This is a genomic window from Streptacidiphilus monticola, from assembly GCF_042658505.1.
Taxonomy (GTDB): Bacteria; Actinomycetota; Actinomycetes; order Streptomycetales; family Streptomycetaceae; genus Streptacidiphilus; species Streptacidiphilus monticola.
This window is the reverse complement of sequence record NZ_JBHSQJ010000083.1, coordinates 1-55,507: the sequence shown is the minus strand read 5'-3', so window position 1 is coordinate 55,507 and position 55,507 is coordinate 1. Positions and strand designations below refer to the sequence as shown.

Sequence of the window (55,507 nt, the reverse complement as noted above, 5' to 3'; positions counted from 1 at the left end):
TCCTCGCGCCCCTGTGGGGGCCTCCGGCCCCGGGCGGCCGGGCGTGCTCAGTTGCCTCGGCTGTTGCCGTCCTGGGGGGCGGGGCTTGCGCCCCGCAGGCGGGAGACGCAGGCGAAGCCCTGCTGAGGCGGCGTCAGCACGATCCACCCGTCGCTGCCCTCCGGGCAGCCCGCGGGGCTGGTGACCAGCGCGGTCACGCGAAACTGCGGGGGATGCGGGTTCGCCCCGCCCCGCGACGCGCACGCCGTCTCCCGGGCGATGCCGTCCGGCGTGACGTAGACGCAGTCACCGACCTGGATCAGCGTGCCGCCGCCCCCGCCGGGGTCGCCCGGGTGCGGACCGTGCAGCTTGCGCAGGCACGCCGTCCCCGCGTCGGCGTCGCCGCGCCGGATGGCGATGCGCAGGTCGGTCCCCTCGGGGCAGACGGCACGGCGGCTGATCACCCGGGCATAGGCCGAGGCCGACGAGCACGGGACGGGACGGTAGCCGTGCTTCCCGTCCGTGACGCAGCCTCCCGTCCGCAGCAGCGGACCGCTCGCCGACGACGCGCTCGCTCCTGCCGCCTTGGGGGACCGTGACGGAGCGGCGCCGCGCGCCCCGCGCCCGCCGCGCGTCCCGGCCCCCGCCGTGGCGCTCGCGCCCGGGGCGACAGGTGTCCCGGCCACCGCGCCCGCCCGCCCCTGCGTCGGTGACGGGGACGCCGACCCTGGCGCCGCCGCCGGAGCGGCCGTGCGGACGATCAGCCGGTGCTGGCCGCAGGCCGCGAGGCCGACCAGCAGCAGGACTGCTGCTGCGCCCATGACAAGAAACCGCAGCGTCCCGGCCGGAAATCGTCCCTCCGGCAGTTCCGCCCGCATGAAGGGTCAGCCTACGCACGACAACTGACGGGCAGTAGGGGTCGTGCGCCCCGGACGGAGCATTTCCGGGGGCGCACAGGTGCATCGGGGGACAGCATGGTCTCGAGGGCGCCGAGGGTTGGGCGCTTCAGGGCGGTGGCGACTGGGCAGGGCGCCGCCGCCCTTCCTCGTTTCCGGCAGCTCGCGCGGGGGCCGGGGAACAAGAGCTTATCGACAAGAATTATCATTACCGATCGATCCTCCTGAAGAGAGCGAGCTTGCGGTAATGCCGGTACTGGTGGCCGCTGGGGCCTTCGTGATGACCCTGCTGGGCGGCCTCGCCGCCGGAAAGGTCGGCGACCGCCGGCATCTGCTGCTGGGCCTCGCGGCCGGGCTGATGCTCGGCGTCGTCGCCTTCGACCTCGTGCCCGAGTCGCTGGACGCGGCAGGGGGCAAGCTGTTCGGCGTCCCGCAGGCCCTGCTGATGTTCGTGGCCGGCTTCCTGGCGCTGCACGTCGTCGAGCGGTCGGTCGCGGTCCACCGGGCGCACGAGGCGGAGTACGCGCATCACGAGCACGGTCACCAGCACCTGCAGGTGAACGGGCGGACCGGCAAGCTCGGCATCGGTGCGGCGGCCGGGCTGTGCGTCCACAGCACCATGGACGGCTTCGCGATCGGCGCCGCCTTCCAGGCGGGCACCTCCTTCGGCACCGTCGTCGCCGTCGCCGTGCTCGCGCACGACTTCGCGGACGGCTTCAACACGTACACGATCACCCGCCTGTACGGGAACGACCGGCGGCGGGCCCTGCTGCTGCTCGGGCTGGACGCGATAGCCCCGGTCGTGGGCGCGCTGATCACCGTGCTGGTGACCATCCCCGAGCATGTCGTCGGGCTCTACCTGGGCTTCTTCGCCGGCTTCCTGATGTACCTGGCGACCTCCGACATCCTGCCCGAGGCGCACAGCCCGCACCCGTCGCGCTCCACCCTCGTCTGCACCGTGCTGGGCGCGGGTCTGATGTGGGTCGTCGTCGGACTCGCGTCCTGAGCCGGCGGGCGGCCTCGCCGGGAACGAGGGGACATCCCGGCTGACGGGACGTCAGAGCGGCAGCGGCTCCGGGGCGGAGTCGCGGGCGGGCCAGTGGGCGCGCAGCGACTCCAGCGCCGCGGTGATGGCCGGACGGCGGCTCGCGTGCGCGCGCCAGAGCGCGAAGACCCGGCGGTGCGGCTCGGGCACCACGGGCCGGGCGACCACGTCGGGCGGCAGCGCGCCGCGGCCGAGCCGGGGCACCAGGCCCAGGCCGAGACCGCTCGCGATCAGCGCGATCTGGGTCTCGAACTCACCCACCTGGTACCGGATGTCGGGGTCCTCGCCCACCTCGCGCATGGTGCGGACCAGCCAGTCGTAGCAGATGTTGCCGGGCGGAATGGAGATCCAGCGCTGGCCGGAGAGCTTCTCCACCGGCACCTCGGCCAGCTCCGCGAGCGGGTGCTGACGGTGCATCAGCAGGTCCACCACGTCCAGCCCCAACGGCTGCTTGGCGACCCCCTCGGGGACGGAGAGGGGCGTGTTCGCCCAGTCCTGGACCACGGCGAGGTCCACCTCGCCCCGGGCGACCATGTCGGCCATCAGATAGGGGTCGCTCTCCAGCAGTCGAAGCTCCAGTTCCGGGAAGCGGGCCGAGAGGTCGGCCAGCACGCCGGGCAGCAGGCCGCGGGCGGCGGTGGCGAAGGCCGCCAGGAAGAGCCGTCCGCTGACGGTGCCGCGCTGCTGCTCCAGTTCCACCTCGGCCTGCTCCACCAGCGCCAGGATCTGCCGCGCGGAGTCGGCGAGCGCCTGGGCCGCGTCGGTGAGCACCACCCCGCGGCCGCGCTTCTCCAGCAGCGGGGTGCGGGTCTCCCGCTCCAGCTTGGTGATCTGCTGCGAGATCGCCGAAGGGGTGTACCCGAGCGCCGCCGCCGCGCGCCCCACCGACCCGTGCACCGCCACCGCGTGCAGCGCCCGCAACCTCCCCAGATCCATCATGCCGACAGGCTAGACGCCACCCCGCCGAGTGCGGGAGCGGGCCGCCGGCCTCAGCGGAGGCGGCGGGCGGCCCGGTAGACGGCCTGGATCGCCGGGCCGAAGTAGCTGGAGTAGGACACGTCGGCGGTCGCGCCGCCCTCCTGGTAGCCGCCGATCACGCCGACGATCGTGGCGCCTTCGAGGAACGGACCGCCGCTGGTGCCGCCGGGCAGACCCGGGCAGTCCAGGCGCAGCTGGTGCGCGCCGAAGGCACGGTCCCTGGCCGTGCAGCGGACCGGGCGGTTGCGCGAGGTCGGGTACCCCACCGCGGTGACGCGGGACCCCGCGGCGGGGTCGACGGCGACCCGGTCGCCACCCACTGCGTCCTGGATCCTGCCGTGCGCGCCACGCAGCGGACGGACCGTCAGAAAGGCGACGTCGTAGGCGGGATCGCCGTGGCGCAGCCAGCGGTTGTCCGCGACGACGGCGGAGACGGCCCAGGTGCCGTAGGGCCGGACGCCGTCGTGGAAGCCCGGGGCGAAGGTGAGTCCGGCGCGGGCGCGGCCGCTGCCCGCCTGCACCACGCAGTGCGCCGCCGTCACCAGCAGGTTGCCGTTCGGGCTGTCGACGACGGACGCGGTGCAGAAGTGGTGGTCCGGCCGCGAGGGGCTGAACAGGGGGCCCACGCGCGGGGTCCCCTGGAAGGAGGTGGACGCGGAGGCGGGGACCGCCGTGGCGACGGCGACCGTGGCGGCCAGGGCGAGCGCCCCGGCTGTGAAAAGCGAACGGATCGTCATAAACCGCATCATCAACGGGAACTGACGGTGCCGCACCACGGGAGGCTGCTCAATAGTTCAGTAATGATGAATGATCGACTGTAGAACCATTTGCTGGTGCTGAAGTGATGGTGCGGGCCATGCTCGGACCATGCCTACCCGGATACCTGCCCGAAGCCTCGCCCTGCCGCCCCGTCATCTTGCCCTGGCCGTCTGCGTCGCCGCCGTCTGGGGCGTCAACTTCGTGGTGATCGACGTCGGTCTGAAGAACTTCCCCCCGCTGCTCTTCTCGGCTCTCCGGTTCGCCGTCGCCGCCGTCCCGGCGGTCTTCTTCGTGGGACGGCCGCGTGTCGCCTGGCGCTGGGTGCTGGCGGTCGGGCTGGTGCTGGGCGTGGTCAAGTTCGGACTGCTGTTCATCGGCATGCACGCGGGCATGCCGGCCGGGCTCAGCTCCCTGGTGCTGCAGAGCCAGGCGGTGTTCACCGCCGTGTTCGCGGCGCTGATGCTCCGTGAGAAGGCCACGCGGCGACGGCTGTTGGGGCTCGCCGTAGCTCTGGGAGGGATCGCGCTGGCGGCCGTCGCCGAGATCGCCTCGCACGGCGGCGGCAGTGCCGGCGCCTTCGCGCTGGTGATCGCGGCGGCCGTGGCCTGGGGTCTGTCCAACGTGCTGACGCGCAAGGCCGCTCCGCAGGACATGCTGCGCTGGATGGTCTGGGTGAGCGCCGTGCCGCCGCTGCCCCTGCTCGGCCTGTCGCTGCTGTTCGAGGGGCCGAGGGCGGACTGGGCCGCGCTGAGCACCATCAGCCTGACCGGCGCCGGGGCGGTCGTCTACGTCGCCTGGGTGTCGACCGTCTTCGGCTTCGGCGCCTGGGGCTACCTGATGCGCCATCACGAGGCCTCGGCGGTGGCCCCGTTCTCGCTGCTCGTGCCGGTCTTCGGGATGTCGTCGGCCTGGCTGCTGCTGGGGGAGGCCATCACGCTGCCGGAGGCCGCCGCCGCGGTGCTGGTGATCAGCGGGATCGCCCTGGCCTCGATCAGTCCGCGTCGTGCCGGTGCCCGTGCGGATGGGGGTGCGGCTGGTGCGGGTGTGCCTGCTCGTACGCCGCTTCCGCCGCATGCAGCAGTCCGAGCAGCGCGGACCGCTGCTCGGGGCTGACCGGGGCGAAGTACTCCTCCGCCACCTGCTGTCGTACCTCGGCGATCCGGGCAACCGTCTCCTCGCCGTGCGGGGTGAGTTCGAGCAGGACGGCGCGCCGGTCCTCCGGGTCGGGCAGTCGGGTGACCAGCCCGGCCGCCTCCAGCGCGTCCACGACGGTCGTCGCGGAGCGCGGCGCGATGTGCAGCCGCTCGGCCACCTGGCTGAGCCGGCTCCGTCCCCGGTGCGCGATCACGGACAGGGCGCGCCCCTGTGAGGGGGTGATCCCGTAGGGGGCGAGCCGGTGGAAGGTGGCCTTGCGCATCCGCTTGGTCGCGCGCATGACGGCCTCGGCGAGCTCGACCTCGGTGGGCGCGGCGGTCACGGCTTCCTCCTGCTGCTCGGAAACAAATAGGGAGCTAGGCTCATTATGTCGTAGGCTCTGGTTCGAGCCAGTGTCCCCACGCTAACGGAGGAGCCCCCGTGGCCCGCAGTGAAGCCCGTGTCCTGACCGACCGCCCGCACCGGTACGCCAAGCAGCTCGCCTCCCACCTCGGCCGCCGGCTGGAGACCGAGTGGGACCAGGAGTCCGGCAAGGGCTCCATCGTGTTCGCCTCCGGTCGGGGCGAACTCCTCGCCGAGGAGGGCGCGTTGCTGCTCTCCGTGGAGGGCGCGGACGAGGACCTGGACCGCCTGGAGGACGTCGTCGGCCGCCACCTCGTCCGCTTCGGCAACAAGGACGAACTCGTCGCGGAGTGGCACCGTGACAACGGCACGCCCGGCAGCGTGCAGCGCAGGCACGAGGAGGACTGAGCCGAGTGGCCCCACTGCCGTGCTCAGGGCTCCAGTTGGAGCTTGAAGCCCATGTGGGACGGGACGAAGCCGAGCCGCTCGTAGAAGCGGTGGGCGTCGGCCCGGCTGCGGTCCGAGGTCAGCTGGACCAGTGAGGCGCCGAGCCGCCGGGACTCGGCCACGGCGTACTCCATGAAGCGCGTGCCCAGGCCGTTGCCCCGCTCGGACGGATGGACCCGCACGGCCTCCACGATCGTCCGGGTGGCGCCCCTGCGGCTCAGCCCGGGGATCACGGTCAGCTGCATCGTGCCCACGGCGGTGCCGTCCCGGTCGGCCACGATCAGGTGCTGGTTCGGGTCGGCGTCCACCCGGGCGAAGGCCTCCCGGTAGGGGGCGAGATCGTCCGGGCTCTCGCGGCCGACGCCGAGGGAGTCGGCCGCGAGCATGGCGACGATGGCCGGCAGGTCCGCCTCGGTGGCGCGGCGGAAGACGATGCCCTCAGTTCGCTCAGTCATGATGGCCACCCTAGGCCCGGACCGGCCCTGTCTCGGCCGCTGGCCCGGGCCGACCCCGCCCCCGGTGCCGAACCGCCGTCCTCAGCCGGCGAGCTGGGCCTCGATGGCCTCGACCACCTCGGGAGCCTGCGGCTCGGTGCGCGGGCGGAACCGGGCCACCACCGTGCCGTCGCGGCCGATCAGGAACTTCTCGAAGTTCCACTGCACGTCCCCGGCCGCGCCCTCGGCGTCCGGGTGGGCGGTCAGCACGTCGTAGAGCGGGTGCCGCTCCGGGCCGTTGACATCCGTCTTCTCCAGCAGCGGGAAGCTGACCCCGTAGGTGGTCGAGCAGAAGGTCTGGATCTCCTCGGCCGTGCCCGGCTCCTGGCCCGCGAACTGGTTGCTCGGTACGCCCAGCACGGTGAAGCCGCGCTCGGCGTACAGCCGCTGCAGTTGCTCCAGGCCGGTGTACTGCGGGGTCAGCCCGCACTTGGAGGCGACGTTGACCACCAGGACGGCCTTGCCCTGGTAGTCCTTCAGGCTGGTGGCCTCGCCGGACAGGGTGCGCAGCGGGATGTCGTACAGGCTCAACTGATCCTCCGTCAGAGTCCGAAGCGGCTGCCCCAGCCGCATTCGGACTCAACCGCCCGCACGGCGCCGGGCATTCCTCAGGACGGCGCGACGCTGGTGATGACGGAGAACTTGGCCCCGTGCCGGTCCGACAGCAGCGCCATCCGGCCGACGTCGGCCAGGGTGTCCGGGCCGTGCAGCACGGTGCCGCCCAGCTCCTGCGCCTTGACCACGGTGGCGTCGCAGTCGGCCACCTCGAAGTAGGGCAGCCAGTGGCTCTGCTGCGGCCCCTCGGGCATGGTCGGCATCAGGCCGCCGAAGGACTCGTCCTCGCCGCCGGTGGACAGGACCGTGTAGGTGAAGGCGCCCATCGGCATGTCGCTGGCGTTCCAGTCGAAGACCGAGCTGTAGAAGGCGCGGGCGGCCGCCGCGTCCGAGGTGTGCAGCTCGACCCAGCCGAGCGAGCCGGCCTGGTTCACCACTTCGAGGCCCTGCGTGTTGCGGGGCTGCCAGATGGCGAACTCGGCTCCGGTCGGGTCGGTGAACTGTGCCATCCGCCCCTCCTCCATCACGTCCAGCGGACCGAGCCGGACGGAGCCGCCGCCCTGCTCGACGGCCTTGGCGGTGGCGTCGGCGTCGGCCGTGCCGAAGTAGACCGTCCAGGCGGAGGAGGCGCCCTCGCCGAGCGGGCCGTAGGCGGCGGCCATCCGGCCGTCGAGGTGGAAGAAGCCGTAGTCGCCGGCCTCGGGGCCGAGCTGCTGGGCCGTCCAGCCGAACAGCTGGGTGTAGAAGTCGACGGTGGCCTTCAGGTCCGGCGTGCCGAGGTCGATCCAGCGCGGCGAACCCGGGGGAAACGCGGTGCTCAACACGGTGTGCTCCTGTGGGGGAGAACGGAACCGGCCCGGTCGGGTCGGGATGGTCTCAGCCTTGCACCGGGGTCTGACAAAGCAACCGCAAAGAGGGCGTACCGGGTGGTCGCAGGGCGTACGCGGGATCCTGCGCGCCGGTCGGCCTGTCGCAGCCGGACGCTACCGTTGCTCCCGAGTCGTGAAGGGAGTGCCCGTGTCCGAGGCGCAACGGTCCGCGCAGCAGCGCGCCTTCCAACTCGCCACCGTCGAGGGCGTGTTGGAGCGGATCACGTACGCCAACGAGGAGACCGGCTGGACGGTGGCGCGCGTCGACACCGGCCGCGGCGGCGGCGAGCTGCTCACCGTGGTCGGCGCGCTGCTCGGCGCGCAGCCGGGGGAGTCGCTGCGGATGCACGGCCGCTGGGGCAGCCACCCGCAGTACGGGCGGCAGTTCACGGTGGAGAACTACACCACGGTGCTGCCCGCCACCGTCCAGGGCATCCAGCGCTACCTCGGCTCCGGCCTGATCAAGGGCATCGGGCCGCGGCTGGCCGAGCGCATCGTCGGGCACTTCGGCGTGGAGACGCTGGAGGTCATCGAGACCGAGCCGGGGCGGCTGATCGAGGTTCCCAAGCTCGGCCCCAAGCGGACGAAGATGATCGCCGCGGCCTGGGAGGAGCAGAAGGCCATCAAGGAGGTGATGGTCTTCCTCCAGGGGGTGGGCGTCTCCACCTCCCTGGCCGTCCGCATCTACAAGCAGTACGGGGACCGGTCCAACGACGTCGTGCGCACCGAGCCCTACCGGCTCGCGTCCGACGTCTGGGGCATCGGCTTCCTGACGGCCGACCGGATCGCCCAGGCCGTCGGCATCCCGCAGGACAGCCCGCAGCGGGTCAAGGCCGGCCTGCAGTACGCGCTGTCGCAGTCCGCCGACCAGGGCCACTGCTTCCTGCCGGAGGAGCAGCTGATCTCCGACGCGGTGAAGCTGCTGGCCGTCGACATCGGCCTGGTGATCGAGTGCCTGGCCGAGCTGGTGGCCGAGGAGGGCGTGGTCCGCGAGGAGCTGCCGGCCGAGCACGCCGCCCCCACCGAGACCTCGGCGGAGAAGCTGTCCGCCGTCTACCTGGTCCCCTTCCACCGTGCCGAGGTGTCGCTGGCGAGTCAGCTGCTGCGGTTGCTGCGCGCCCCCGAGGACCGCCTGGAGGCCTTCGCCACCGTCGACTGGGACCGTGCCCTCGGCTGGCTGCACCAGCGCACCGGGGCCGAGTTGGCGCCCGAGCAGGAGCAGGCGGTCCGGCTCGCGCTCACCCAGAAGGTGGCGGTGCTCACCGGCGGCCCCGGCTGCGGCAAGTCCTTCACCGTCCGCTCCATCGTGGCGCTGGCCATGGCCCGCAGGGCCAAGGTGGTGCTGGCCGCCCCCACCGGCCGGGCCGCCAAGCGGCTGTCGGAGCTGACGGGCTGTGAGGCGGCCACCGTGCACCGGCTGTTGGAGCTCAAGCCCGGCGGGGACGCCGCCTACGACCGCGACCGGCCGCTCGACGCCGACCTGGTGGTCGTCGACGAGGCCTCCATGCTCGACGTGCTGCTGGCCAACAAGCTCGCCAAGGCCGTCGCCCCCGGTGCGCACCTGCTGCTCGTGGGCGATGTGGACCAGCTGCCCTCCGTGGGGGCCGGCGAGGTGCTGCGGGACCTGCTCGCCCCCGGCAGTCCGCTGCCCGCCGTCCGGCTCACCCGGATCTTCCGGCAGGCCCAGGAGTCCGGCGTGGTCGTCAATGCGCACCGGATCAACGAGGGCGTCCCGCCGATCACCGACGGCATGCCCGACTTCTTCCTCTTCCCCGAGGAGGACGCCGAGCGCGCCGCCGACCTCACCGTGGACGTCGTCGCCCGCCGCATCCCCGCCCGCTTCGGCCTGGACCCGGGGCGGGACGTCCAGGTGCTCACCCCGATGCACCGCGGCCCGGCCGGTGCGGGCAACCTGAACACCCTGCTCCAGGGCGCGATCACCCCGGCTCGCCCGGACCGCGCCGAGCGCCGCTTCGGCGGCCGCACCTTCCGGGTCGGCGACAAGGTCACCCAGATCCGCAACAACTACGACAAAGGCGCCAACGGGGTCTTCAACGGCACGGTCGGCGTGGTCACCGCGATCAACCTGGAGGACCAGCGGCTCACCGTGCACACGGACGAGGACGAGGACGTTCCGTACGACTTCGACGAATTGGACGAACTGGCCCATGCCTACGCCGTCACCATCCACCGTTCACAAGGCAGCGAGTATCCCTGCGTAGTGATTCCGCTCACCACCAGCGCCTGGATGATGCTCCAGCGGAACCTCCTCTACACGGCCGTGACCCGGGCGAAGCGGTTGGTAGTACTGGTCGGCTCCCGGCGGGCGCTGGCCCAGGCGGTGCGCTCCGTCTCGGCAGGTCGCAGGCACACCGCCTTGGATCATCGACTGCGGCGGGAGTAACTTCCGTTGTCGAGACTTGAACGCTAGAGGATCGTTTCTTTGTGGCCTTCGGTACTTCTTGGGCACCCCGAGTGCATGCGAGTCGGCCGGATGGGCGATGGTAGTAGGGAGTCAGGGCACCCCTTGAACGGTCCGTTCCGCTGCTGATGAGGGAAGACGTGAGCGAGAACTCTGTAGTACTCCGCTACAAAGGCGAGGAGTACAACTACCCGGTGGTGGACGCCACCGTCGGCAATGCCGGCTTCGACATCTCGAAGCTGTTGGGCCAGACCGGCCTGACCACGCTGGACAACGGTTTCGGCAACACCGCGGCCACCAAGTCGGCGATCACCTACATCGACGGTGACCAGGGCATCCTGCGCTACCGCGGCTACCCCATCGAGCAGATCGCCGAGCGCGGCAGCTTCCTGGAGACCGCCTACCTGCTGATCAACGGCGAGCTGCCCAACGCGGAGCAGCTGCGCACCTTCCAGCACGACATCTCGCAGCACACGCTGCTGCACGAGGACATCAAGCGCTTCTACCAGGGCTTCCCCCGGGACGCCCACCCGATGGCGATGCTCTCCTCGGTCGTCAGCGCGCTGTCGACCTTCTACCAGGACAGCCACAACCCCTTCTCGGCCGAGCAGCGCTACATCTCCTCCGTGCGCCTGCTGGCCAAGCTGCCGACGATAGCCGCCTACGCCTTCAAGAAGGCCCAGGGCCACCCCTTCGTCTACCCGCGCAACGACCTCGGCTACGTCGAGAACTTCCTGCGCATGACCTTCGCCGTCCCGGCCGAGGACTACGAGCTGAACCCGGTCGTGGTCGCGGCCCTGGAGAAGCTGCTCATCCTGCACGCGGACCACGAGCAGAACTGCTCCACGTCCACCGTGCGCCTGGTCGGCTCCTCGCAGGCCAACCTGTTCGCCTCCATCTCGGCCGGCATCAACGCCCTGTGGGGCCCCCTGCACGGCGGCGCCAACCAGGCCGTGCTGGAGATGCTGCAGCGCATCCAGGCCGACGGCGGCGACGTAGACGCCTTCATCCGCAAGGTGAAGAACAAGGAGGACGGCGTCCGGCTGATGGGCTTCGGCCACCGCGTCTACAAGAGCTTCGACCCGCGCGCGCAGATCATCAAGGCCGCCGCCCACGACGTCCTCGGCCAGCTGGGCAAGGCCGACGAGCTGCTCGACATCGCGCTCAAGCTGGAGCAGCACGCGCTCACCGACGACTACTTCGTCTCCCGCCGGCTGTACCCGAACGTGGACTTCTACACCGGCCTGATCTACCGCGCCATGGGCTTCCCGACCAGCATGTTCACCGTGCTGTTCGCCCTCGGCCGGCTGCCCGGCTGGATCGCCCACTGGCAGGAGATGATCACCGACCCGGCGACGAAGATCGGCCGCCCGCGCCAGATCTATACCGGCGAGGTCATCCGGGACTACGTGCCCATCGAGTCCCGCTGACACCAGGTGTCCTGACGCACCGTCACCAGGGGCCCGGCCGCATCGCGGTCGGGCCCCTGGTGCGTCCCTGCCGTGGTGGTGCGGTGCTGCACGCACGGCGCGGGGGCAAGGCGGAGGCCGCTCAACCTGCCGCTGCCACACCCGCGCCGTGCGCCGTCGGCCGTCCAGCGACGACGGCCGAACACCGGGATCCGCCGGAATCCCGGGCCTACCGGGGCTCGTTCACATCCCCGGCTCACGAGTTCTAACACACGGCGACCCCCGCGAAGTTACGGGCGTGCCATGTGACACCGCTCTCATCACCTGGTGTGCCTGGCTGTGCGCGCATCCGTGGGTGACGACCCGCCTCGAACTGCCGCAAACCGCGCATGGTAGGAATCAGCCCAGGGATTGCGAGGCTTTCTCAGAAGCAGAAGAGAAGAGAGAAGAGGGCGGCCGGATGGGCAGGAACGTCGTCGTGACCGGTGGCGGCACCGGCATCGGTCTGGCGGTGGCGCGCCGCTTCGCGGACGCGGGCGACGACGTCGTGATCGTCGGGCGGCGGCGTGAAGTGCTGCGGCAGGCAGCGGAGTTGCTCGGCCCGAAGGTCCGCCCGCTGCCCTGCGACCTGGCCGACCCGGACGCGGTGGAGGGCCTGGTCGACCAACTGCCCCGGCGGATCGACGTGTTGGTCAACAACGCGGGCAGCCGCGAGGTCGCGGCCGGCGCCGGCCCGCACGCGCTGGTCGCCCGCTGGCGCGGGGACTTCGAGCGCAACGTGCTGACGGCGGTGCTGCTGACGGAGACCGTGCGGGACCGCCTGACGACGGGTCAGGGACGCGTCGTGACCGTCTCGTCCATCGCGGCGATCCGCGGCGCGGGATCCTACGGGGCGTCAAAAGCCGCGCTGCACGCCTGGAACCACTTTCTTGCTGCGCAGCTCGGACCGTCCGGGATCACCGCCAACATCGTGGCCCCGGGGACGGTGGCGGGGACGGAGTTCTTCGGAGACCGCCTGAACGAGAGCGAGCTGGTGCGGCGGGCCGGCCGCACGCTGGTCGGCCGCGTGGGCGAGCCGGACGACGTGGCCTCGGCGGTCTTCTTCCTCTCCTCCCCGGAGGCCGGCTACATCACCGGCGAGATCCTCCACGTCAACGGCGGCGAGATCCTCGGCAGGTGAGTGCCCCCNTGCCCCCAGCGCGACCAAGCCACCACTCGGGGAGGTCCGGCCCCATCTGCGGGACGAACCTCCCCGGGTGGTGGGTTGCTCGCGCTGGGGGCACCTCCCGCCCGAAGGGCGGGGGATCCTCGCGCCCCTTACGGCGCGAAGCGCCGCAGGCGCAGGCTGTTGGTGACGACGAAGACCGACGAGAAGGCCATCGCCGCACCGGCGAGCATGGGATTGAGCAGCCCCGCCGCGGCCAGGGGAACCGCCGCGGCGTTGTAGCCGAAGGCCCAGAAGAGGTTTCCCTTGATCGTGGCCAGGGTCCTCCGGGACAGGCGGACCGCCGTCGCCGCCGCGCGCAGGTCCCCGCCGACCAGGGTGAGGTCCGCGGCGGCCATCGCCGCGTCCGTGCCCGTGGACATGGCCAGGCCCAGATCCGCCATGGCCAGTGCGGCGGCGTCGTTCACGCCGTCGCCGACCATGGCCACGACCCGGCCCTCCGCCTGCAGCTTGGCGACGACCGTCGCCTTCTCCTCCGGCAGCACCTCGGCGACCACCTCGTCGATGCCCACCTGGGCCGCCACCGCCTCCGCCACGGACCACTGATCGCCCGTCAGCAACAGGGGCGTCAGTCCAAGACTTCGCAGCGCGCGGATCGCCTCCGCGCTTGTCTCCCGGGGCATGTCCGCGACCTCCAGCAGGGCACGGGCCTCGCCCTCCCAGCCGACCAGGACCGGAGTGTGTCCGTCCGCAGGCTCCGGAAGCGCCCGCGGCAGCTCGAGCCCCCGGCCCGCCAGGAACGACGGGCGGCCGACGACGACCTGCCGTCCCTCCACGACGGCCGCCACCCCCTGCCCCGGCACCTCCCGCACGTCCTCGACGCCCGGCAGCGGCGCCGGGGCAGCTGCCGCGACCGCAAGGGCCACCGGGTGGGACGAGGCGTGCTCCACGGCCGCGGCGAGGCGCAGCGCCTCGTCCGCGTCCTGGCCGGGCACCGGGCGGACGGCGACCAGGGCCATCCGGCCCGTCGTCACCGTGCCGGTCTTGTCCAGCACCACCGTGTCCACGGCACGGGTGGACTCCAGCACCTCCGGCCCGCGGATGAGGATGCCCAGTTGCGCGCCACGACCGGTGCCGACCATCAGCGCCGTCGGCGTGGCCAGTCCCAGTGCGCAGGGGCAGGCGACGATCAGCACGGCGACCGCCGCCGTGAAGGCCCGGGTCGCGCCGCCGTCCACGGCCAGCCAGGCGGCGAGCGTGGCCACCGCGATCAGCAGCACCACCGGGACGAAGACCGCCGACACCCGGTCCGCGAGCCGCTGGACGGCTGCCTTGCCCTGCTGCGCCTGCTCCACCAAGGCGGCCATGCGCGCGAGTTGGGTGTCGGCGCCGACGCCGGTGGCGCGTACCACCAGTCGGCCGCCGCAGTTGACGGTGGCTCCGGTCACCGACGAGCCCGGACCGACTTCCACCGGCACCGACTCGCCGGTCAGCAGGGCCGTGTCGACCGCCGAGTCGCCCTCCTCGACCACCCCGTCCGTCGCGATCCTCTCCCCGGGACGCACCACGAAGCGGTCGCCGACCGCCAACTCGCCCACGGGCAGCCGGAACTCGCGCTCCCCGCGCAGCACCGTGACGTCCCGCGCCCCCAGCTCCAGCAGGGCGCGCAGGGCGTCCCCGGCCCGTCGGCGGGCGCGGGCCTCCAGGTAGCGGCCCAGCAGCAGGAAGGCCGTGACGCCGGCGGCCGTCTCCAGGTACAGCGCGGAGGACGGGTCGTCGGCAGGGGAGAGGGAGAACGCGAAGGAGTGCCGCATGCCGGGCATCCCGGCCGTGCCGAGGAACAGCGCCCACGCCGACCAGCCGAAGGCGGCCAGGGTGCCGAGCGAGACGAGGGTGTCCATGGTGGCCGCGCCGTGCCGCAGGTTGGTGAACGCGGCCCGGTGGAACGGCCACCCGCCGTAGGCGACGACCGGACAGGTCAGCGCGAAGGCGAGCCACTGCCAGCCGCGGAACTGCAGGGCCGGGACCATCGACAGCACGACCACCGGTGCCGCGCACACCAGCGTGACGAGCAGGCGCCGTCGCAGGGCTGACGCCTCGTCACGCTCCGCCGCCTCCGCCTCGGGCTGCGGAGGCGCGGGTTCGCGCGCGGTGTAGCCGGTGCGCTCGACGGTGGCGATGAGGTCCGCGACGGCGACGCCGGGAGCGGCCTCGATGCTGGCCTTCTCGGTGACGAAGTTGACGCTGGCGGCGACGCCGTCCATCCGGTTCAGCTTCTTCTCGATCCGCGCCGCGCAGGCGGCACAGGTCATGCCCCCGATCTCCAGCTCGACGCGGACGGCGGCCATCTCAGCCGGCGCGGCCGACGAGCTCGTAGCCGGCCTCGTCGACGGCGGCGCGGACGGCCTCGTCGTCGAGCGGCCCGGCAGACTCCACGGTCACCAGCCCGGCCTTGGCGTCCGCGGACACCCCGGTGACGCCGGGGAGGGCGGCGAGCTCCTCGGACACGGACTTCTCGCAGTGGCCGCAGGACATGCCGGTGACGTTGAAGACGGTGGTGCTCATCGTGCTGCTCCTGGTTGGGGGGAAGGCCGGACGGACTGACCAGGCCACGGTACCCACAGTCGGCACCGTCGCCCGGCAAGGGGCGCGGCAACCGCGCCGGAACCACCCGGGCGAGGGGCCCGTCGGGGCGCGCCCCGCCACCCGCCCGCGGTGGCGGGCTACAGCGGCGCCAGGTCCGGGCGCTTGGGTTCGACGTGGTCGCCCGAGGACTCGCCGCGGAGCCGGCGGCCGACCCAGGGGACCAGGTACTCGCGAGCCCACTGCAGGTTCTCCCGAGCCGCCTCGGTCGCGCTCAGCACGGCAGCCGGAGGCCACGGCGCCTCGGGGTCCTCGGCCGTCCGCACGCCCAGCGCGCGGGCCGCCAGCAGGGCGATCCGCTGGTGGCCCTCGGGGGCCAGGTGCAGCCGGTCCTCGCTCCAGGCGCGCCGGTCGCGCACCGACCGCAGCGCCCACGCGTCGGCCACCGCCAGGTCGTTGCGGTCCGCGATCGCGCGCAGGTGCGCGTTGTAGGTCGCGATCTTCCCGCGCAGGTGCTTGAGCACCGGGGTGTCCCGGGTGTCGAAGCCTGTGAAGATCAGCACCCGGCCCGCGCTCTCGCGCAGCCGCACCGCCGCGGCCTCGAACCGCTCGGCCACCAGGTCGGGGTCGCTGCCGGGACGGATGATGTCGTTGCCGCCCGCGCAGAAGCTCACCAGGTCCGGCTCCATCCGGCGCACCTGCGGGACCTGCTCCGCCACGATCTGGTCGAGCAGCCGCCCGCGGACCGCGAGGTTGGCGTAGCGGAAGTCGTAGTGCCCGGAGTCCAGCTTCGGGCGGCCCTCGGCGAGCAGCCGGGCCAGCCGGTCGGCCCATCCGGCGTAACCGCCGTCCGGGCCGGGGTCGTTGAGGCCCTCGGTGAAGCTGTCGCCGAGCGCCACGTAGGAGCGGAAGGGGAGCAGGGTCGCAGGCTGGGGGATCTCCGTTTCGTCAGGCATGGGCAAGATGGTTCACCATGTCAAGTGACCTACGCCACCGTAGGTAGCCCTTGACGGAAGTGACATGAGCCACCGTCAGCCAGGGGAATAGCGCCGCGAGCGCCGCGCCAGCCACCACAGCCACAGCAGTCCGACGACCCCGCACAGGGCCAGTCCGGCCCAGGAGAAGAAGGTCTGCAGCTCGACCTGACGGTGCGTCGGGTCCTGGATGTAGCCGCGGTCGAACAGGCCGTAGGACCAGTCCGGCACGGTGAGCCGCCCGGTGATCCAGACCGCCAGGCCGTGGGTGCTGTCCCAGAAGGCATGCAGCGCCGAGACGCCGAGGTAGGACCAGAGCAGCGTCCAGGTGAAGCGGAACCGGCCGTCGCGCCGGGTGCTGAACAGCACCGCGCCCAGGATCGAGGTCCACAGCCCGTGGCCGATCGGCGCGAGCACCCCGCGCAGCACCTCGGTGGAGACCACCTCCCGGAGCGAGAGGCTGTGCTCGGTGACCACGGCGTTGAACGCGTAGCCCGCGCTCTCGAAGGCGGCGAAGCCGTGGCCGACCGCGGCGCCGAGCACCATGCCGACGCGCATGCTGTAGTTCGGCAGGTTCCGGCTCAGCAGCGCCAGCGCACCGAGCTTGACCGCCTCCTCGATCAGGCCGATGCCCGCGTACAGGCCGACGTTGGCGTGGGCCAGCAGGTAGTACTCCAGCACCGAGGCGCCCAGCACCCCGATCACCCCGCCCACGGCGAAGCAGGCGACGATGTGGTCGTCGCCGATGTCCGCGGCGTAGCGTTCGTGCGCCCAGATCACGAAGGAGCTCGGCACCAGGAAGCTGCCCAGCAGCACCACGGTCGGCAGCAGGTAGGTGTTGCCGGTCCAGTAGGTCACCCCGACCGAGGCCAGCCACAGCAGCAGCCCGATCAGGAACCAGCTGCGCCAGTAGGCACTGCGCCGCGGCGGGGCCACGGCGCCCGGGGGCGGCTTGCCCGGCGAGAACACTCGACCTCCTCGGCATCGGCTTCCCGCTCATCTTGGGTCAGCTGGCGCCGGTATGCCCTGATTTGCGGTCCCATCCGGACGGCATGCCAGGGGTCAGCGGGTTCGGATAGATTCGCGCATGTGATCAACCGCAGGCCGACGCGCAACCCGGGGGACACGCCCCCGCTCGCGCCGTCGCGCCCGCAGAACGTCTCGACACTGCTGGACGCCCGCTTCTGGGTACGCTTCCTGCCGATCCTCGGCGTCATGGCCGTCGTCGCGGTGCTGGACCTGGTCGGCGGCCGGGACACCTATCTGGCGCCGCTGGTCTTCCTCGTCCCGCCGCTGGCGGCGCTGCTGCTCTACCCACTGGAGGTGCTGCTCGCGGGCTCCCTCGGGATGCTGCTGCTGGTGGTGCTCACCCGCTACGACGGGCTGCAGGAGACCAACGACCTGCGCCTCTACTACGGCACCCTGATCGGCTACGGCGCCCTGGCCCTGGCCGCTACGCTCATCTCCCACCTGCGGATCCTGAGGGCCCGTCAACTCGTCGCCGTGAGCACGGTGGCGGAGGCGGCGCAGCTCGCGCTGCTGCGGCCGCCCGAACCGGTCGTCGGCTGCGTCCGGGTGGCGGTGCGCTACGTCTCGGCGGCGGAGGCCGCGCAGATCGGCGGGGACCTCTACTCCGTGCTGGAGACCCCGTTCGGCACCCGCGTGATCATCGGCGACGTCCGCGGCAAGGGCCTGCCCGCCGTCCGCACCGCGGGCGCGGTCCTGGGCGCCTTCCGCGAGGCCGCCTACGACGAGGAGGACCTGGCCGCCGTCGCCGCCCGGCTCGACCGCAGCACGGTCCGGCACGCCGAGGAGGGCGAGTTCGTCACCGCGCTGCTGGTCGAGTTCCGCGCGCCCGGTGAGGTGCGCTTCGTCCACTGCGGCCACGTCGCGGCACTCCGGCTCGGCCCGGACGGCAAGGTCCGGGAACTCGACCCTCCCGACCCGTGGGTCCCGCTGGGCCTGGCCGGGCTGGCCGAGGGCGGCCCCAAGGTGTGGACGGCGGCCCTCGCCGAGGACGACCTGCTCGTCCTCTGCACGGACGGCGTCGTCGAGGCCCGGGGCAAGGGCCGGAACCGGGCGCTGTTCTATCCGCTGACGGAGCGGGTCGCCCGGTTCGGCGCTGCGTTCACCCCGGAGACCCTGGTCCGGACGGTCCACGCGGACCTGCTGCGCTGGACCGGCGGCCCGCTGCGGGACGACGCCGCGCTGATGGCCGTGGGCTGGGCGACCGCCCGACGAGAGGGAGAAGGGGAGGGCGGCGGCCACCGGGCCTGAGGCACTTGAGGTGCTCAAGGTTATCCTCGAAGCATGAGCGGGACGACGAAGACCGGGACGGCACCGAGCAAGGCGGCCTTGATGGAGGTGTTCGCCGCCATCGGCGCGGCGTACTACCAGGACTTCGCGAGCGTGGCGGCGCGGCACGGACTGACGTCCGTGCAGGCGAAGGTGCTCGGCGCGATCGTCCGCGAACCGGTGCCCATGCGCGGCCTCGCGGACATGCTGGTCTGCGACGCCTCCAACGTGACCGGCATCATCGACCGCCTGGAGAGCCGCGGGCTGGTGCGTCGCGAGACCAGCCCGCAGGACCGCCGGGTCAAGGTCGTCGTCGCGACGGACGAGGGCCGGGAAGCGCTGCTCGCCGTCCGCGAGGACATGGAGGCCGCGCAGCGCGCCCTCGATCTCCTGAGCCCGGAGGAACGCACGAGCCTCTACGGCATGCTCACCCGCGTCCTCCCGGTCCTCCAGCAGCGGGGGTGACCCGAGGGGCGCGAGGATCCACCCTTCGGGCGGGAGGTGCCCTTCGGGCGGGAGGTGCCCCCAGCGCGACCGGCCCGCCACTCGCGGAGGTTCGACCCGCTCAATGGGGCGGACCGCCGTGGGGGTGGGCCGGTCGCGCGGGGGCCACCTCCCGCCCGAAGGGTGGGGACCCTCACGCCCCCCGGGGGGTGCCCCCGAGGAGGCGCAACTACCGCGCCGCCTCGACCGCTTTCAGGATGCGCTGCTCCGAGACCGGATACGGCGTGCCCAGCGGCTGCGCCCACAGGCTGACGCGCAGTTCCTCGATCATCCAGCGGATCTGCAGGACGTCCTCGGCGTCCCGCCGTTCCGGAGGGAGTTCGGCCAGCAGTTCCGCGTAGGCGTCCTGCATGCGCAGCACCGCCGCCACCCGGTCGCGGTCCCGGACAGGGTCGTCGGGCAGCTTCACCAGCCGGCGCTCCAGCGCCTTGAGGTAGCGCAGCACGTCCGGCAGGCGGCGCCAGCCCGTCTCCGCGACGAAACCGGGGTGGATCAGCGACTCCAACTGGGCCCGCACGTCCGTCAGTCCGGTCAGCAGCGCCAGGCTGTTGCCGATCCCTTTGAGCCGCTCCTGGACCCGGTGGTGCACTGCCAGGATGTTCGCTGTCTTGACCACCGTGTCGGCCGTCGCGTCGTACAGCTCCGCGCGGACGTGGTCGCGGAGCCGAGTCCACGCCTCCTCGTCCCAGGCCGGGCCGCCCGCCTCCGCCACCAGCTTCTCCACCGCCGCGGCCAGCACGTCCGCCCAGAGGGCCTCCGTCGAGCCGTGCGGGTTGGCCGCCAGCGCCAGCTTCGCGCGGTTGCCCAGCCGCGCCTGGATCGCGTTGATCGGGGAGTTGACGGTCAGCAGCAGCAGCCGCCGGGTGCCCGCGCGCATCGCGTTGCGCTGCTCGTGTGCGGTGTCAAGGAGCCGCACGGCCACCGAGTCGCCCTCGTCCACCAGCGCGGGGAAGCCCTTGACCGTCTGGCCGCCGCGCTTCATCTCGAAGGTGTGCGGCAGCTCGCCGATCGTCCAGTCCTTCAGGCCGCTCCGCTCCAGGCCGCCCGCGGCCTTCGCGATCGCCTGCTGGGTACGGGACTTGAGCTCCAGCTTCAGCCGCTCCAGGTCCTTCGCCTCGGCCAGCTTGCGGCCGCGCTCGTCGTGGACCCGGAAGGTCATCCGCAGGTGGTCCGGCACCGCGTCGATGTTCCAGGAGTCGCGGGGGACCGGGATGCCCCGCATCCGGTGCAGCTCCCACTCCAGGATCTCGACCAGCGGCTTGTCGTAGTCCTCCTCCGGCCGCCCGGGCAGCGACTCCATCAGCCGGCGCGCGTAGTCCGGGGCGGGGACGAAGTTGCGGCGCAGCGCCTTCGGCAGCGAACGCAGCAGCGCCGTCACCAACTCCTCGCGCAGGCCCGGGATCTGCCAGTCGAAGCCGACCGGCTTGACCTGGTTCAGCAGCGTCAGCGGAATGTGCACGGTGACGCCGTCCGCCGCCGCTCCCGGCTCGAACTGGTAGGTGAGCGGCAGCTCCAGCTCGCCCTGGTGCCAGGTGTCCGGATAGTCCCGCTGGGTGACCTCCTCGGCCTTCTCGTTGACGAGCAGGTCGGGCGTGAAGGTCAGCAGGTCGGGCTTGGACCGGTGCGCCTTCTTCCACCAGCTGTCGAAGTGGGCGGCGGAGACGACCTCCTTGCCCACCCGCTGGTCGTAGAAGTCGAACAGGGTCTCCTCGTCCACGAGGATGTCACGGCGGCGCGCCCGGTTCTCCAACTCCTCGACCTGGTCCAGGAGTTTGCGGTTGTCGTGGAAGAAGCGGTGGTGCGTGCGCCAGTCGCCCTCGACCAGGGCCCGGCGGATGAACAGCTCGCGCGCCACCTCCGGGTCGATCGAGCCGTAGCCGACCTTCCGGCCCGCGACCAGGGTGACCCCGTACAGGGTGACCTTCTCGAAGGCCATCACCTGCCCGCGGTCCTTCTCCCAGTGCGGCTCGCTGTAGCTGCGCTTGACCAGGTGCTGGGCCAGGTCCTCGATCCACTGCGGCTCGACCTTGGCGGCGATCCGCGCCCACAGCCGGGACGTCTCCACCAGCTCCGCCGCCATCACCCAGGCCGGCGTTTTGCGGAACAGCGCCGATCCGGGGAACACGGCGAACTTGGCGCCGCGGGCGCCGAAGTACTCCTGCTTCTCCGGGTCCTTGGCACCGACGTGCGAGAGCAGGCCGGCCAGCAGCGAGCGGTGCACCGCGCCGCCGTCCACCTCGTCGGCGCCATGGGCGGAGCCCAGGTCGATGTCCAACTGCTTGGCGACCTGCCGCAGTTGGGCGTCGATGTCCTGCCACTCGCGGATCCGCAGGTAGTTGAGGAACTCGGCCTTGCACATCCGGCGGAACTGGCTGGAGGAGAGCGCCTTCTGCTGCTCCTTCAGATAGCGCCACAGGTTCAGGTAGGTGAGGAAGTCCGAGGTCTTGTCGGTGAACCGGGCGTGCAGCTGGTCCGCGTGGGCGCGCTTCTCCACCGGGCGCTCGCGCGGGTCCTGGATCGACAGCGCCGCCGCGATCACCATGACCTCGCGCACGACGCCGTTGCGCTCGGCCTCCAGCACCATCCGGGCCAGGCGCGGGTCCACCGGGAGCTGCGCCAACTTCCGCCCGATCGGCGTCAGTTGGTTGCGCCGACGCTCGGCGTCGTACTCGAGGGCGTGCAGCTCCTGGAGCAGGTCCACGCCGTCCTTGACGTTGCGGCGGTCCGGCGGCTCGATGAACGGGAAGGCGGAGATGTCGCCCAGCCCGGCGGCGGTCATCTGCAGGATGACGGAGGCCAGGTTGGTGCGCAGGATCTCCGGATCGGTGAACTCGGGCCGGGACTCGAAGTCCTCCTCCGAGTACAGCCGGATGCAGATGCCGTCGCTGGTGCGGCCGCAGCGGCCCTTGCGCTGGTTCGCGCTGGCCTGCGAGACCGCCTCGATCGGCAGCCGCTGCACCTTCGTGCGGTGGCTGTACCGGGAGATGCGCGCGGTGCCCGGATCGATCACGTACTTGATGCCGGGAACGGTGAGCGAGGTCTCGGCGACGTTGGTGGCCAGCACGATCCGGCGGCCGGTGTGCGGCTGGAAGACCCGGTGCTGCTCGGCGGAGGACAGCCGGGCGTAGAGCGGGAGGATCTCGGTGTGGCGCAGGTTCTGGCGCTCCAGCGCCTCGGCGGTGTCGCGGATCTCGCGCTCGCCGGACAGGAAGACCAGGATGTCGCCGCTGCCCTCCCGGCTCAGCTCGTCCACGGCGTCGCAGATCGCCTGCACCTGGTCGCGGTCCCGGTCGACGTCGGCGGCGTCCGCGCCGTCCTCGTCCGCCTCGGCGTCGTCGATGATCGGCCGGTAGCGGACCTCGACCGGATACGTGCGGCCGGAGACCTCGATGATCGGGGCGTCCTCGCCGGTGCGCGGGTCCGCGAAGTGGCGGGCGAAGCGCTCCGGGTCGATCGTCGCGGAGGTGATGACCACCTTGAGGTCGGGGCGTTTGGGCAGCAGCTGCTTCAGATAGCCGAGGATGAAGTCGATGTTGAGGCTGCGCTCGTGCGCCTCGTCGATGATCAGCGTGTCGTACTGGCGCAGCTGCCGGTCGTTCTGGATCTCGGCGAGCAGGATGCCGTCGGTCATCACCTTCACGGCGGTCTGCGGGCCGACCTGGTCGGTGAACCGGACCTTCCAGCCGACGGTCGAGCCGAGTTCGGTGCCCAGCTCCTCGGCGACGCGCTCGGCCACGGTGCGGGCGGCGATGCGGCGCGGCTGCGTGTGGCCGATCAGACCCCGGACGCCGCGCCCGAGTTCGAGGCACATCTTGGGGATCTGGGTGGTCTTGCCGGAGCCGGTCTCACCGGCGATGATCACCACCTGGTGGTCGCGGATGGCGTCGAGGATGTCCTCGCGACGGGCCGAGACCGGCAGGCTCTCCGGGTACGTGGGCGTCGGCAGCGAGTCGCGGCGTGCGGCCAGCCGCAGCTCGGCGGCGTCGATGTCGGCGGTGACCGCGGCCAGCACGCTCGCGCGCTTCTCCGGCTCACGGATCTTGCGCAGCCCTTCGAGGCGGCGACCGAGCTTGTCCGCGTCGCGGAGTGACAGCCCGTCAAGCCGGGCCAGCTGCTCGGCGAGACCCGGCGTCGCCGCGACGGGCGGCCCGGAGGGCCGGTGCCCGGGCGCGCCGGAGCGGCCCCGGCCGCGCGGACGGCGGGGGGCGGCGGTCGACTCGTTCGGAGCGGCGGTGACGGCTGACTCGGCGGAGGAACTCTGCGGGGTACCCATTGCGCCCCAAGCCTACGCAAGGGGGAGTACGGGGTGTCGAACCGTTATCCGGGGGTGGGCCAGCCCCGAGCTGGGGCGGGGGTTCGGGGCAGTGCCCCGGCGGTGCCTCCCCGAAGGGAGAGCGTGTGGGTACGGCTGGGCTGGGTGGGAAGTGGGTCGGGCCCGCCAGGGCCGGGACGCGGCGTGCAAGCGGACGTCCTGCTTCCTCCTGTCGGGGCCGTTGCTCCGGTCGCGGGGGTTGTTGCTCCCGCTTGCGCCGCGGTTGCTGCTCCCGGTCGCGGGGGTTGTCGCTCTCGCTTGCGCGGCGGCCGCTACCCCGGTCGCGGGGGTTGTTGCTCCCGCTTGCGCGGCGGTCGCTGCTCCCGGCCGGGCGGGTTGTCGCTCCCGCTTGCCGGGGCCGTTGCTTCGGCCTGTCGCGCGCTGTTGCTCCGGCCGCCGGGGCTGTCGCTCCCGCTTGCCGGCAGCCGTCGGCTCAGGGCGCAGCCGGATGCGCGGCCTTCACGGCCGCGGCGTGGCCGCCCTCGCCGTCACGGCAACTGGCCGGCCTCGGCCGCCGCAGGCGTCAGGCGGAAGCGGAGCAACGGGCCGTCAGCTCCGTCGGAGACGAAACCGCAGCGGAGCAGCAGCCGTTGGGACGCCGTGTTGTCGCAGGCCGTGCAGGCGACCAGCCCCCGCACGCCGGGCCGCCCGAGCACCTCCGCGCACATCGCCGCGACGGCCTCGGTCCCGAGACCTCGGCCCCGGGTCGACGGCGCCAGCTCGTACCCCAACTCCGCGCAGCCGTCCGGGCCGGGCGGACCGTGGAAGCCGACGGCGCCCAGCGCCTCACCGCTCTCCCGTGAAGTGACGACGTAAAGGCCCCAGCCCGGGAGGAACCACCCCACGTCGTCGGCGCGGCCGACGATCCCGGCGAGGCTGCGCACCCCGTCTCCGGGGACTCCGTCCGTCCAGTGCCACACGCTCCGCCCGCCCGCCGCGATGACGGCGGCCTCGGCGGGCGTCGTCTCCTGCAGCATGAGGCGCGCGGTGGTGAGCAGAGCAGTGCGGGCGAGGGCCATGCCTGAGCGTATCGCTGTCCGGCCGCTGAACTGCCGGACGACCTGACGCAGGCCATCCGCACGGCCTCGCCCAGGGGCGGCCAATCCGCAGGACCGCCCACCGGGCCGCACTCACAGCGGCCGGACAAGCCGCCGGACACGTGCCCAGTGCCCCGTTACTGCTCCCGTGCGCCCCGACCCTCGGGGATGCGTGGGCCGGGCGCGGGGGATGTAGCAGGGGTGGACATGACGCACGACGCGGTGCTCGTGCACCGGATGCTGCGGCGGGAGTCCGCGACGGCCCCGTTGCTGGTCCGCGGCGTCCCGCCGGGGGACCTGTCCCGCGCCGGACGGGTCGCGGACCGGGTGGAGTGCGTGCTGCGCAGCCTGATCGACCATCACCGCGCGGAGGAGGAGGTGCTGTGGCCGCTGCTGGTCGCCCGGACGCCGGGGGCGGTCGGTCTGCGGGAGCGGATGGGCTGCCACCGGGTCGAGTTGGACGTCCTGGTGGACGACGCCCTGGTCACCCTGGCCCGCTGGCGGGCACAGCCCGCGGCCTGTCCCGAGCCTCTGGCCTCGCAGTTGGAGGCGGTGGCCCGCGGCGTGGCGGCGCAGGTGGACCGGGAGGAGGCCGAGGTGCTGCCTCTTGTGCCGGCCTCGGTGTCCCCGGACGAGTGGCTCGCGGTGGGGGCGGCCGCACGCAGGCACGTTCCCCAGGACCGGCTCTTCACGGAGTTGGGGCTGATCCTGCGTGACGCCTCGTCAGCGGAGCGGGCGAGGGTGCTCGGGACCCTGCCGCTGGCCCTGCGCCTGCTGTTCCTGACAGTGGGCGAACGCGCCTTCCGCCGTGAGGAAGCCCGGCTGCGCCTGCCTTGAACGGCCGCCTGCGCCTGCCTTGAACGGCCCGTCGTGCGGAGGGCCTGGCCAACATCCTTGCCGCATCCAGGGGTTGTCGCGTTCCGCCGTGTGCCTTCGGCGGGGTCCGGCCGGCACCGTCCCCCCTGGGCGAATCGACCCCTGACGCCCGCGGGGCTGCGGGCTACTCGTCCTCGAGCTCGTGCTCGTCCTCCGCGGCGCCGCCCTTGGCGTCCGCGTACCGCTCGACGACGTGCGTGTCCAGCGGGAAGTGGACCGGAGTGTCACCGAAGACGAGGCGGCGGGCCTCGTCTCCCGCGGCGGCGACGGCCGCGCACACCGCGTCGGCGAGCTGCGCCGGGGTGTGCACGATGACTTCGTCGTGCTGGAAGAAGACCAGCCGCGGCCGGTCGCCCGGCACCGCGGTCGGCAACTCGGCGAGCCGCCGACGCAGCGCGGCCACCAGGGCGAGAGCCCAGTCCGCCGCGCTTCCCTGGATCACGAAGTTGCGGGTGAACCGCCCCCGGCTGCGCGCGTCCGCGCCGCCGCCCTCGGCGGTGAGACGTTCGTCCCAGCCGAGCGACGGGGGAGGGGAGACCCGGCCCAGCCGCGAGCGGACCTGCCCACCCGACTCGCCGGTCCGGGCCGCCGCTTCGACCAGCCCCATCGCCTGCGGGAAGCGTCGTCGCAGCACCGCCACCAACTGCCCGGTCTCACCGGTCGTCTGACCGTACATCGCCCCGAGCAGGCCGAGCTTGGCCCGGGCCCGGTCGCCGCCGAAGGCGTCCGCGGCCAGGCCGGCATAGAGGTCGCCCGCCGCACCGGCGCGGATCAGCCCCGGGTCCCCGGACATCGCCGCGAGCACCCGCGGCTCCAACTGGCCCGCGTCCGCGACGACCAGACGCCAGCCCGGGTCCGCCACCACCGCCCCGCGCAGGATGCGCGGGATCTGCAGGGCCCCGCCGCCCCGGCTCGCCCAGCGCCCGGAGACCACCCCGCCCACGACGTACTCGGGCCGGAACCGCCCGTCCCGGGCCCAGGCCTCGCGCCAGGACCAGCCGTGGGCGGCGTGGATCCGGGCCAGCTCCTTGTAGCGCAGCAGCAGGGGCGCGGCCGGATGGTCCACCTGCCGCAGCAGGTAGTTGCGGGTGGACGGCAGGTGCACGCCCTGCTCGGCGAAGGCCCGGAGCACCTGGCCCGGCGAGTCCGGATTGAACGGGCGTCCGCCGAGGGCCTGTTGGAGCTCCAGCGCGAGCGCCGCCAGCTTGGGCGGACGCCCGCCCCCGGCAGGGCGCGGGCCGAGCAGGTCCACCAGCAGGGCGTCGTGCACCTCGGCACTCCACGGCAGGCCGTCGTAGGTCATCTCCGCGGCGAGGAGTCCGCCCGCGGACTCGGCGGCGCAGAGCAGGCGCAGGCCGTGCCGGTCTGCCTCCGGCAGCGCGGCCAGTTGCCGCTGCTGCTCGGCATGGACCGCGACCAGCGCCTCCAGCGGATCCGTGCCCGGCGACAGCCGACTGCGGTCCGGGGCGAACAGGGCGTCCTGGTCGTGGAGTTCGCCGTCGGCCAGCCCGAGGGGCAGATCCTCCGGCACGGGGAGCCCCCGCAGCCGCGCCCAGGCCGCGCCGAGCGAGCGGGGCGCACCCCACTGGTCCTCGTGCGCGAGGAGCAGTGGCTCGACCAGCTTGACGTCGTGGCACCGGGCCAGCCGGCCCTCCGGCAGCCGGGGGAGCAGGCGCGGATACACCTCGTCCGTGGCCGCCCAGACCCAGCGGGGAGCCCGCTCCGCCTCGTACCGGGCCATGGCCGCCGCGAGATCGGGCGCGCGCTCGACCGGCCCGGCCGGGCTGCCGTCCTCGCTGAGCGGCAGCATCCGCCCACCCGGCCCGTCCTGCTCCGGCACCACGGCCATCCGCTGTGCCACTGCCCGGCCTTTCGTCCGTCACGACCCGTGCTGCCCTCAGCCGGGGTGTCCGACGGGGCGCTCGTGGGGTTCTCGGCATCTGTCCTTCCTGCTCAGCGAACGTATCACCGGGCACTGACACTCCGGCCGAGGGCGGCTCCGCCGCCGGGGGCGGATGCCGGATGCGGGGACCGAGGCGTCAGCCCGGGGCTTGCTCCTCCGGCCCGCGACTGCTGGGGGCCGCGCACCAGGCAGGCAGGACCGAGGCGTTCGCGCGCAGAGCAGAGCGGGGCAACGACGACGCGTCCGGTGACCGGCGGATCCACACGGAAGCCCCGAGCGTGGCGGTCGCCGTCGGGACCGACAGGCGGGCCGGTGCACGCGGGCCGGTGCACGCGCCCGTGGCGCGCCTGCCGGGACGGGATCCGGCGCTACGCCCGGCCTGTACTCCGCTGGGGCATGAAGAGGTACCGGTACGGCGCCGAGGACCCGGCATCGCCGCCGGACTCGACGGACTCCTCCGGGGCCTGACAGGGCGTCAGCACGGCGGGCTTCGTCGGGGTCGTGAAGCCCAGCCGGGCGTACGGCGTACCCAGCACCGTCAACCCCTCCGTCAGGTATGCCGCGTTGGCCGCCAGGACCACGGGCGCGCCGGAATACCGCGCGGGCAACTCCTCTCGGCCGCGCGCCTCGCCGCCCGCGCCCGCCCGGACGACCAGCCGGTCCGGGTCCAGCGCGAGCAGGACCGGCAGGTGCCGTTCAGCCACCAGGGAGATCCGTTTCACCGCGTCGAGCAGCGCCTGTCGCCCGACGACGGCCTCGCCCGCGTAGGCGGCCGGGAAGATCCGCTGGTAGGTGATGAACTCCCCGGCCAGCAACCGCGTGGTCGCCTGCCGCGCGCCCGCCCGGAAGCCGATCAGGCCGTTGCCGGCCGCCGCCGGGGCCGCCGCAGCGGCATCCGGCGTCAGCGCGAGCGCGATCCGTTCGCCCTTCTGCAACGACCGTGCCAACTCGTAGAGACTCTTGGCGGGGACCAGCGCCACCGCCTCCGGCGCAGGCACCTCCGCGGTGGGCTCCCACGCCAGTTCGCGGACGGCGAGCCGGTACCGGTCCGTCGCGACGAGACGCAGCACGTCCCCCGCCAGCTCGATGCGCACACCCGTCAGGAAGGGCAGCGCCTCGTCGCGCCCGGCGACGACGGCGACCTGCGCGACGGCTTCCGCGAAGGCCGGCCCGTCCACCGTGCCCAGCACGGGCGGGAGTTCGGGAAGGCGCGGATAGTCCTCGCGGGGGATCGCGGGCAGCGCGAACTGCACCGGTCCGCAGAGCACCTGGACGTCCTCGCCGTCACCAGGCTCCGTGCTCACCTCGACCGGGTGGTCCGGCAGCGAGCGGGCGAGGTCCGCCAGCAGCCGCCCCGGCACCAGCACCTCTCCTGCGGTGAGCACCTCGGCCCGTGCCTCGAAGCGTGCGGACACCTCGTAGTCGAAGCCCGCCACCGTCAGCACCTGCTCGTCCGGATCGGCCGTCAGCAGCAGGCCGCCCAGCGCGGGGACCGGGGAGCGGTGCGGCAGGGCGTGCGCGCACCACTCCACCGCCTGCGCGAAGTCGTCGCGTTCGATTCGGAGTTTCATGGCACCCACCCGCCCATGAGACGCCCGGCAAGGCGGGCAGAGTCTTCACCTGTTGCCCGGCATCGTGCCGCACGGCACTGACAACTCCGGTCGGCCCGCGGGGCCGTCACCGTCCTCGTCCGCGGCGACGTCAACGCAGCGGCCTCAGCACAGGGATGCGAGTGCGGCGGTGTCACTGCAGTGAGGTCAGCGCAGCGGTGTCACTGCAATGACGTCAGCGCAGCGGCGTCAGGCCCAGGCCGAGGCCCGGAGCCGGGGCGCGGCGGACGATGACCGCTCCACGGGGCGCGGCCAGCCGCAGCCAGGACGGATGCTGATGGAGCGTCACGGTGCGGGACTGGTGCAGGAGTCCGGCGAGCTGTGCCGCGTGCAGTGCGCGTACGGTCAGTCCGGCGGGGTGCACCCGACGGGACCAGATCGCCTCCGCCACCGCGTCTCCGCCTGCCGGCTGGAGCTCGCCGGCCCTCTCGTCGACGGCGGTCGCTTCGGCTGCCCGGCGGAACTCGCCCACCGCGGCCCGGACGGCGGCGGCCAGCGGACCCGTCTCCAACTCGTCGATGCGCTGCCAGCCGCCGCGCGGTGGCAGCAGCCCGGCCCAGGCCGGACCCGTGATCGCCGTCGGCAGCCGGAGCAGGCCGTCGACCTCGGCCGCACCCACGAGATCCAGCAGTTCGCCTGCGGCGGCCGTCAGATCGAGCGGGGCCCCCTCCGCAGGACCGGCCAGAGGCGTCGTCCGCACCACGATCGGCCCGGCCTCGCCCAGAGGCAGCCGGGCGAAGACGGCCAGCACCCCGTGCGCGCTCTGCAGCCGTACGGCAGCGGCGCGGTCGAAACGCAGCAGTCGCGTCAAGAAGGCCGCCAGGTCGGCGGCTTCGCGCGGCTCGGCGAGGTGGAGCGGGGGCTGGACGGCGGTGCTCATGCCGCGACCGGCTCTCCGACCTCGAGGTAGGGGGCGAGGAAGGCCCGCTCGCCCGCGGTGAGCCGTCGCGGCCGGGCCGAGGCCAGGTCGTAGGGCACCACGACGGTCGAGGCCCGGACGTAGACGGTGTCCTCGTCCTTGATCTCGTACGCCACCGTGAAGGAGGCGTTGCCCAGCTTGGTGAGCCAGGTCTCGATGACGACCGGCTCCGGCCGGTAGACGAGGGGACGCAGGTAGTCGATCTCGTGACGGGCCACCACCGAGCCCTCGGAGAACGCCTTCTCCCCGGCCTCGCCGGCGTTGGTGAAGGTGAAGTCGATCCGGGCCTCTTCCAGGTACCGCAGGAAGTTCACATTGTTGACGTGCCCGAACGCGTCCATGTCGGACCAGCGCAGGGGGCAGGCGTATATGTGGCGGGCCACTGGATCTCCGTTGTACTCGGCGGTGCGGGGACAGGACGGCGCTGGGGCCGGCGTGCTGCGGCGGCCTGACGCCGACTCAGCTCTCCGATCCTGCCCGGTGGTTGTTGCGTGCGGGTGAAGTGCCCCGGCCCGGGGGACGGAGCCCACCGCCGGAACGGCGGCGCCCCGTCACCCGGTGCCGGACGCAAGGCCAGGCCGGGCCCTCGGGTGTCAGTCGCGGGTCAGCTTGCGGTACGTGGCCCGGTGCGGACGCGCCGCGTCGGCACCCAGCCGCTCGACCTTGTTCTTCTCGTAGGACTCGAAGTTGCCCTCGAACCAGAACCACTTGGAGTCGCCCTCGTAGGCCAGGATGTGCGTGGCCACACGGTCGAGGAACCACCGGTCGTGGGAGATCACCACGGCGCAGCCGGGGAACTCCAGCAGGGCGTTCTCCAGCGAGCTCAGCGTCTCGACGTCCAGGTCGTTGGTCGGCTCGTCGAGGAGCAGCAGGTTGCCGCCCTCCTTGAGCGTCAGCGCCAGGTTCAGCCGGTTGCGCTCACCGCCGGAGAGGACGCCGGCCGGCTTCTGCTGGTCCGGGCCCTTGAAACCGAACGCGGAGACGTAGGCTCGCGACGGCATCTCCACCTGGCCGACGTTGATCCAGTCGAGGCCGTCGGACACGACCTCCCACAGGGTCTTGTTCGGGTCGATGTTGGCGCGGGACTGGTCGACGTAGGAGACCTTGACCGTGTCGCCCATCTTCACGTTGCCGCTGTCCGGCTTCTCCAGCCCGAGCAGCATCTTGAACAGCGTGGTCTTGCCGGCGCCGTTCGGGCCGATGACACCGACGATGCCATTGCGCGGAAGGGTGAAGGACAGGTCGTCGACCAGGACCTTCTCACCGAAGGCCTTGTTGAGGTGCTCGGCCTCGATGACCACGTTGCCCAGACGCGGGCCCGGCGGAATCTGGATCTCCTCGAAGTCCAGCTTCCGCATCTTCTCGGCCTCGGCCGCCATCTCCTCGTAGCGGGCCAGACGCGCCTTCGACTTGGCCTGGCGGCCCTTGGCGTTAGAGCGGACCCACTCCAGCTCTTCCTTGAGGCGCTTGGCGCGCTTGGCGTCCTTCTGCCCCTCGATCTTGAGGCGGGACTGCTTGGTCTCCAGGTAGGTGGAGTAGTTGCCCTCGTAGGGGTAGGCCCGGCCGCGGTCGAGCTCCAGGATCCACTGGGCGACGTTGTCGAGGAAGTAGCGGTCGTGGGTGACGGCGACGACGGTGCCGGCGTACTTCTCCAGGTGCTGCTCCAGCCACTGCACGGACTCGGCGTCCAGGTGGTTGGTGGGCTCGTCGAGCAGCAGCAGGTCGGGGGCCTCGAGCAGCAGCTTGCAGAGCGCGACCCGGCGCTTCTCACCACCGGAGAGGTTGGTGACCGGCCAGTCCCCGGGAGGGCAGCCGAGGGCGTCCATGGCCTGCTCCAGCTGGGCGTCCAGGTCCCACGCGTTGGCGTGGTCCAGGTCGTCCTGGAGCTTGCCCATCTCCTCGAGCAGCGCGTCCGAGTAGTCGGTGGCCATCAGCTCGGCGATCTCGTTGAAGCGGTCGAGCTTCTTCTTGGTCTCGGCCACGCCGTCCTGGACGTTCTCCAGCACGGTCTTCGACTCGTCGAGCGGGGGCTCCTGGAGCAGCATGCCGACCGTGTAGCCGGGGGAGAGGAAGGCATCACCGTTGGAGGGCTGCTCCAGACCGGCCATGATCTTCAGCACGGTCGACTTACCGGCGCCGTTGGGCCCCACGACGCCGATCTTCGCACCGGGCAGGAAGCTGAGCGTCACGTCGTCAAGGATGACCTTGTCGCCGTGCGCCTTCCGTGCCTTGCGCATGGTGTAGATGTACTCGGCCAAGATGAACCGTCCGGCATCGTCGATGGGCTTGGCTACAGCCTGATATCAGTTACAGCCTTCTATTCTGCCGCACCGGCCGCCTCCCTCCCGCACGCGCCCGCGCGCACGGTCCGGTCTGCTCTGGTCAGCGGGAGTCCGCTGGGGCACGGCACGCTCTGCTGGGTGCGGGCCGCCCGCTCACCCGGCGTCGGCGGTTTGCCGCAGGGCCCGGCCGCGTGCGGCCGGGGCGGCAGCCCGGGACGATGTGTCATGCGCCGTCGGCATGAGCCTGATGTCGGCCCGAACTTCGCCCGGGGAGGGACTCCGGACCCGAACCCGGGAGGGAACTTCCGACGGGACTTCCGACGGGACTTCCGACGGGACTTCGGACGGAACTCCGACCGGCGCCATGGCGGCCGCACCGCACCGCCCCGAGCCCGGGAGCTCGTCCTTTCCTCTCGGTCGGCCCTCCTCCCCTTCACGGAACTCGAGAACCTCCTCGGGTTGCTGGGGCTCCGGCTCCACGGGCGTTCCGACCCCGGCGAGTTCGCCTGGTCTCGTGATTCCCCGGACCTCACCGCCGCCGACCTGTCCGAGCCTCGCCCGATGAAGTGGCCTTCGTGGCGTCTGACCTTTGACGGTACGTCGGAAGACCGTCGTGCCCCGGCTCAGGTCGTGTCCGATCGACGTCGCCTCGATCTCAGCCGCCACGCCACGGCGCTTGCCCTCGCCGACCTCCCACTCCCGCACCCGCATCCGGCCGGCCACCAGCACCGGATCGCCGCGCAGGATCGACCCGAGGATGTTCTCGGCCAGCCACTTCCACGCCCACACGGTGAAGTAGCTGGGCTCCCCCTCGACCCACGCCTGCCGCTGCCGGTCGAAGCGCCTCTCGTGAGCCGCCAGGCGGAAGTGCGCCACCGGCACCCCAGTCACCGTCAGCGCGTAGCGCACCCCCGTCACCGCTGTGCCGGTCACTGTCACCATCGTCGAGTTCATCAGCACGGCAGTCCCTCTCCGCTCTGGCTCCGCCCTCGTCGGCCGCTCGCCCCAGACTCTGCCGCGCGCCACTCCCCGCTTGAAGCCCCGGCCGAGAACCTGTGAACAACATCGGGGGTGTGTACATCCTTTGCGAAGCCTTCACGGGACCCCACCCGATCGTGTGTACTTTCCGGCCACGGTATGGGCATGTCCCGAACACCTTCCGACCGCACCGGGCGCCCCCGGCGCGGGGCATAACGGCTGGGGCAGCAGCGCAGTAACGCTTGGACAACAGCCCGCCCCCAGTGCTTCAGGACCGCTGCGCGTGAGCCACCCCACCTGCGATTATCAGACCGCTCTCCCGGAGGGATCGCCCGTGCGGCCCCGCCATGAGCACCAGGTAGCGAGCCCAGCCCGCTCTATCCTGTCCCACGGCAGGACCTCCTCGGCCCAACGCACCCCCGTGCCCCCGGCCTGCAGGACCGGGCTCCTTACCGGCCCAGCCCCCGTAGCTCAGCGGATAGAGCAGGTGCCTTCTAAGCACTTGGTCGCAGGTTCGAGTCCTGCCGGGGGCACTTGCTGAATCGCTCCTCTGGTTCAGTGGTTGTCCCAGGTCAGTGCCCATAGGACCCCCGCTTGGACGCCGTCGGATCGCCACCGATCGAAGGCGGTAGTGTCCGACGGCGTCCGGCTGCAGGCGGCCTTTTGCGGGTGTCCCCGACGAATACGCGACGAAGTTTTCCGCGCTACTCGGGTGCGCCGGGCACCCACACCGGCACCGCAAGCTGGGCCAGAACGCGCTCCTTCTGGCCGGTGACCACCCGCGCGTACGTCGAATGCAGCAGAGCCACGCTCGTTCCGGCCCACTCGGCCACCTGAGCCGGCGGCGTGCCGCCGTTCAGCCACTCCGTCAGACAGGAGTGCCGGTTGTCGTAGACCCGGCGTCCCATCGGGGATGCGAGCACGTGTGGCTGCGAGGCGAAGACTTGCTCGCGGGCCCTCTTCCAGGCCCGCCGGAACACGACCCCTGCGAGCACCCCGCCGAATTCCCCCTTGAACAAGATGTCCCCCGGCTTCAAGCGCTCGCGGACGATGTGCGCACGGAGGATCTTCACGAGGTCGGGCTGAACCGGAACCAGCCGGGTGTCCCCGGCCTCGCGGCCCTTCAGCGGACGGTTGTCGTGGATCTCTCCGGAGTCGGTCCACTGCCTACCCACCTCGGGCGTTGCCCGGTGGACGGTCAGCTCACCCCACCCTTCTTCTGGAAGGGTCACGTCACTGACGCGCAGGGCGACGGCTTCCTCGGGCCGCAAGCCGCAGTACCGCAGGGTCGCGAAGAAGGCGTGCAACCGCGGCCCGCCGCGCGGTCGGTGGTAGATCGCGTCGAGCAGCAGGGCGGTGTGCTCCAGACTGATGAGACAGCGCTTGTCGATGGCCGTGTTGGGCTTGGTACGCGCTGCCGCCTTCTGCTTCGGCAGAGGATTCGTCGGCAGCGCCTGCTTGTGCACTGCGTACTCCAGAACAGGGTTCAGTGCGCGCCGGATGCGTTTCACGCTGGAGGCGGCGACCCGCGTCCCGTCCAGGCGCGTGGTCACATCGCGCCACACCTGGTCCGCTCTCCGGGGGTCCTCCCACAGGCTCATCGGCTGGCTGTTGCGCTGGACCCAACGGAGGATGGCCTGTACTTCGGTGGGTGCATCCGCCCGCCGGTTGCAGTTGAAGGCGAACTCCCGCAGGGCTGTACGGACTTCCAGTTCCGGGACTCGTGGTGTCGCCTTGAGCGTAGCCATGGTGACGGCGGTCAGAACGCGGGCAACGTTCTTCCGACCGTTGGCCGCCATGTCACCCCATCGAGCATCCACGTACTCAACTGCGAAGTCGTACCAGGAGGTGGAGGCCTGTTCGGTGCGCATCGATACAGGGAGACCGGTCTCCCTGTCGAAGCCTTTGCCGTCGGCCGCTGCGGTCACGAGCTTCGATCGGAAGCTCTCGGCGAGCGCGGAAGTGGCGAAGGTCTTCGGGAAGTATGCGCCCGCGACAGTCCATCGAACTGTGTAGGTGGTGCCCCGCTTACCGGCGTAGACGGTCGTCTTCCAGATCTTCACGTCGTAGCTGAGCCGGTCGGTCATTAGGCGGCGTCCTCCAGGTCGTCCAGCCAGTTGTCCAGGTCGATCCTGCGGATCCGCAGGTCGCCGTTCGGGAGCTTGATGCAGCGCGGGGCGCGGCCCTTCGCGCGCCAGTCGTAGAAGGTGGATCGTGAGATCCGCAGTTCCTCGCAGACCTCGGCCAGGGTGAGCTTGTCGAGGGGTGCGCCGCTGGACTTGCTCAAGGCAGGCTCCTCCGGAAATGGGAGTCCCCGGACAGGACTTGGCCTGCCCGGGGACTTCGGTGGTGGACTCAGTTGGGTGCGCAGTCGGGGTGGGTGAGGTGTCCGGCGGCGGTGAGTTCGGGGTCGATGGGCTGTCCGCAGGCCGCGCAGCGCAGGTGGTAGCCAGAGATTGCCCGCAAATCGCTGTCCGCAGCGTCCGCGCTGTCCGCAACGGGGTGTGAGCTGGGGTTTCCTGCGGACAGCGATTTCGGGTCGCTGTCCGCAGATGCGGATTCGCTGTCCGCAATCGGGGTTTGCGGACAGCGATTGGACGGCGTGCGGACAGCGACCCTCGAATCGCTGTCCGCAGGTTCGCGCAGGTCAGCCGGGCTTGCGGACAGCGCGGACGGTGCGGACAGCGATTTACGGGCAATCTCTGGAGACGGGGTCAGCCAGATGCACCGCGCCCGGTTCCGGTCCAGGGTCCGGCCTTCCTCGAAGGCGATCCCCGCGGCCCGTAGCGCAGGCGCGAACCGCCGCAGCAGCGACCCGGCGTTGGCGGAGGTCTTGGGCCACTTCGGGGTGTGCGTCTCCGGTGGCGGCAGCAGCGTCAGCAGATGGCTGACGGTGCCGGAGAACGCGCCGTGCGTCTCCACGAAGGCGACCACGGCGGCGGCGAACGGGTCGGCCTCCAGGGCCTCGATCGCCACGGACTCGGACGCCTTGAGGTAGTCGGCCAGGGTGTTCCAGCCCTGGACGCGGTCCACGGTGGCCAGGACGCGGGCGAAGTCGGCCATGCGGGGCATGCGTTCCAGGTGCACGGAGGGCAATTCCCGCAGCACGGCGGCCAGCAGGTCGAACAGCGCGGCCAGGATCGCGGGCCGGGCCTGGTCGTATGCGGCGTCCAGTTCCTCCTCTGTGCGGCGCCGGTCCTCGGGGATCACCTGGAGTTCGAGCATCATCAGCCGTTCGGCCAGGTCGCCGGCCAGCGCGCCGGCGTCGATGGTGGTCATGGCGATGACCCGGCGGAAGGTGAGCACGACCACGTCGTCGTCGGTGTAGAGGGCGCGGTCCACGATGCCGTCGCCGGTGACCGCCTTGCACAGGGTGTCGGAGAACCACGGGGCGATGGTGGAGACGTTGTCCAGGCACAGCGCCCAGGAGTTGAACGCCTGCGTGGCCCACGTCTTCACGTCCCGCGGCTGCGACCGCTTGGTGGCCGCGCTGGGGTCCACGAGGTTGATGACCATCTGGGCGGTCTTGGACTTGCCGGTGCCCTGCTCGCCCTTGAACGTGAGGACCGGGTGCGGGATGTGCGGGATCCAGGCGGCGACCAGCCAGGCCACGAGCTGGTGGAACGCGCCGTCGTCCATGTTCAACAGGCCGCGGAGCAGGGCGAGTCCGTCCGCGCCGGTGTGCTCGGGGGTGGGCATGGGGGACATGGCCCCGGAGCGGCGGAACAGCACCGGGGAGCGCCCCTGCACCGACCAGCCCTCGGGGGTGGCGACGACGCAGCGGCCGTCCGCTGTGCCGAGGTCGATGACGACCTGTTCGGAGTCGCCGGCGACGCGGAGGTGCACGGGGACGGGGTCGGTCGCGCCGGCGACGCCTTCGAGCACGGTCATGGCGTCCGCGAGGGCGGACTGGGAGGGGACCTGGCCGCCGTTGGCCTCCACGAACTGCCGGGCGAGCTGGGACCGCAGCCCGGCCTTGCCGCGCAGAGGAAGGGCGACGTTGGGGCCGTTGCGGCGCACGCCGTAGGGGCGGCCGTCCTCGGACATGACCAGGGTGTATCCGGCCTTGGCCAGGGACACCACCTGCGACGCCTGGGATGGTCCCTTCTCCTGCGCGCTCACCGGGTCACCTCCTTTCGTCGGTCTCGGGCCGCGCCCTTGCGGGCGCTGGCGATGGCGTGGGCGGCCTCGGGTTCGTCCAGGCCGATCGCCAGGCCGGCGGCGAGCAGGTCCGCCGCGGCCTGCTCGGGGTCGATTCCGTCGGCGGCGAACGCCTGCCGGGCGGCCCAGTAGAGCCGGTTGTTGCGTCCCGGGGACGCGTCGCCGCGGACGAACCGCACAAGCGCGTCCAGACGGCGCTGAGGGCTTCCTGACGAACTCCCGGGCCTGATTCCCTTCGAGCGTGCCTGTGCGGGCTTGTGAGGGGGTGTCAGGAGTTCGAGCAGCCGGGGCGGGACGGGGGCGATGTGCTGGGGGCCGCTTCCGGGGGCGAAGGCGTAGCGGCCTCGGGGTCCGAGGCTGCCGGGGCCGACCAGGTAGCCGCCGGATCCGCGGGTATCCACACCCTGTGCAAGCACGGACGCCGTGTTCGGGACTACAACATCCGGAGGGGCGGACAGCCAGGCGTGCAGGCCGCCGGACTGGGTGACCACCAGCGCCGTGCGCGGCATCGTGATGCCGTAACGGGTGGCCAGGGCGCGGAAGTTGGCGACGCCGTCCACGCCGGCTTTGCGGTCCAGGTCCAGGCCGAACAGGTGGTGCGGGGTGCGTCCGCAGGCGATGCCGTAGCCGGCGGCCCACGGTGCGGCGGCGAACAGCTCCCGCACCCGCTCGGGGTCCGTGCTGGCGTCGTAGACGCCGTGGCCCACCTGGCCGCACTGGCCGGTGCACGGGTTGTCGTCGGGGTGGGCGGAGGCGATGGCGGGGAACTTGGAGCGGGCGAGGGGGAAGACGGCGAGGTGGTGCAGGGTGGCCGCGGCGAGGGCATGGGCGCGGGCGGCGGCCCACCACCGGCCGGGTTGCTGCGGTCGGGCGGGGGCTTCGGGCATGCTGAGGGTTCTCCTGTTCTGCCATGCGCTGGTCGGACAAGGGGCCTGGGGCAGCCGGCGCGCCGGGAAGCTTGGCGGCTGCCCCAGGGCGCACCTAGAACGGCGGCTCGTCCGAGAACCCGGCCCCGGTGCTGGCCCACGGGTCGTCCACGGGCTGGCTGGCCTTGCTGCGGCGGCCCTTCGGCGGTGCCGAGGCGGCCCACGGGTCATCCGTCGGCGGGGCGTCCGCACTGCTGCGGTTGGTGCGCTTCACGGTGGCCGTGGCGTAGCGCAGGGAGACGGCGATGTCCTCCACGTCGATGCCGTAGCCGGTGCGCTGGACGTGGTCGGCGCTGGTGTATTCCCACTGCCGCAGCGCGCCGGTGACGATGACCCGGTCGCCCTTGTGCAGGCTCTGGGCGGTGTTCTCCGCGAGCCAGCGGAAGGCGGTGCAGCGCAGGAACAGAGTGCGGCCCTCTCCCCACTCGGCCCGGTCCCGGTCCCAGTTCCGGGAGTTGGACGCGACGGTGAACGCCACGCGCGGGACGCCGCCCTGCGTGGCGGACAGCTCGGGGTCGGCGGTCAGGTTCCCGACCACGGTGATGATGGTCTCTCCGATGGGCACAGCAGGTCTCCTTAACGGGGCGGTGTGGCGTTGGCTTGTTGGCGTTGCCGGTAGGCGCGTTGGCGGCAGGCCGGGGAGCAGTAGCGGGCCGGCCGCCCGGTCGGTGGCGAGTTGATGGGTTGTCCGCAGACGCATCGCCTGGGCGGGCGTGTGCGGGGCCGGGTTTCGTTACGGGTTTCGTCACGCAGGTCGGGCAGGGCAGCCGCGTCGTGGGTGGTGATCTCCCACAGGACGCGGCGGATGTTGTCCGTGCCCCGGGACGTTCGGGGACGAGAAGGGGCGTCCCAACCTGGGCGAGCGGGCAGTTCAGCGACCTTGGTCCAGCCCGCGGCGCGCAGGCTGACGCCGGGTTCGCCGTCTTGGGTGTAGGTGATGGCGCGTTGGTAGCCGGCGGCGCGGGCGGTGCGCCATGCAGCTGCGTAGAGCAGCGAGCAGGCGTTGGCGGTGCCGTCGGTGGCCAGGCGGGTGACCTCCACGGTCAGGCCGTTGTCGAAGTGTCGGGCGACCGGGCGGCCGACGATCGCCACCCCGACCAAGGTGCCGTCCGCGGTGACCGCGCCCAGGGAGTACTGGTGGCCTTGCGGGCGGCGGTGGTGGCGATGGACCCGGTCTACGAACCCGCAGGCCACCGCGAAGGTGACCGGGCGTACGTGCAGCCGAAGTTGCCCCGTCACCGGTCCGGCTCCTGGTCGGGGAGTCGGCCCCAGTGCGTGCCGAAGATTTCGGCCTCCGCAGCGATCGGAACGCCCCGGAAGCGGGTGGTCATGACCTCGGTGAGCAGGTCACGAACCTTCTCGGCTTGGTGCTCGGGGACCTGGACGATGACTTCGTCATGGACGAACAGCCACAGGTTCGCGGCCAGGCCGTGCACGGTCGCCAGTTCGTAGACCGCGGCCACCAGCAGGTCACGGGCGGTGGATTGGATCGCGTAGTTGGAGTTCGCGTAGCGGCGCTTGGGGTCCGGAGGGATCCGCCGCCCCGACCCGGTCACCACGATCGGCGCGTCTGCGATGCGTTTCCCGAAGCGGATCACCTCGGGATAGGTGCGCTGCCAGCGCTGGATCACCTGCCGCGCCACCGAGATGGGCACCCCGGTCTGTGACGCGAGGGCCTTCGCGCCGCCGCCGTAGATGGTGCCGAACGTGGCCCGCTTGGAGTGGGTTCGCTGCTCCTTGGTGAACCCGGGGCCGTACATCAGCTCCGCGGTGGAGTCGTGGATGTCCGCTCCCGACGCGATGACCCGCATCAGCGTCGAATCCCTGCTCAGGGCGGCGGCGACGCGGACCTCCACGGCGGAGAAGTCGCAGCCGACCAGCACGTGGCCGTCCTCCGCCCGGAAGCAGTGCCGCAAGCGCGGGTCGTGCTTCTTGAGGGTCTGCAGGGCCGGGTCGGTGATCGACATGCGGCCCGTCTTGGCCCGCAGCGTGTTGATCCGCGGGTGCACCCGCCCGCCCGCATCGGCGGCGGCCACGAACGCCCTGAGGTTGGTGCGGGAGTTGGACAGGGCCGCCACGCGACGGCGGGCGGCGAGCATGGCCGCGCCCTGCTCGGTGATCTGGGCGGTGCCGGCGTCGAGTTCGGCGCAGAGCAGGTCCAGCGAATCGGCGGTGACCTGCGGCTGGCCGCCCTCGGTGCGGGGCAGTTCGGTGCCGGTGATCTGCTCGGCCAGCCAGTAGGCGAACTTCGGGCTGCCTCCGGGGAACCCGAGCGTCGCGTGGATCAGCTCGCTGGCCTGCTCGAACTCGCCTTGGATGTCCGTCAGCAGCCGCTCGGTATAGGGCAGGTCCAGCAGCAGGCCGCGGACGGTGATGCCGGTGGCCTGCGCGCCCAACCACTGCTCCATGGGGACCAGGTGGGAGAACGGCGCGCACAGCGCGAGCAGGATCGGCAGCAGCCGGCGGACGTAGATCGCATCCAGGCCGGCGTAGACCAGATACGCCTCATCGGTCGCAGGGATGTGGTTCCAGCCCCATTCGATCGGGTTGTTGCCGGCGCGGTGGCCGACCGGCGCGAGCTCCCGCATCCGGGCGTGGAGTGCCGCCTGGGCTTCGGCAAGCCCGGAGTCCAGATGCCGCGAACACAGTTCCTTGAGGCCGTGGCCTGCGCGTTCGTCCGGGTTGATCAGCTTGGACAGCAGGTGCGTGTCCACGATCCGCTGACCCAGCGCGATGCCGAACGCCGACCAGACGGCCAGGGCGTCGTAGTTGGTGTGGGTGGTGAAGTGCCGGCCCGGGTCCGCCAGCGTCGCCGTGATGGCGTCGCGCTGCTCCGGGATCAGCGGGTTGAGCACCCACGCGGTGGTCGGGGTGCCGAACTGCACCAGTCGCAGGCCGGCGTCCGGGCCGAAGTGGCCGGGGCCGCCGTCCACGATCGCACGGCCCTCCACATCCAGCCCCAACACGGGCTCCGTGCGGGCGAAGGCGTCGAACGCGGCCCGGTCGAAGTCCCGTGTCCCGTGCGGGGCGTGGACGGTCATGGTGTGGCCGGCGTGGCTGCGGCTGAAGGTCACCACAGCGCGTCCTCCACCTCGTTGCCGCAGTGCGGGCAGATGACGAGCGCTTCGCGGTGGTGCTTGGACCAGCAGCGCAGGCACACCCGAGCGGGCACGATCTCGCCGGCCTGCTCAATCTCGTGGGTGTCGGGGGTGGTCTGGAACAGCACGGGCCGCGGCTGGCCGCAGAGTTCGCAGTCCATCTCCCGGCCGTCCGCCGACTTGAGCGGGGTGCCGGACGGCGGCACGGGCGCAGGTGTCTTCTTCGGATTTCGGCTGGTCACGCAGCTTCCTCCTGTCGGATGTCGCAGCGGGAGCACTGCCACAGCAGCGCGATGGCGGGCAGCCGCATCGGCTGGCCGCAGCGCGGGCAACCCTGCGGGGCGGGCGGCGGCAGGACCCGGCGAAGCCAGGCGAAGCCGTCGCCGTCCAGCGCCGGCGCATAGCCGGCCGGGTCCGGGGCCAGATACGGCAAAGCCCCGGGCATCTGGTCCGGGGCTTCCTGGAGCTGGAACGTTTGCGTCTGATCGGGCGGAGGCGCAGTGATTTCGGGGTCGGGGAGGCAGCCGCAGCCGCCCCAGTCGTCGGTGTCCACGCTCGTGTCACCGCCTTCGATGCGGCGGCGCAGCACCGTCAACGGGAGCGGTTTGGTGGTGCCGCCGCGGCGGTCCCGCAGGAACGCGACATCGGCCCCGAGGGTGCGGCGCAGGTCGTTCTCTTCGGCTTCCACTTCGGCGTAGCGGTCGGGGAAGACCTTGAGCAGGTGCGCCCACTGGGCCTGGCCGCCCTTGATGCAGCGGCCTCCGCAGTTGTTGTGGACCCAACCGAGTTCGTACAGCCGCGGCGGGGCCAGCCCCAGCGTGCGGGCTTCGGCCAGCCACTCCTCCTTGTCCCGATACGGGGGTTCGGTCAGCGGCGCTTCGGCGGTCCAGGGCTGGTAGTTGCGCACGATGGCCGGCACCCGGTGCGTCTCAGTCCAGTCGATCCCCACATACACCGTCGTGTGGGCAGGGTCGGTGTGCTCGATCAGCCAGTCCCGGCACGGGGCCTGCTTGAGCAACTGCGAGCAGGGGGCGATCCGGGTGTTGCCGATGTAGCGCTTGTCCCGGAAGACCTGCCACGGGGTGCGACCATCCGCAACCACGGTGAGCGGAACGCCGATCTGGACGCTGGCCTCGCGGTTCCACCGGTACAGGTCTTCGTCCTCGTAGCGGGTGTCCGCGAACAGCAGCGTCAGGTTCTCGGTGCCGTACCGCTGGGCCACCAGATGGGCGACGGCCCAACTGGTGATGCCGCCGGACCACATGACCACGTGCCGGCGCGCGGTGCGGGCCATCACGCGGCCTCACGGACCACGCGCAGGTGCCGGACCGCGGCAGCGGGGCCGGTCGGGGTCGGCTGGCTGTCGAGCAGGGCGCGGATGGCGGGGACCAGCTCGCGCAGGGTGCGCCAGGTGTTCCACGCGGCGCGGGCGGCGGTGTCGTCGTCCAGCTCGGTGCCGTAGGCGTGGCGCTGGGCGGCGATGTCGCGCTCCGCGCGGTCCAGCAGCGCGGCCAGGTCCTGGGGAGTCGGGTGGTGCTCGGGAGCGGTGGTCACGTTCAACTCCTTCTGTGGAGCCCGGTGTTGTCGGTGTTGGCGGTTAGAGTCCGGGCATGCCGACGTTTGAGCTTGAGCTGGTTCCGGGATTGCTGACGACGCGCAGGGACGTGGCGCAGTCGTTTGGGGGTGCGACCTTTGGCGGCATTGAGCCAGCCGTGGAGTCGAAGATGGTGCTCGTGTACTCCGACCCGTCCGCGGGGGAAGCGCACGGCTACACCTTCGATGGCCAGGCGGAGGATGACGAGCGCGGGCCGCTGTACTACTACACCGGCGAGGGGCCGAAGGGTGACCAGCAGCTCACCGGCGGAAACGCGTCGCTGCGCTGGCACAAGGAAGCGGACCGCACGGTGCACCTGTTCGTGGCGGACGGGTGGGCGCCGCACCCGGTGACCGGTCGGCGCACCGGGACGCGGCAGCAGCGCTACATCGGTCAGATGGTGGTGGATGATCTGGAGCCGTTCGAGCGGCGGACCGCGGCGGGCGCCGACGGGGAGTTGCGGCAGGTCATCGTGTTCCGGTTGCGCCCGGACCCGGCGGCGGACTATCCGCCGCTGTTCAAGGCACAGGACGCCGTGCATCCGGCGACCGTGACGCAGGCTGTTGAAGTGGACGTCACGGAACCGGAGTTGAGCGACGAGCCGGAGGACGGCGCCGGCGGATCGGTGCCGGTGCAGCCCGGGGCCGTGGAGGTGGAGACCGAGGCTCACACCACGGACGAGACGACCGCCAACATTCCCGGAGGGCTGCGGACGATCCGCCGCCGGGAGGCTCAGTTGGTGGCGGCTTACAAGGCCCATCTCCAGGAACTCGGGCACACGGTGCGGGCACATCAGATCACCGTGGCCGGTGTGCGTGGGCCGTTGCGGACGGATCTGTACGACGTGACGGACAACGTCCTCTACGAAGCCAAGGGGACCGCACGCCGCAGCGATGTCCGCATGGCCATCGGCCAGTTGCGTGACTACCGTCGCCACATCAACGCGCCCGATGACCTGCGGCTGGCCATCCTGCTGCCCGGCGACCCGGGCGATGATCTCCGGGACCTGCTCGGAAGCGAAGAGATCACCCTCGTGATCCGAACCGCGGGGGGCTTCGAGAGGTTCGAGCCGCCGCAGAACTGACCAGCTCAGCGGTTGCGGTTGGTCATCCGGTTGGAGACGTGGACGTTCACCGCGCCGCCGCGGCCCCCGCCGCTGCCGGTGGAGCGCAGCAGGAAGACCAAGGCGAGGATCCCGGCAAGGATCCCGAGCGCGGTGGTGGCGGCGGCGAGGGCGGACAGGAAGACGGACAGGCCGAATCCGGCCGCGCCGACCCCGATGCCGCCGGCGATGAGGCGAGCGGCGATCGGGTCGCGGGTCACGTGGTAGCCCTGCGCCGGGGCCAACTGCGATGCGGGCGCGGCCTGATAGACGACCGGCGCGGCGGCCATCGGCACGGCGACCGGCTGCGGCTGGTAGACCGCCGGAACCTGCCCGGCGGCGGGGGTGTAGAAGGGTCGGCCGTCGGCGTCGTAGGTGACGGTCAGCAGCGGCGCGTTGGTGGGCGTGGTCATCGCGGGTGCCTCTCGGTTCAGTGCACGCCGGCGAGGGCGTGGAAGATGCTGACGACGGTGTGGTTCACGGCGGGAGCGAGGCCGGTGGAGGCGAGGTAGAAGCCGAACAGCGCGGCGACGGTCGCGCCGCCGGCGGTCACGGCGCGGAAGCGCAGCATGATCGCAAGGATCACACCGAACAGCAGCGCGGCGGAGATCGTGAACAGCACGTGCGAACTCCCCTCGGCGAGGACCGAATTGGGTGGGTTTGCCGGGTCGGGGGTGCCCTGACAGCCGGCTGCCAGGCATGGGAAACCGCAGGTCACAGGGGTGACGGATCCGGGCGTTGCCCTGACGCCCCCTGCCGGATTCGGGGTCCGGCGTCAGGGGGCGTCAGGGGGCCGACTACGACCCGCGGGGCTGTGACCTGTGGCTTTGCGCGGCCGTCAGGGCGCTGTCATGGGAACAAACCAGGACAGAGTAGACAGCCAACGGGGTGGATTAGTCGCCGTCGAGCTTGCGGACGGCGGCCTTGATTGCCTCGGTGGTGTAGCCGTTGGGGCGGGTGCCGTCGGCCTCGGTGAGCCGCGCCGGCGCGAGGTCCACCCCGAGGTCGGTCAGCTCGGCCTTGAGCTGCTTGCCCACCCGCACCAGCCAGTTGGCCTCGCTCTCGCGGAGCTGGCGGACGTAGGCGGGGTTGACCTGGGCGAGGTAGGCGGCAACCTCGGCGTTGGTGATCTGCCCGCGGCCCGCATCCTGGGCGGCGGTCAGCAGGTGGTCCACGACGGTGCGGCGGACCACGGTCCCGCGGCCGTCCTCACCGCCGGCGGCGGCGGAGACACCGGTCTGGGCGAGCATCGCGGCCTCCACCGGGTCGTCGTACTGACCCGGCAGGCACCCCTCCGCCTCCCGCAGCCGAACCCCGGTCTCGATCAGCGGCAGGATCTCCCCGGTGGACTCGTCAATGAAAAGCGAGCGGACCTCGATCACCCCGGTGTCCGGGGTGGTCAGCCAGGCCCGGCCGCGGGAGGTCTTGGCGTTGGGGATCTTCGAGGCGTCGTAGCCCTGGCCGACCATGCCGTCCCCGAGCACCACGTTCGACGCGGCGGGGGACTCCACGCGCATGGCCATGCGGGCCATCAGGTTGCCGCGAAGCCGCGGGGTGACGATCTCCGCCTCCGGGTACTGCGTGGCCAGCGCGAGCACGATGCCGACGGCCGCCCCGACGGCGGCGATCTGCGCCAGCAGCTCGGTGATCTCCTCCGCGTACTTCCCGCCGGGGCCGTTCTTCGCGGTGTAGGTGGCCAACTCGTCAATGATCACGAGTTCGATGCCGCCCAGCTTGTCGATCAGCTTCTCATTCGCCTTCGACAGCCCGAGTTCGACCAGGATGTCGGTGCGGCGGTTCATCTCCTGCGCGAGGACCCGCAGGAACTTGACCAGCCGCTTGGGGTTGCGGCGCACGAACGTGGCCAGCACCGGCGCGAAGGGCACGTACTCACCCGCGCCCTTGCCGTCGAACAGCCGGATCCGCACCCGCGGGTCCAGCATCGCCGCTGCCAGCAGGTTGGCCAGGCCCATGCCCTTACCGGACCGGGTCGCGCCGGCGAACAGGAACGAGTAGTCCGACAGCGTGGGCCGCCAGATCTTGCCGCGCTTGTCGAACGCGAGCGGGAACCCGTCCCGCCAGGTGTTGACCTTGCTGTCGGTGCCGATCAGCGGGTTGCGGCGGGTGCCGGCGAACGGGTCGTCCCCGCACGCCCACAGCGCGAGGCGGCGGCCGTTGGAGCCGACCTGCTTGAGGTCGACGTTGGTGCGGTCGATGCCCATTGCCGCGGCCAGCTCGTCCACCCGATCCTGGGCCTTCTTCACCGTCACGTCGGGCAGGTCGATGACGGCGTGCCAGGCGTTGCGTACCGCGGGGTCGATCGTGGGCGGGGTGACGAAGGTGAGCCGCTGGTCGCCGCTGATGACCTTGGCGGCCTTGAACGCGCGGTCCAGCATGCCCTCGGTCATCGGGTCCCCCTCCGAGAGGGACCGGATCTCCACGTCCCACACCGTCTCCCGGTGCGGTTTGCGGCCGATGAACGCCTCCACCGCCATCACCACGCCGAAGCTGAGGATCAGCCCCAGGATGCCGTGGGTGATCCACGCCGCGAGGATCAGGGCGATGGGGAGGCCGTAGGCGACCAGGAACCGCAGCGCGCGGATCCGGCGGCGGTTGGCCCGGGCCTTCTTGTGCGCGCCGACCGCGGCCAGCGCGGTGGCCTGGGCGGCGGCGGAGAGCTTTTGGGCCTGGGCGCGGTCGCCGGGCAGGAAGGTGTAGCGGGCGCGGCGGGCCAGGTCTCGGGCCTCGCGCACGGCCACGTGGGCTTCGTGCTTGGCGGCCTGGATGTGGATGCCCTCGAACCCGACCATCCAGTCATGGGACCGGCGTATGCCGCGCCATGCCTGGGCGGCGTGGCCGCGGGTGGTGCGCTGCCGTGCCAGCCACTTCCGCAGTGCGCGGCGGGCCTGCTTGGTCATGGCGCGGCGCTTGGTCTGGCGGCCGGCCTTGGTGCGGATCCACTGCGGCAGCAGCGGTCGGTCCCCGGCGATGTCCGGCCGGGCGATCGACTGCTCCAACTCCTCAACGGGGTCCGGGAGATAGACCGAGTCGTCCTCCGGAACCACCTCCACCGGCAGCGCCGCGGCGGGGGTGTTGTCGGACGGCGCGACCGGCTGGCGGTGGGCGTCCAGGTCCACGACCTCACCCGCGGCGACGGCGTCCGTGTCGGGCTCCGGTTCGGGGTCGGGGTTGGGGTTCACCAGTGCATCGGACATGCTGAACGTGCTCCTCAAATCCAGTCAGTTGGGTTGGGTGGAGCAGCGGGGCCGGGCGTCGTCTTGGCGGGCGTTGGCCCGACCCCGCACTGGTGCAATGGCGCTGTTCCTGGGGGTCAGCTCGCGCGCCTGCCGCGGGCCGCCAGCGACATCGCGCGGCGGGCGGCAACGGAGTAGCGCGGGTAGGTCGCCGCGGACTGCCGCGGCGGGGTTCCGGTGTTGGCACGCCGGCCGTCCGGCGCACCCTTCGGCCGGGTGATCCGGGCCTTGGGCAGATGGGATTCCACCTGCGCGTTTGCGCCGCCCACGACCCCTGCGGGAGCGTCCTTGGCGGCGTCCTTCGCCGCGGCCTTGGCGGCCACCTTCGCGGCGATCGAAGCAGCGGTGTCACCGAGCGGCGCGCCGTGCACGTCGTCCCACGCGCGCTTCCACGTCGGCTCGCTCGGGAACAGCTCACCAACGGCGGCAGCGAGTGCGACGGCGCGCTCCCACACGTCCGGCCACTGCACCGAGCGCAGCTCCCGCACCGCGGCCTGCCGACCCTCGGCCTCCGCCTGCGCGGCGGCCTGCTCGGCTGCCTCGGCGGCGGCCTTCCTCGCTGCCGCCTTCCGCTCGCGGCGGGTGGGGCGACCGTCGCGCTTACGGATCCGGCCGTGCTCGTGCAGATCCCACACCAGCGGACCCGCGAGCGAGCAGAACGCCCCGCCCAGGCCGGTGCCCAGGCCAAAGGCGTGCGAGCCGTGCAGGAAGTTCACCGAGGCGGCAAACAGCGCCACCAGACCCGCCAGCAGCCGGTAGTGCCACGACGGCCGATGGTCATCGATCGCGGCCTCCGCGCCCTTGAGCAGCGCCCAGGCCAGCCCCTCCAGCACCAGCGGCGCGAAGATCAGGAAAGGCGCGCGAGGCGACCAGAACGCCATCAACTGGAGCGGCAGCGAGACCAGCACGCAGATGATCGCGATGCCCTTCGCGTCCCTGCGCCACTGAGCAGCGGACTCCTGCGCCTTCTCCCGGGCGGCCTGCTCAGCGCGGCGCTGCCGCTCGGCCTGGCGCTGTTCGTCGGCGGCGGCCTGGCGGATCTTCGCCGCCTCGGCCTCGCCCCTGGCGATCTCGGCTGCGGCCTTGGCGGCCTTGACCTTGTTGGCGATGTCCGCCGCGGCCTTGGTCGCCTGCGTCTTGGCGCGCAGGGCCTCGGCCTCCGCACTCTCCTTCGCGGACGGCTTGCCCGCGGCGCGGCCGTTGGGCCGCAGTTCGGTGATGCTCACTGTGACCTCCGGATCACGTCGAAGAGGCAGGGGCGAACTTGGCCACGTGCTGGGCGAGTTGGGCGGCCAGGCGGCGGCCCGCGGCGTGGGTGAGGCGGCGGCGCACCCTGGGGAGGGCGCGGGCCAGCAGCACCAGCGCGCCCGCGGTGCAGGCGGCGGTGGGGTGTGCGAGCAGCAGCCCGGTGACGACCGTGAGCCAGGCCAGGACGTGGCCGGCGGCGGCCGGGAAGGCCAGGGCCAGCAGCAGGCCGGCCCAGCCGAGCAGCTTGAGGTTGCGGTTCATGCTGCGGTCTCCTTCCGGCGGTCGCGCAGGGCGGTGAGGTTGACGCGCTGCCGGGCGTTGTATGCCTCGCGGCAGGCGGTGCAGGGGGGTTCGCCGTAGCGGCGGTGCCGGGAGTAGCCGGCGTGGCTGCCGCACTGGTTCGAGCGGCCCGTCAGCGCCGCCCGCTCCGCGCCGGTGGTGCCACCGAAGACGCCGATCTGCTCGAAGCGGGTCAACGCCCGCTCCAGGCAAGCGAGTTTGACCGGGCAGGCGGCGCAGATGGCCTTGGCCAGGTCGATGGCCTCGGTGTCGTCCGGGTCGGGGAAGAACACGTCCGGGTCCACCGCCCGGCACACCGCCCCGGCCAGGTCATCGCCGCCGACGATGAGGTTCAGGGCGTGGCCCGCGCCGTCCGGCTGCCCGGAGGTCAACGCCAGGGCGCGGATCGCGGTCAGCGTGCGGTGGCGGGCCATCACGCCGCCCACCCGGACCACGGCGTGGCCGCAGACCAGGTCTTGCCCGATCGCGGGACGGCGGAGATGAGGTAGACGGTCTGGCGGAGGGAGGCGCTGTCGAGCAGGCGGGCGGCGTAGGCGGCCAACTCCGGGTCTTCGTGGCGCAGGTCGTCCAGGATGCCGCGGGCGGCGTCCAGGCGGGCGGCGCGCTCGGTGTCGCTCTCGCCGCTGGCGGGGCCGGTGAACAGCTCGTTGTCGATGCCGAGGGCCAGTTCCGCGAACTCCAGCGAGTTGGCGGCGTGCTGGCCTGAGACGATGGTGCGCATGGGTCGTGGTTCCCTTCGGAAGGCGACGGCCCTGAGCGGCCCCGGTGTTCGAGCACCGGGGCCGCAGCCGTTCGAGTGTGGGGTGGGGAGCGCGCACCTCCCGCCGCGAGCGGGCGCCGGACACCAGGGGCTCCGGGAGTGCGCTGAGGGGTTCAGTCCTCGGCGGGGCGGATGCTGACGTTCAGGCCGTGCTTGGCCGCGGCGGCGGCGATCTCGGCAACTCCGGACTCGCCGTAGACGTTGCGGGAGCCGTTGAACGCGCCGGTCGCGCCGGCGGCCTGGAGCTGCTTGTCGGCCTCGGTCAGGTACGGGGAGCCATCGGAGTGGGTGAGCGTGGCGACGTAGACGGACTCACCGTTGCGGTTGCGCAGGCCCATCAGGGCCTCCCTTCAAGGGGGTTGTGGTCCCGGCCCGCGGCGGGCCGGCGGTGCGCGTCTCCGCCGTGATGCGGATGCCGGACTGCTCCGGGGACGCGCCGGGTTCTCGATCCACGCGGGCTGCTCGCTCCGGGGAGATCCCGTCCCGGAGGTCGTCGCGGCAGAAGGTCGGCCGCGTGGGTTTCTTTGAGTCGGCTGCGTGTCCCATGTACGGCCTGCCGTCTTAAGGGCGGACCGAGGTGTCAGGGTTATGAGCCCCTTCTCTGCCGACTGGTCTCCGCTCACCTCGGCCGGTGTGGTCACGGCCGAACTGCGGTGGCGGATCACGCTCTTGAGTTATCTAGGCAAGAAGACCCAAGCGGAGATTGACCTAGGTCTCTTGCCGGATATGAAGTTACCTAGGTCAATCCGGAGATGTCAAGGGCCCGGCCGGTCGGGGCGGAATGACCTAGAGCACTAGGCTCGGAGGCATGCAGCAGAGCGCAGAGGGCCGGCCCACGGCAGAAGAGATCGCATCGAAGATCCGCAAGGACATTGAGCGGGGCATCCTCGGACCCGGGGATCGCTTGACCCCGGGGCGTCAGCTCGCCAAGGAGCTCAAGGTGCACCTGATGACGGTGCAGAACGCCTACCGACAGCTTCGCGACGAAGGGCTGATCCTTTCGCAGCAGGGGCGCGGGACGTTCGTTCGCGACCCTGCTGTTCCGCTCGGTGACGAGGGTGGAGCTAGCCCGGCCTTCGCTGCTCTCGCTTCGGAGCTGTCCGCCATCCGACAGACCCTCAGCGACCTAGCCGGACGCCTTGAGCGTCTGGAAGGTCTCGTGGATGACTCTGACGCTGCAAAGCCTTCTCGGTGACGGCATCGGCCCGCGCAACGAGCTGTTGAGCCTCGACGTGGAGCCTTCGCAGTGCGCCCGCGATGAGCGCCACTTCGGCGGCGCTCATACTCGTCATTCCTGCCGTTGAGCTGTTCTGCTTCCCCATGCCCATCAGCATCAAGCTGCTCATGACAAAGGACCCGGACACTATGTCCGGGTCCTTTGTCCTTGCAGGTCAAGGTAGTTGATAGACCGTCATGAGACGGCAGCGTTCGCGGCGGTGAGGGCCGCGGCCCAGGGTAGTTCCCTCTTTGGAGACGCTTCGCGGGGCTCGTACAGCGGCCAAACTTCCGGCCCATAGATCAGACACGCCCCGGATTCCCTTAGGGCATCGAGATGGCCTTGCCATCTCGGGTGTCGAGCATGTGCGGCGTTCACCCGAGGAAAGATGATCACTGGGGTGTCGAGCGTTCCCAGAGCCTCCCCAACCTGCGTAAGCGCTTGGTTGTCCATGATGCCGAGGGCGAGCTTGGCGATGGTGTTCGCACTGGCTGGTGCAAGGATGAAGCAGTCGACGGGCGGGTGCGGGCGGCCTTCGGTCGGCAATCGGGGTTCGTCCCTCACAGGAAACTTGGTTAGCGCTTCCAGGCGGGCCGCCTCCCCGGATTCCCGTAGCCAGCGTCCGGCTGTCGGCGTCAGCGTCACGGCGACCTGCCACCCCTGAGTGATTGCGGGCTGCACGAGGCCCCGACGCAGCCCCTCAAGGCCACCGACAGCGCACCCGACGACGCCCAGAGTCTTCTGCTTTGCCGTACTCACTGCACCGCCCTGCATCGTTGAGCCATTTTGAAGATCTCCGACGACCGTCCAGCCGTGGACGGAGCGTTCTTGATGAGGTCCCGCAGAGTCTCGCGAACCCGCGGGTTGTTGCGCACCAACTGGGGCGATACTCGCTCAGCCTTGGCGAGTTCGGCGAAGGACTCATCCCGCCGACCCGCCAACGACAGCGCGCGGGCGTAGTCGATCCGATGGGAGACCCCCCGCTCCGGGGGCATGTGATCCACGTTCACATCACCATGTGCCACGACGTACGAGACGTTGTCGAGGTCGAGTTCCGCTGAGATTCGATGCAGTACCACGTTGGTGGGGCCGAAGCCCGTCTGCCAGAAGTTCTCATCTGAACCAAGCTGATCCGCAAGCTGCTCTGCCCGGTTGAGCAAGCTTGATGCCACACTGCGATCCTGACGACGCGCGGCGGCAATCGCGGCACGCAGGTGGATCATCCCGAGAAGACTCAGGGCAGCCGGGTCACTCTCGCTGATGTTCTGCGAAAGCCAGGCGGCCGTGATCTCCCCAAGTTCCATGGCGGCGTCATATCGACCGTTGGCGAGCAGCGCATGTGTTCCGGAGCGAGCCGCAGAAGCGAGGACCAACGGGTCCTCCGATTCATCTGCTGCCCGCATGGCTCGTTCGGCCGCCAGCCACGAAAGATCGGATTCTCCGATCTTCGCGAGCGTCGTGGCTGCCAGGTGGTGCGTCCGTGCAGAGACGGCCCAGCAGTCCCGCCTCTCGTCGGGACTGCGGGAACCGCGATCCTCCAACTCCTGTGCACTTTGCAGCAATCCAGGAAGTGCCGCCACGACAGTGCCGAGACGGCCACCTTGATAGTCGCTCCATCGCTGTTCCACCATGGCGGCGATGGGCGCCGGGGTAGGGACCTGAATCTCAGCGTCAGCGCCAAAGAGTAGACGAGACAGGCGGCGGGGGCTCATCAGGGCGTCTCGCACTGCCGGTACGTCGTCTTGCTCCCGCTCGTCCTCCAGCAGTGCTGGCTGCCCCACCAGGTCCCCGAGGGGAACTCGGAGAATCCGTGCGAGTTCCGCGAGCATGTCGATGCGTGGCGGCTGCCGGCGCCCCGACTCGGCCTTGGCGAGCCAGTCGGTACTTCGCCCGACCAGACCGGCCAGCACCTCTTGGGTGTAGCCACGACGCTTGCGATAGAAGGCGATCCGCTCGCCGACAGTCATGTGATCGCTCAGACCACGCATTGGCGTTGCCCCTCATTGAGTAGTGGCGTTTCACACCGTACCGACGACAGACCTTGCCTGTCGGTCCGTGCTTACCCAGGGTGTGCTGCGAGATGAATGTGAACCCAGACAACTTGTCCGGGCCATCCTTCGAGTGGGCGGCAGCCGCAGGAAGACGAACTGCGTCCTCTCGGCCGCATGGATCAGCGCTCGGCGGGAGCCAGCAGCCCAGGTACTAGACCGCATCAGAGTGGCTGATCACAATGCTTCTATGGCGACAAGCGAGCATGGACGGCGTGCCACCACCTTGTGGCCCTCGCTGGTGCTTTGGGTGCGCTTCGCCGAAGCGTCCTCGGAGCCGGAGGTCTCCGTGAACCCACTTCCAGGCGGTCGCCGCCTGGAAGTGCACCTTCCTCCCAACTTGACGTTCCTGCGGCGCCTGCTGGCCAAGGAAGCGCATCGCGGGATCAGGGTCAAGGTCACTGGCCCCAAGGAGCAGCCCCGGTTAACCCTGCGGGTAGGGAAGGGGCAGACGGGCATTGGCGTCCAAGGCACTGAGTCGGCCGAATGGAAGCGTCGCTGGCACACAAAGTTGAGCCAGGCCATGCATCTGCTCAGCCGCATCGAGCAAGTGCGCCAGCGCCAGTATTACGAGTCGGGACACCGCGGTCGCCCCGTGGACGATCGGTGGCCATCGCAGAGCATCAGGACCACATCGGGCGGCTTGCCAACGCTTGGGCGCAAGAGGTAGGGCTGGGTTTGCCCCTGTGGATGTAGCGGGCGGTGTACGGAAATGGCTCGAACGCCATGTCGCAGGAGTGTCCGATGGGCGCGCTAGCTCGATTCCGAAACCCAGTCCAGAAGCCCAGCCTCACCTGTGTCGTCCAAGCCGCTCGACGGCTGCGGTAGTTAACGGCAAGGACTCGACCCCGCCGTGTCTCGCGGGGGAGATCCGCTGATCGCCTGCTGCGTGCCTGCGGACATGACTAGCATGCACGCTCATGAGCAGCCAGAGCCGAGTCGGCGCCACCTTCCCCCTCATGTGTCCGCACTGCGAGAAGCCGACATTGGCGACAGTTGCCAGTGAGGCGCAGGGCGGAGGCATCAACGAGCCGGCCTATCTGTTGGAACTCTCACGTTGCGGAACCTGCGGCGACCCGTTCTTGCTCGCTGAAGAGGACTACGGCTTGGGTTGGGACGGCGAGCCAGTCATTGTTTGGCCCAGGCAGCAGCGACCCTTGAGCTACCAGATCCCAGCTGCGCTGCGCCAGGAGCATGAGGAAGCGCGGCGGTGCTTCTCCGCCAAGTCTTTCACCGCTACTGCGGTCATGGTTCGGCGCACTCTCGAAGGGGTGTGCTTCGAGCAAGGCATGGCAAGGAAGCCGTTGTTCAAGATGCTTGAGCAGATGAAGAATGAGGAGAAGATCGACGGCCGCCTGTTTGAATGGGCACAGGCGCTGCGAGTCTTGGGAAACGAAGGGGCGCACTTCACTGGCACCTCGGTGAGCCGTGAGGACGCTGCGGATGGGCTCGCGCTGGCTGAAGCTCTGCTCGACTACATCTACGTGCTGTCAGCGCAGTTCACTGCGTTTAAGACGCGACGAGCCAGCGGCCGAGGGCAAGACGACTCCTCCGGACATGAGTCCCCGGGCTCTTCGGACTAGATATCGGCTCGTCGACCTCGTCGCGGACGTTCCATATTAGATCGTCGGATATAGAGACATAACCGCGATCCTGCCTTGGCTCCCCTGTCGCGAGCCGGGACTCGGCATTTAACTTCACGCCATGGCACAGATTTGAGGGATTATGGAGTCGAGCGAAACCCCGGATGACCTTTCGGTCCTGGCGTGGATGCATGAGGCGATTGGCGGTGAATTGCTCGCCTACTTGCTCGGTTGCGAGCCCGCCGCACTCCCTTTGTTCATTTCGGGTGAAAAGGCCCTGAGTGAGCGTCAAGCCGCAACAGTGAACGAGTTCTCGGGCCTGCGAGTTCAGCTCTCCCGACAATTTGGAGAAGCTCCATCTAGGGAGGCGCTGGCGGCAGTGCTTACCCAAGCTGGGGACGAGGGAATTTCTGTGGCGAGATCCGTGCGACTTCACGTGGTTGGCCCTGAAAATCTGCCTCAGGGTGACGACGAAGTGGAAAGCGCGCTTGTCTCCCTGGCGCTGGACGCCTTCCCCGCTTTCCTGCTCCCCCCTGACTCCGACCCGCTTCCGATGGCGCACCTTTTCACTCCTACTGCTGTAAGTATGATGCTATTCCGCCATCCGCGCGCCCAGGAATTTTCGGAAGCTGCCCTTAGGGATCCCGTTCTCAAGAAGGCATTCTCGGCAATGAATGAGGCCACAGGACACGTGGCACTTATTTATCGAAACACTGGAAATGGTGGCGGGCTCCAGCTCTCGATGTTGCCGAGCCTCTTGCTCAATTGGGCGTGGGTTTCACTCAAGGGAGCGGAAGTCAATCAAGCATCGCTTGCAGAGATGGCCCTCCAAGGGCTTCGTCTGATTCGGGATGCACTTGCTGGCAAGGCGTGCGAAATCAATGCCCACGTGGCCTTCACAGGCGTCTTGCTGCCGGAAGGTATCGAGCTTCAAGTTGGCAGGGGTAGGGGGTTGGTTCGCTCGATCACCGATGCTGATCGCCAGCATGCTCCCGAGTCGCTCAAGGGGAAATTGACAACCACAGATTCCACGGGCAAGGAAACTCTGATCAACTACGACGGCGACGTACTCCTTGAGTATAAGCTGCCCTACAGGTTGAAATTGGTCTCCCCGATGGAAGGGGCGCCGGTAGATTGGCCCAGTGATCTGCTGGTTCCTGGCGAGTTGCAGGAGACGGCAACACGACTGCGCTTTAGCCTCATGCTTGCAGTGGATCGTGAAAACCGTGCGCAGCTTGTTCAGACCTGGACCCACTTTGATGAGCCCTTGATGGGCGGCATGTCATGGAATGACCCGAGGCTGGGAAGTGGGATCGTTCCAATGCAACTCACGCAGGCCGAAGTCGTTTCCTGGCAGGAATGGTACGACATGATGGCCGAATTGCCTGTGGCAAAAGTGGATCTTGCCGTCACCCGAGTTCTCAGGGCG

At 71.0% G+C, this 55,507-nt stretch carries 51 protein-coding genes, 1 tRNA gene and 1 pseudogene; 14 read left to right on the top strand and 39 right to left on the bottom strand.

The features are described from left to right. Positions 1-47 precede the first annotated feature (47 nt). Positions 48-800: a hypothetical protein gene (locus tag ACFP3V_RS20250; RefSeq protein WP_380585415.1), complete on the bottom strand. Its 753-nt coding sequence runs from the start codon at positions 798-800 to the stop codon at positions 48-50. A gap of 322 nt (positions 801-1,122) precedes the next feature. On the opposite strand from ACFP3V_RS20250, the gene ACFP3V_RS20245 reads away from it, so the two are divergent. Further along, positions 1,123-1,881 (top strand): ZIP family metal transporter, encoded by a 759-nt coding sequence (locus tag ACFP3V_RS20245; protein WP_380585413.1) that lies wholly within the window; start codon positions 1,123-1,125, stop codon positions 1,879-1,881. Positions 1,882-1,932: 51 nt separating this feature from the next. Here the strand turns inward: ACFP3V_RS20245 and ACFP3V_RS20240 are convergent, their stop codons facing one another. Both ACFP3V_RS20240 and ACFP3V_RS20235 read right to left on the bottom strand, forming a co-directional pair. Further along, the gene (locus tag ACFP3V_RS20240) at positions 1,933-2,859 is read right to left on the bottom strand and encodes a LysR family transcriptional regulator (protein WP_380585411.1); all 927 of its coding nucleotides are present in this window, start codon (positions 2,857-2,859) and stop codon (positions 1,933-1,935) included. Between the two features lie 50 nt (positions 2,860-2,909). Next, positions 2,910-3,635, bottom strand: coding sequence for a trypsin-like serine peptidase (locus tag ACFP3V_RS20235; RefSeq protein ID WP_380585409.1), 726 nt, complete (start codon positions 3,633-3,635; stop codon positions 2,910-2,912). A gap of 163 nt (positions 3,636-3,798) precedes the next feature. Between ACFP3V_RS20235 and ACFP3V_RS20230 the strand changes: the two genes are divergently transcribed. Further along, on the top strand, positions 3,799-4,770 hold the full coding sequence (locus tag ACFP3V_RS20230) for an EamA family transporter (RefSeq protein WP_417774522.1): 972 nt from the start codon (positions 3,799-3,801) through the stop codon (positions 4,768-4,770). Positions 4,771-4,846: 76 nt separating this feature from the next. Here the strand turns inward: ACFP3V_RS20230 and ACFP3V_RS20225 are convergent. After that, positions 4,847-5,074: pseudogene (locus ACFP3V_RS20225) on the bottom strand (MarR family winged helix-turn-helix transcriptional regulator); the annotation flags it as partial. Between the two features lie 158 nt (positions 5,075-5,232). On the opposite strand from ACFP3V_RS20225, the gene ACFP3V_RS20220 reads away from it, so the two are divergent. After that, a complete protein-coding gene (locus ACFP3V_RS20220; RefSeq protein WP_380585405.1) occupies positions 5,233-5,562 on the top strand; it encodes a DUF2218 domain-containing protein in 330 nt (109 codons plus the stop codon). A 23-nt stretch (positions 5,563-5,585) separates the two neighbouring features. On the opposite strand, the gene ACFP3V_RS20215 is transcribed toward ACFP3V_RS20220, so the two are convergent. From ACFP3V_RS20215 to ACFP3V_RS20205, 3 genes are all read right to left on the bottom strand, one after another. Then, positions 5,586-6,056: a GNAT family N-acetyltransferase gene (locus tag ACFP3V_RS20215; RefSeq protein ID WP_380585404.1), complete on the bottom strand. Its 471-nt coding sequence runs from the start codon at positions 6,054-6,056 to the stop codon at positions 5,586-5,588. Positions 6,057-6,137: 81 nt separating this feature from the next. Beyond that, the gene (locus ACFP3V_RS20210; RefSeq protein WP_380585402.1) at positions 6,138-6,626 is read right to left on the bottom strand and encodes a glutathione peroxidase; all 489 of its coding nucleotides are present in this window, start codon (positions 6,624-6,626) and stop codon (positions 6,138-6,140) included. A 77-nt stretch (positions 6,627-6,703) separates the two neighbouring features. Then, entirely contained in the window at positions 6,704-7,474 is a 771-nt protein-coding gene (locus ACFP3V_RS20205) for a VOC family protein (RefSeq protein ID WP_380585400.1), read from the bottom strand. A 193-nt stretch (positions 7,475-7,667) separates the two neighbouring features. Between ACFP3V_RS20205 and recD2 the strand changes: the two genes are divergently transcribed. From recD2 to ACFP3V_RS20190, 3 genes are all read left to right on the top strand, one after another. Then, entirely contained in the window at positions 7,668-9,923 is a 2,256-nt protein-coding gene (gene recD2 / locus ACFP3V_RS20200; protein WP_380585398.1) for an SF1B family DNA helicase RecD2, read from the top strand. Positions 9,924-10,069: 146 nt separating this feature from the next. Continuing rightward, positions 10,070-11,371 carry a citrate synthase gene (locus ACFP3V_RS20195; RefSeq protein ID WP_380585396.1) on the top strand — a complete coding sequence of 434 codons (1,302 nt, stop codon included), beginning with the start codon at positions 10,070-10,072 and terminating at the stop codon, positions 11,369-11,371. Positions 11,372-11,810: 439 nt separating this feature from the next. Next, positions 11,811-12,530 carry an SDR family NAD(P)-dependent oxidoreductase gene (locus ACFP3V_RS20190; protein ID WP_380585394.1) on the top strand — a complete coding sequence of 240 codons (720 nt, stop codon included), beginning with the start codon at positions 11,811-11,813 and terminating at the stop codon, positions 12,528-12,530. Positions 12,531-12,667: 137 nt separating this feature from the next. On the opposite strand, the gene ACFP3V_RS20185 is transcribed toward ACFP3V_RS20190, so the two are convergent. The 4 genes from ACFP3V_RS20185 to ACFP3V_RS20170 form a co-directional block, all read right to left on the bottom strand. Further along, positions 12,668-14,863, bottom strand: coding sequence for a heavy metal translocating P-type ATPase (locus ACFP3V_RS20185; RefSeq protein ID WP_380585393.1), 2,196 nt, complete (start codon positions 14,861-14,863; stop codon positions 12,668-12,670). A gap of 1 nt (position 14,864) precedes the next feature. Beyond that, positions 14,865-15,080: a heavy-metal-associated domain-containing protein gene (locus ACFP3V_RS20180; RefSeq protein ID WP_380585391.1), complete on the bottom strand. Its 216-nt coding sequence runs from the start codon at positions 15,078-15,080 to the stop codon at positions 14,865-14,867. Between the two features lie 158 nt (positions 15,081-15,238). Further along, positions 15,239-16,054 carry an SGNH/GDSL hydrolase family protein gene (locus ACFP3V_RS20175; protein WP_380585390.1) on the bottom strand — a complete coding sequence of 272 codons (816 nt, stop codon included), beginning with the start codon at positions 16,052-16,054 and terminating at the stop codon, positions 15,239-15,241. A 75-nt stretch (positions 16,055-16,129) separates the two neighbouring features. Further along, positions 16,130-17,041, bottom strand: coding sequence for a PrsW family intramembrane metalloprotease (locus ACFP3V_RS20170; RefSeq protein ID WP_380585389.1), 912 nt, complete (start codon positions 17,039-17,041; stop codon positions 16,130-16,132). Between the two features lie 120 nt (positions 17,042-17,161). Between ACFP3V_RS20170 and ACFP3V_RS20165 the strand changes: the two genes are divergently transcribed. Together ACFP3V_RS20165 and ACFP3V_RS20160 are read left to right on the top strand one after the other, a co-directional pair. Beyond that, a complete protein-coding gene (locus ACFP3V_RS20165; protein WP_380585387.1) occupies positions 17,162-18,349 on the top strand; it encodes a PP2C family protein-serine/threonine phosphatase in 1,188 nt (395 codons plus the stop codon). Positions 18,350-18,382: 33 nt separating this feature from the next. Next, entirely contained in the window at positions 18,383-18,832 is a 450-nt protein-coding gene (locus ACFP3V_RS20160; RefSeq protein ID WP_380585385.1) for a MarR family winged helix-turn-helix transcriptional regulator, read from the top strand. A gap of 208 nt (positions 18,833-19,040) precedes the next feature. Here the strand turns inward: ACFP3V_RS20160 and hrpA are convergent, their stop codons facing one another. Continuing rightward, positions 19,041-23,144: an ATP-dependent RNA helicase HrpA gene (gene hrpA / locus ACFP3V_RS20155; protein ID WP_380585383.1), complete on the bottom strand. Its 4,104-nt coding sequence runs from the start codon at positions 23,142-23,144 to the stop codon at positions 19,041-19,043. A gap of 527 nt (positions 23,145-23,671) precedes the next feature. Next, on the bottom strand, positions 23,672-24,202 hold the full coding sequence (locus ACFP3V_RS20150) for a GNAT family N-acetyltransferase (protein ID WP_380585382.1): 531 nt from the start codon (positions 24,200-24,202) through the stop codon (positions 23,672-23,674). A gap of 225 nt (positions 24,203-24,427) precedes the next feature. On the opposite strand from ACFP3V_RS20150, the gene ACFP3V_RS20145 reads away from it, so the two are divergent. After that, entirely contained in the window at positions 24,428-25,057 is a 630-nt protein-coding gene (locus ACFP3V_RS20145; RefSeq protein WP_380585380.1) for a hemerythrin domain-containing protein, read from the top strand. Positions 25,058-25,220: 163 nt separating this feature from the next. Here ACFP3V_RS20145 and ACFP3V_RS20140 read toward each other — a convergent pair whose 3' ends face one another. The 6 genes from ACFP3V_RS20140 to ACFP3V_RS20115 all read right to left on the bottom strand — a co-directional run bounded on the left by ACFP3V_RS20140 (position 25,221) and on the right by ACFP3V_RS20115 (position 32,764). Further along, positions 25,221-26,945 carry a bifunctional 3'-5' exonuclease/DNA polymerase gene (locus ACFP3V_RS20140; protein ID WP_380585538.1) on the bottom strand — a complete coding sequence of 575 codons (1,725 nt, stop codon included), beginning with the start codon at positions 26,943-26,945 and terminating at the stop codon, positions 25,221-25,223. Between the two features lie 422 nt (positions 26,946-27,367). After that, positions 27,368-28,570 carry a DNA polymerase III subunit beta gene (gene dnaN / locus ACFP3V_RS20135; RefSeq protein ID WP_380585378.1) on the bottom strand — a complete coding sequence of 401 codons (1,203 nt, stop codon included), beginning with the start codon at positions 28,568-28,570 and terminating at the stop codon, positions 27,368-27,370. Positions 28,571-28,784: 214 nt separating this feature from the next. Continuing rightward, entirely contained in the window at positions 28,785-29,489 is a 705-nt protein-coding gene (locus tag ACFP3V_RS20130) for a DUF8010 domain-containing protein (protein WP_380585377.1), read from the bottom strand. Continuing rightward, entirely contained in the window at positions 29,486-29,911 is a 426-nt protein-coding gene (locus ACFP3V_RS20125; protein WP_380585375.1) for an acyl-CoA thioesterase, read from the bottom strand. The genes ACFP3V_RS20130 and ACFP3V_RS20125 overlap by 4 nt, the downstream gene beginning before the upstream one ends. A 210-nt stretch (positions 29,912-30,121) precedes the next feature. Then, positions 30,122-31,786 carry an energy-dependent translational throttle protein EttA gene (ettA, locus tag ACFP3V_RS20120; RefSeq protein WP_380585373.1) on the bottom strand — a complete coding sequence of 555 codons (1,665 nt, stop codon included), beginning with the start codon at positions 31,784-31,786 and terminating at the stop codon, positions 30,122-30,124. 177 nt (positions 31,787-31,963) lie between these two features. Next, positions 31,964-32,764 (bottom strand): single-stranded DNA-binding protein, encoded by an 801-nt coding sequence (locus ACFP3V_RS20115; protein WP_380585536.1) that lies wholly within the window; start codon positions 32,762-32,764, stop codon positions 31,964-31,966. A 484-nt stretch (positions 32,765-33,248) separates the two neighbouring features. Here ACFP3V_RS20115 and ACFP3V_RS20110 point away from each other — a divergent pair. Further along, positions 33,249-33,321 (top strand) — tRNA-Arg (locus ACFP3V_RS20110). Positions 33,322-33,492: 171 nt separating this feature from the next. Here ACFP3V_RS20110 and ACFP3V_RS20105 read toward each other — a convergent pair. The 10 genes from ACFP3V_RS20105 to ACFP3V_RS20060 all read right to left on the bottom strand — a co-directional run bounded on the left by ACFP3V_RS20105 (position 33,493) and on the right by ACFP3V_RS20060 (position 42,527). Then, a complete protein-coding gene (locus ACFP3V_RS20105; protein ID WP_380585371.1) occupies positions 33,493-34,875 on the bottom strand; it encodes a tyrosine-type recombinase/integrase in 1,383 nt (460 codons plus the stop codon). Continuing rightward, complete coding sequence (locus ACFP3V_RS20100) at positions 34,875-35,075, bottom strand: helix-turn-helix transcriptional regulator (protein WP_380585369.1); 201 nt, start codon at positions 35,073-35,075, stop codon at positions 34,875-34,877. Before ACFP3V_RS20100 ends, ACFP3V_RS20105 begins: the two co-directional genes overlap by 1 nt. A gap of 68 nt (positions 35,076-35,143) precedes the next feature. Continuing rightward, positions 35,144-36,910, bottom strand: a complete 1,767-nt coding sequence (locus ACFP3V_RS20095; protein WP_380585368.1) for an ATP-binding protein — start codon at positions 36,908-36,910, stop codon at positions 35,144-35,146. Next, positions 36,907-37,836, bottom strand: coding sequence for a bifunctional DNA primase/polymerase (locus ACFP3V_RS20090; protein ID WP_380585366.1), 930 nt, complete (start codon positions 37,834-37,836; stop codon positions 36,907-36,909). Before ACFP3V_RS20090 ends, ACFP3V_RS20095 begins: the two co-directional genes overlap by 4 nt. Positions 37,837-37,930: 94 nt before the next feature. Further along, the gene (ssb, locus tag ACFP3V_RS20085; protein WP_380585364.1) at positions 37,931-38,440 is read right to left on the bottom strand and encodes a single-stranded DNA-binding protein; all 510 of its coding nucleotides are present in this window, start codon (positions 38,438-38,440) and stop codon (positions 37,931-37,933) included. An 11-nt stretch (positions 38,441-38,451) separates the two neighbouring features. Beyond that, complete coding sequence (locus tag ACFP3V_RS20080) at positions 38,452-39,114, bottom strand: XF1762 family protein (RefSeq protein ID WP_380585362.1); 663 nt, start codon at positions 39,112-39,114, stop codon at positions 38,452-38,454. Beyond that, entirely contained in the window at positions 39,111-40,952 is a 1,842-nt protein-coding gene (locus ACFP3V_RS20075) for a DNA polymerase (protein WP_380585361.1), read from the bottom strand. Before ACFP3V_RS20075 ends, ACFP3V_RS20080 begins: the two co-directional genes overlap by 4 nt. Further along, positions 40,946-41,215 carry a hypothetical protein gene (locus ACFP3V_RS20070; RefSeq protein WP_380585359.1) on the bottom strand — a complete coding sequence of 90 codons (270 nt, stop codon included), beginning with the start codon at positions 41,213-41,215 and terminating at the stop codon, positions 40,946-40,948. Before ACFP3V_RS20070 ends, ACFP3V_RS20075 begins: the two co-directional genes overlap by 7 nt. Then, positions 41,212-42,267, bottom strand: coding sequence for a phosphoadenosine phosphosulfate reductase domain-containing protein (locus ACFP3V_RS20065; protein ID WP_380585357.1), 1,056 nt, complete (start codon positions 42,265-42,267; stop codon positions 41,212-41,214). The genes ACFP3V_RS20070 and ACFP3V_RS20065 overlap by 4 nt, the downstream gene beginning before the upstream one ends. Further along, positions 42,267-42,527: a hypothetical protein gene (locus ACFP3V_RS20060; RefSeq protein WP_380585356.1), complete on the bottom strand. Its 261-nt coding sequence runs from the start codon at positions 42,525-42,527 to the stop codon at positions 42,267-42,269. The genes ACFP3V_RS20065 and ACFP3V_RS20060 overlap by 1 nt, the downstream gene beginning before the upstream one ends. Positions 42,528-42,583: 56 nt before the next feature. On the opposite strand from ACFP3V_RS20060, the gene ACFP3V_RS20055 reads away from it, so the two are divergent. Beyond that, complete coding sequence (locus ACFP3V_RS20055) at positions 42,584-43,651, top strand: SRA domain-containing endonuclease (RefSeq protein ID WP_380585354.1); 1,068 nt, start codon at positions 42,584-42,586, stop codon at positions 43,649-43,651. A 5-nt stretch (positions 43,652-43,656) separates the two neighbouring features. Here ACFP3V_RS20055 and ACFP3V_RS20050 read toward each other — a convergent pair whose 3' ends face one another. From ACFP3V_RS20050 to ACFP3V_RS20015, 8 genes are all read right to left on the bottom strand, one after another. Then, positions 43,657-44,082: a hypothetical protein gene (locus ACFP3V_RS20050; RefSeq protein WP_380585352.1), complete on the bottom strand. Its 426-nt coding sequence runs from the start codon at positions 44,080-44,082 to the stop codon at positions 43,657-43,659. A 17-nt stretch (positions 44,083-44,099) separates the two neighbouring features. Beyond that, a complete protein-coding gene (locus ACFP3V_RS20045; RefSeq protein ID WP_380585350.1) occupies positions 44,100-44,291 on the bottom strand; it encodes a hypothetical protein in 192 nt (63 codons plus the stop codon). Positions 44,292-44,562: 271 nt separating this feature from the next. Then, on the bottom strand, positions 44,563-46,884 hold the full coding sequence (locus ACFP3V_RS20040; protein ID WP_380585349.1) for an FtsK/SpoIIIE domain-containing protein: 2,322 nt from the start codon (positions 46,882-46,884) through the stop codon (positions 44,563-44,565). A gap of 116 nt (positions 46,885-47,000) precedes the next feature. After that, positions 47,001-48,149 (bottom strand): hypothetical protein, encoded by a 1,149-nt coding sequence (locus ACFP3V_RS20035; RefSeq protein WP_380585347.1) that lies wholly within the window; start codon positions 48,147-48,149, stop codon positions 47,001-47,003. Between the two features lie 13 nt (positions 48,150-48,162). Next, positions 48,163-48,432 (bottom strand): hypothetical protein, encoded by a 270-nt coding sequence (locus tag ACFP3V_RS20030; protein ID WP_380585346.1) that lies wholly within the window; start codon positions 48,430-48,432, stop codon positions 48,163-48,165. Continuing rightward, the gene (locus ACFP3V_RS20025) at positions 48,429-48,884 is read right to left on the bottom strand and encodes a WhiB family transcriptional regulator (RefSeq protein WP_380585344.1); all 456 of its coding nucleotides are present in this window, start codon (positions 48,882-48,884) and stop codon (positions 48,429-48,431) included. Before ACFP3V_RS20025 ends, ACFP3V_RS20030 begins: the two co-directional genes overlap by 4 nt. Continuing rightward, positions 48,884-49,192 (bottom strand): hypothetical protein, encoded by a 309-nt coding sequence (locus ACFP3V_RS20020; protein ID WP_380585342.1) that lies wholly within the window; start codon positions 49,190-49,192, stop codon positions 48,884-48,886. Before ACFP3V_RS20020 ends, ACFP3V_RS20025 begins: the two co-directional genes overlap by 1 nt. A 152-nt stretch (positions 49,193-49,344) precedes the next feature. Continuing rightward, the gene (locus ACFP3V_RS20015) at positions 49,345-49,569 is read right to left on the bottom strand and encodes a hypothetical protein (RefSeq protein ID WP_380585340.1); all 225 of its coding nucleotides are present in this window, start codon (positions 49,567-49,569) and stop codon (positions 49,345-49,347) included. Between the two features lie 470 nt (positions 49,570-50,039). Here ACFP3V_RS20015 and ACFP3V_RS20010 point away from each other — a divergent pair, with 470 nt between their 5' ends. Continuing rightward, positions 50,040-50,426, top strand: a complete 387-nt coding sequence (locus tag ACFP3V_RS20010) for a GntR family transcriptional regulator (protein ID WP_380585338.1) — start codon at positions 50,040-50,042, stop codon at positions 50,424-50,426. Positions 50,427-50,642: 216 nt separating this feature from the next. On the opposite strand, the gene ACFP3V_RS20005 is transcribed toward ACFP3V_RS20010, so the two are convergent. Together ACFP3V_RS20005 and ACFP3V_RS20000 are read right to left on the bottom strand one after the other, a co-directional pair. Continuing rightward, positions 50,643-51,221 carry a flavoprotein gene (locus ACFP3V_RS20005; RefSeq protein ID WP_380585336.1) on the bottom strand — a complete coding sequence of 193 codons (579 nt, stop codon included), beginning with the start codon at positions 51,219-51,221 and terminating at the stop codon, positions 50,643-50,645. Continuing rightward, positions 51,203-52,435 (bottom strand): helix-turn-helix domain-containing protein, encoded by a 1,233-nt coding sequence (locus ACFP3V_RS20000; RefSeq protein ID WP_380585334.1) that lies wholly within the window; start codon positions 52,433-52,435, stop codon positions 51,203-51,205. Before ACFP3V_RS20000 ends, ACFP3V_RS20005 begins: the two co-directional genes overlap by 19 nt. A gap of 980 nt (positions 52,436-53,415) precedes the next feature. Between ACFP3V_RS20000 and ACFP3V_RS19995 the strand changes: the two genes are divergently transcribed. Beyond that, the gene (locus ACFP3V_RS19995) at positions 53,416-54,078 is read left to right on the top strand and encodes a DUF4145 domain-containing protein (RefSeq protein ID WP_380585332.1); all 663 of its coding nucleotides are present in this window, start codon (positions 53,416-53,418) and stop codon (positions 54,076-54,078) included. 142 nt (positions 54,079-54,220) lie between these two features. Continuing rightward, positions 54,221-55,507, top strand: a 1,287-nt coding sequence (locus ACFP3V_RS19990; protein ID WP_380585330.1) for a hypothetical protein, incomplete at its 3' end; no start/stop codon positions are given.

What these genes read in the sequence shown, in the direction of transcription:
- ACFP3V_RS19995 (WP_380585332.1), top strand. Translation starts at nt 53,416, where the DNA reads ATGAGCAGCCAGAGCCGAGTCGGCGCCACCTTCCCCCTCATGTGTCCG.
- ACFP3V_RS20250 (WP_380585415.1), bottom strand. Translation starts at nt 800, where the DNA reads ATGGGCGCAGCAGCAGTCCTGCTGCTGGTCGGCCTCGCGGCCTGCGGC.
- ACFP3V_RS20090 (WP_380585366.1), bottom strand. Translation starts at nt 37,836, where the DNA reads ATGCCCGAAGCCCCCGCCCGACCGCAGCAACCCGGCCGGTGGTGGGCC.
- ACFP3V_RS20105 (WP_380585371.1), bottom strand. Translation starts at nt 34,875, where the DNA reads ATGACCGACCGGCTCAGCTACGACGTGAAGATCTGGAAGACGACCGTC.
- ACFP3V_RS20015 (WP_380585340.1), bottom strand. Translation starts at nt 49,569, where the DNA reads ATGGGCCTGCGCAACCGCAACGGTGAGTCCGTCTACGTCGCCACGCTC.
- ACFP3V_RS20050 (WP_380585352.1), bottom strand. Translation starts at nt 44,082, where the DNA reads ATGACCACGCCCACCAACGCGCCGCTGCTGACCGTCACCTACGACGCC.
- ACFP3V_RS20055 (WP_380585354.1), top strand. Translation starts at nt 42,584, where the DNA reads ATGCCGACGTTTGAGCTTGAGCTGGTTCCGGGATTGCTGACGACGCGC.
- ACFP3V_RS20180 (WP_380585391.1), bottom strand. Translation starts at nt 15,080, where the DNA reads ATGAGCACCACCGTCTTCAACGTCACCGGCATGTCCTGCGGCCACTGC.
- ACFP3V_RS20130 (WP_380585377.1), bottom strand. Translation starts at nt 29,489, where the DNA reads ATGAGCACCGCCGTCCAGCCCCCGCTCCACCTCGCCGAGCCGCGCGAA.
- dnaN (WP_380585378.1), bottom strand. Translation starts at nt 28,570, where the DNA reads ATGAAACTCCGAATCGAACGCGACGACTTCGCGCAGGCGGTGGAGTGG.
- ACFP3V_RS20215 (WP_380585404.1), bottom strand. Translation starts at nt 6,056, where the DNA reads ATGACTGAGCGAACTGAGGGCATCGTCTTCCGCCGCGCCACCGAGGCG.
- hrpA (WP_380585383.1), bottom strand. Translation starts at nt 23,144, where the DNA reads ATGGGTACCCCGCAGAGTTCCTCCGCCGAGTCAGCCGTCACCGCCGCT.
- ACFP3V_RS20065 (WP_380585357.1), bottom strand. Translation starts at nt 42,267, where the DNA reads ATGGCCCGCACCGCGCGCCGGCACGTGGTCATGTGGTCCGGCGGCATC.
- ACFP3V_RS20235 (WP_380585409.1), bottom strand. Translation starts at nt 3,635, where the DNA reads ATGACGATCCGTTCGCTTTTCACAGCCGGGGCGCTCGCCCTGGCCGCC.
- ACFP3V_RS20145 (WP_380585380.1), top strand. Translation starts at nt 24,428, where the DNA reads ATGACGCACGACGCGGTGCTCGTGCACCGGATGCTGCGGCGGGAGTCC.
- ACFP3V_RS20160 (WP_380585385.1), top strand. Translation starts at nt 18,383, where the DNA reads ATGAGCGGGACGACGAAGACCGGGACGGCACCGAGCAAGGCGGCCTTG.
- ACFP3V_RS20010 (WP_380585338.1), top strand. Translation starts at nt 50,040, where the DNA reads ATGCAGCAGAGCGCAGAGGGCCGGCCCACGGCAGAAGAGATCGCATCG.
- ACFP3V_RS20020 (WP_380585342.1), bottom strand. Translation starts at nt 49,192, where the DNA reads ATGCGCACCATCGTCTCAGGCCAGCACGCCGCCAACTCGCTGGAGTTC.
- ACFP3V_RS20140 (WP_380585538.1), bottom strand. Translation starts at nt 26,945, where the DNA reads ATGGCCGTGGTGCCGGAGCAGGACGGGCCGGGTGGGCGGATGCTGCCG.
- ACFP3V_RS20190 (WP_380585394.1), top strand. Translation starts at nt 11,811, where the DNA reads ATGGGCAGGAACGTCGTCGTGACCGGTGGCGGCACCGGCATCGGTCTG.
- ACFP3V_RS20195 (WP_380585396.1), top strand. Translation starts at nt 10,070, where the DNA reads ATGAGGGAAGACGTGAGCGAGAACTCTGTAGTACTCCGCTACAAAGGC.
- ACFP3V_RS20000 (WP_380585334.1), bottom strand. Translation starts at nt 52,435, where the DNA reads ATGCGTGGTCTGAGCGATCACATGACTGTCGGCGAGCGGATCGCCTTC.
- ACFP3V_RS20025 (WP_380585344.1), bottom strand. Translation starts at nt 48,884, where the DNA reads ATGGCCCGCCACCGCACGCTGACCGCGATCCGCGCCCTGGCGTTGACC.
- ACFP3V_RS20005 (WP_380585336.1), bottom strand. Translation starts at nt 51,221, where the DNA reads ATGCAGGGCGGTGCAGTGAGTACGGCAAAGCAGAAGACTCTGGGCGTC.
- ACFP3V_RS20030 (WP_380585346.1), bottom strand. Translation starts at nt 48,432, where the DNA reads ATGAACCGCAACCTCAAGCTGCTCGGCTGGGCCGGCCTGCTGCTGGCC.
- ACFP3V_RS20245 (WP_380585413.1), top strand. Translation starts at nt 1,123, where the DNA reads ATGCCGGTACTGGTGGCCGCTGGGGCCTTCGTGATGACCCTGCTGGGC.
- ACFP3V_RS20185 (WP_380585393.1), bottom strand. Translation starts at nt 14,863, where the DNA reads ATGGCCGCCGTCCGCGTCGAGCTGGAGATCGGGGGCATGACCTGTGCC.
- ACFP3V_RS20175 (WP_380585390.1), bottom strand. Translation starts at nt 16,054, where the DNA reads ATGCCTGACGAAACGGAGATCCCCCAGCCTGCGACCCTGCTCCCCTTC.
- ACFP3V_RS20150 (WP_380585382.1), bottom strand. Translation starts at nt 24,202, where the DNA reads ATGGCCCTCGCCCGCACTGCTCTGCTCACCACCGCGCGCCTCATGCTG.
- ACFP3V_RS20040 (WP_380585349.1), bottom strand. Translation starts at nt 46,884, where the DNA reads ATGTCCGATGCACTGGTGAACCCCAACCCCGACCCCGAACCGGAGCCC.
- ACFP3V_RS20115 (WP_380585536.1), bottom strand. Translation starts at nt 32,764, where the DNA reads ATGAACTCGACGATGGTGACAGTGACCGGCACAGCGGTGACGGGGGTG.
- ACFP3V_RS20240 (WP_380585411.1), bottom strand. Translation starts at nt 2,859, where the DNA reads ATGATGGATCTGGGGAGGTTGCGGGCGCTGCACGCGGTGGCGGTGCAC.